The sequence below is a fragment of the Actinoplanes sp. 13 genome (genome assembly GCF_056134165.1).
Genome location: NZ_JBVYOQ010000038.1, coordinates 1 through 57,671 on the forward strand (window position 1 = coordinate 1; position 57,671 = coordinate 57,671).

General features: G+C 71.7%; 45 protein-coding genes and 2 riboswitches (1 of these 47 running past the window's edge). Of the genes, 24 read left to right on the forward strand and 21 right to left on the reverse strand.

Annotated elements, in window-relative coordinates:
- Nucleotides 1–117: 117 nt before the first annotated feature.
- The gene (manD, locus tag AC0NH5_RS39010) at nt 118–1,326 is read right to left on the reverse strand and encodes a D-mannonate dehydratase ManD (protein WP_474412746.1); all 1,209 of its coding nucleotides are present in this window, start codon (nt 1,324–1,326) and stop codon (nt 118–120) included.
- Between the two features lie 167 nt (nt 1,327–1,493).
- Here manD and AC0NH5_RS39015 point away from each other — a divergent pair, with 167 nt between their 5' ends.
- The 4 genes from AC0NH5_RS39015 (at nt 1,494) to AC0NH5_RS39030 (ending at nt 7,675) form a co-directional block, all read left to right on the forward strand.
- Nucleotides 1,494–1,763 carry a hypothetical protein gene (locus tag AC0NH5_RS39015; protein ID WP_474412748.1) on the forward strand — a complete coding sequence of 90 codons (270 nt, stop codon included), beginning with the start codon at nt 1,494–1,496 and terminating at the stop codon, nt 1,761–1,763.
- Between the two features lie 346 nt (nt 1,764–2,109).
- Entirely contained in the window at nt 2,110–4,920 is a 2,811-nt protein-coding gene (fxsT, locus tag AC0NH5_RS39020; RefSeq protein ID WP_474412749.1) for an FxSxx-COOH system tetratricopeptide repeat protein, read from the forward strand.
- Between the two features lie 218 nt (nt 4,921–5,138).
- On the forward strand, nt 5,139–6,392 hold the full coding sequence (locus AC0NH5_RS39025; protein WP_474412751.1) for an FxsB family cyclophane-forming radical SAM/SPASM peptide maturase: 1,254 nt from the start codon (nt 5,139–5,141) through the stop codon (nt 6,390–6,392).
- The gene (locus AC0NH5_RS39030) at nt 6,389–7,675 is read left to right on the forward strand and encodes an aKG-HExxH-type peptide beta-hydroxylase (RefSeq protein ID WP_474412753.1); all 1,287 of its coding nucleotides are present in this window, start codon (nt 6,389–6,391) and stop codon (nt 7,673–7,675) included. Before AC0NH5_RS39025 ends, AC0NH5_RS39030 begins: the two co-directional genes overlap by 4 nt.
- A 42-nt stretch (nt 7,676–7,717) precedes the next feature.
- Here the strand turns inward: AC0NH5_RS39030 and map are convergent, their stop codons facing one another.
- Nucleotides 7,718–8,536 carry a type I methionyl aminopeptidase gene (gene map, locus AC0NH5_RS39035; protein ID WP_474412755.1) on the reverse strand — a complete coding sequence of 273 codons (819 nt, stop codon included), beginning with the start codon at nt 8,534–8,536 and terminating at the stop codon, nt 7,718–7,720.
- 77 nt (nt 8,537–8,613) lie between these two features.
- Here map and AC0NH5_RS39040 point away from each other — a divergent pair, with 77 nt between their 5' ends.
- The gene (locus AC0NH5_RS39040) at nt 8,614–8,880 is read left to right on the forward strand and encodes a helix-turn-helix domain-containing protein (protein WP_474412757.1); all 267 of its coding nucleotides are present in this window, start codon (nt 8,614–8,616) and stop codon (nt 8,878–8,880) included.
- Between the two features lie 18 nt (nt 8,881–8,898).
- Here AC0NH5_RS39040 and AC0NH5_RS39045 read toward each other — a convergent pair whose 3' ends face one another.
- Both AC0NH5_RS39045 and AC0NH5_RS39050 read right to left on the reverse strand, forming a co-directional pair.
- On the reverse strand, nt 8,899–9,303 hold the full coding sequence (locus tag AC0NH5_RS39045; protein WP_474412759.1) for a hypothetical protein: 405 nt from the start codon (nt 9,301–9,303) through the stop codon (nt 8,899–8,901).
- A 31-nt stretch (nt 9,304–9,334) separates the two neighbouring features.
- A complete protein-coding gene (locus tag AC0NH5_RS39050; RefSeq protein WP_474412761.1) occupies nt 9,335–10,858 on the reverse strand; it encodes a GGDEF domain-containing protein in 1,524 nt (507 codons plus the stop codon).
- Nucleotides 10,859–10,976: 118 nt separating this feature from the next.
- Between AC0NH5_RS39050 and AC0NH5_RS39055 the strand changes: the two genes are divergently transcribed.
- Nucleotides 10,977–12,536 carry a S8 family serine peptidase gene (locus AC0NH5_RS39055; RefSeq protein ID WP_474412763.1) on the forward strand — a complete coding sequence of 520 codons (1,560 nt, stop codon included), beginning with the start codon at nt 10,977–10,979 and terminating at the stop codon, nt 12,534–12,536.
- Between the two features lie 123 nt (nt 12,537–12,659).
- Here AC0NH5_RS39055 and AC0NH5_RS39060 read toward each other — a convergent pair whose 3' ends face one another.
- Nucleotides 12,660–13,178, reverse strand: coding sequence for a MarR family winged helix-turn-helix transcriptional regulator (locus AC0NH5_RS39060; protein ID WP_474412765.1), 519 nt, complete (start codon nt 13,176–13,178; stop codon nt 12,660–12,662).
- Between the two features lie 69 nt (nt 13,179–13,247).
- On the opposite strand from AC0NH5_RS39060, the gene AC0NH5_RS39065 reads away from it, so the two are divergent.
- Nucleotides 13,248–14,534, forward strand: a complete 1,287-nt coding sequence (locus AC0NH5_RS39065) for an amidohydrolase family protein (RefSeq protein WP_474412767.1) — start codon at nt 13,248–13,250, stop codon at nt 14,532–14,534.
- Here the strand turns inward: AC0NH5_RS39065 and katG are convergent.
- Nucleotides 14,441–16,717 (reverse strand): catalase/peroxidase HPI, encoded by a 2,277-nt coding sequence (katG, locus tag AC0NH5_RS39070; RefSeq protein ID WP_474412769.1) that lies wholly within the window; start codon nt 16,715–16,717, stop codon nt 14,441–14,443. The two genes, AC0NH5_RS39065 and katG, sit on opposite strands and share 94 nt — an antisense overlap.
- Nucleotides 16,718–16,862: 145 nt before the next feature.
- Entirely contained in the window at nt 16,863–18,299 is a 1,437-nt protein-coding gene (locus AC0NH5_RS39075) for an Nramp family divalent metal transporter (RefSeq protein ID WP_474412771.1), read from the reverse strand.
- A gap of 104 nt (nt 18,300–18,403) precedes the next feature.
- Here AC0NH5_RS39075 and AC0NH5_RS39080 point away from each other — a divergent pair, with 104 nt between their 5' ends.
- Both AC0NH5_RS39080 and AC0NH5_RS39085 read left to right on the forward strand, forming a co-directional pair.
- Nucleotides 18,404–19,411 carry an Ldh family oxidoreductase gene (locus AC0NH5_RS39080; RefSeq protein ID WP_474412773.1) on the forward strand — a complete coding sequence of 336 codons (1,008 nt, stop codon included), beginning with the start codon at nt 18,404–18,406 and terminating at the stop codon, nt 19,409–19,411.
- A 123-nt stretch (nt 19,412–19,534) separates the two neighbouring features.
- Nucleotides 19,535–22,141: an EAL domain-containing protein gene (locus AC0NH5_RS39085; protein ID WP_474412775.1), complete on the forward strand. Its 2,607-nt coding sequence runs from the start codon at nt 19,535–19,537 to the stop codon at nt 22,139–22,141.
- Nucleotides 22,142–22,200: 59 nt separating this feature from the next.
- Here AC0NH5_RS39085 and AC0NH5_RS39090 read toward each other — a convergent pair whose 3' ends face one another.
- Nucleotides 22,201–24,987, reverse strand: a complete 2,787-nt coding sequence (locus tag AC0NH5_RS39090; protein ID WP_474412777.1) for a S8 family serine peptidase — start codon at nt 24,985–24,987, stop codon at nt 22,201–22,203.
- Between the two features lie 151 nt (nt 24,988–25,138).
- A complete protein-coding gene (locus AC0NH5_RS39095) occupies nt 25,139–26,314 on the reverse strand; it encodes a hypothetical protein (RefSeq protein ID WP_474412779.1) in 1,176 nt (391 codons plus the stop codon).
- A gap of 89 nt (nt 26,315–26,403) precedes the next feature.
- Between AC0NH5_RS39095 and AC0NH5_RS39100 the strand changes: the two genes are divergently transcribed.
- The 5 genes from AC0NH5_RS39100 to AC0NH5_RS39120 all read left to right on the forward strand — a co-directional run bounded on the left by AC0NH5_RS39100 (nt 26,404) and on the right by AC0NH5_RS39120 (nt 32,000).
- On the forward strand, nt 26,404–27,105 hold the full coding sequence (locus AC0NH5_RS39100; protein ID WP_474412781.1) for a phosphotransferase: 702 nt from the start codon (nt 26,404–26,406) through the stop codon (nt 27,103–27,105).
- The gene (locus AC0NH5_RS39105) at nt 27,098–27,859 is read left to right on the forward strand and encodes a (2Fe-2S)-binding protein (RefSeq protein ID WP_474412783.1); all 762 of its coding nucleotides are present in this window, start codon (nt 27,098–27,100) and stop codon (nt 27,857–27,859) included. Before AC0NH5_RS39100 ends, AC0NH5_RS39105 begins: the two co-directional genes overlap by 8 nt.
- 79 nt (nt 27,860–27,938) lie before the next feature.
- A complete protein-coding gene (locus AC0NH5_RS39110; protein ID WP_474412865.1) occupies nt 27,939–28,280 on the forward strand; it encodes a hypothetical protein in 342 nt (113 codons plus the stop codon).
- A 49-nt stretch (nt 28,281–28,329) separates the two neighbouring features.
- A riboswitch (cobalamin riboswitch) is annotated at nt 28,330–28,539 on the forward strand.
- A gap of 111 nt (nt 28,540–28,650) precedes the next feature.
- The gene (locus tag AC0NH5_RS39115; RefSeq protein WP_474412785.1) at nt 28,651–31,005 is read left to right on the forward strand and encodes a ribonucleoside-diphosphate reductase subunit alpha; all 2,355 of its coding nucleotides are present in this window, start codon (nt 28,651–28,653) and stop codon (nt 31,003–31,005) included.
- Nucleotides 31,005–32,000, forward strand: a complete 996-nt coding sequence (locus AC0NH5_RS39120) for a ribonucleotide-diphosphate reductase subunit beta (RefSeq protein WP_474412787.1) — start codon at nt 31,005–31,007, stop codon at nt 31,998–32,000. The genes AC0NH5_RS39115 and AC0NH5_RS39120 overlap by 1 nt, the downstream gene beginning before the upstream one ends.
- Before the next feature lie 106 nt (nt 32,001–32,106).
- Here the strand turns inward: AC0NH5_RS39120 and AC0NH5_RS39125 are convergent, their stop codons facing one another.
- The 5 genes from AC0NH5_RS39125 to AC0NH5_RS39145 all read right to left on the reverse strand — a co-directional run bounded on the left by AC0NH5_RS39125 (nt 32,107) and on the right by AC0NH5_RS39145 (nt 35,875).
- Nucleotides 32,107–32,859: a CbtA family protein gene (locus AC0NH5_RS39125; protein WP_474412789.1), complete on the reverse strand. Its 753-nt coding sequence runs from the start codon at nt 32,857–32,859 to the stop codon at nt 32,107–32,109.
- Entirely contained in the window at nt 32,850–33,053 is a 204-nt protein-coding gene (locus AC0NH5_RS39130) for a CbtB domain-containing protein (RefSeq protein WP_474412791.1), read from the reverse strand. Before AC0NH5_RS39130 ends, AC0NH5_RS39125 begins: the two co-directional genes overlap by 10 nt.
- 34 nt (nt 33,054–33,087) lie before the next feature.
- A riboswitch (cobalamin riboswitch) is annotated at nt 33,088–33,219 on the reverse strand.
- Nucleotides 33,220–33,367: 148 nt separating this feature from the next.
- Nucleotides 33,368–34,165: a SigB/SigF/SigG family RNA polymerase sigma factor gene (locus tag AC0NH5_RS39135; protein WP_474412793.1), complete on the reverse strand. Its 798-nt coding sequence runs from the start codon at nt 34,163–34,165 to the stop codon at nt 33,368–33,370.
- 111 nt (nt 34,166–34,276) lie between these two features.
- Nucleotides 34,277–34,996: a hypothetical protein gene (locus AC0NH5_RS39140; RefSeq protein ID WP_474412795.1), complete on the reverse strand. Its 720-nt coding sequence runs from the start codon at nt 34,994–34,996 to the stop codon at nt 34,277–34,279.
- A 12-nt stretch (nt 34,997–35,008) separates the two neighbouring features.
- Nucleotides 35,009–35,875 (reverse strand): ABC transporter ATP-binding protein, encoded by an 867-nt coding sequence (locus AC0NH5_RS39145; RefSeq protein ID WP_474412797.1) that lies wholly within the window; start codon nt 35,873–35,875, stop codon nt 35,009–35,011.
- 109 nt (nt 35,876–35,984) lie between these two features.
- On the opposite strand from AC0NH5_RS39145, the gene AC0NH5_RS39150 reads away from it, so the two are divergent.
- Together AC0NH5_RS39150 and AC0NH5_RS39155 are read left to right on the forward strand one after the other, a co-directional pair.
- The gene (locus AC0NH5_RS39150) at nt 35,985–37,097 is read left to right on the forward strand and encodes a sensor histidine kinase (RefSeq protein WP_474412799.1); all 1,113 of its coding nucleotides are present in this window, start codon (nt 35,985–35,987) and stop codon (nt 37,095–37,097) included.
- Nucleotides 37,094–37,696 carry a response regulator transcription factor gene (locus AC0NH5_RS39155; protein WP_474412801.1) on the forward strand — a complete coding sequence of 201 codons (603 nt, stop codon included), beginning with the start codon at nt 37,094–37,096 and terminating at the stop codon, nt 37,694–37,696. Before AC0NH5_RS39150 ends, AC0NH5_RS39155 begins: the two co-directional genes overlap by 4 nt.
- Nucleotides 37,697–37,707: 11 nt before the next feature.
- Here AC0NH5_RS39155 and AC0NH5_RS39160 read toward each other — a convergent pair whose 3' ends face one another.
- Together AC0NH5_RS39160 and AC0NH5_RS39165 are read right to left on the reverse strand one after the other, a co-directional pair.
- On the reverse strand, nt 37,708–40,989 hold the full coding sequence (locus tag AC0NH5_RS39160) for a type 2 lanthipeptide synthetase LanM family protein (RefSeq protein ID WP_474412803.1): 3,282 nt from the start codon (nt 40,987–40,989) through the stop codon (nt 37,708–37,710).
- 18 nt (nt 40,990–41,007) lie between these two features.
- The gene (locus AC0NH5_RS39165; protein WP_474412805.1) at nt 41,008–41,163 is read right to left on the reverse strand and encodes a hypothetical protein; all 156 of its coding nucleotides are present in this window, start codon (nt 41,161–41,163) and stop codon (nt 41,008–41,010) included.
- A 462-nt stretch (nt 41,164–41,625) separates the two neighbouring features.
- Between AC0NH5_RS39165 and AC0NH5_RS39170 the strand changes: the two genes are divergently transcribed.
- The 4 genes from AC0NH5_RS39170 (at nt 41,626) to AC0NH5_RS39185 (ending at nt 47,255) form a co-directional block, all read left to right on the forward strand.
- Nucleotides 41,626–42,294: a sigma-70 family RNA polymerase sigma factor gene (locus tag AC0NH5_RS39170; protein WP_474412807.1), complete on the forward strand. Its 669-nt coding sequence runs from the start codon at nt 41,626–41,628 to the stop codon at nt 42,292–42,294.
- A 573-nt stretch (nt 42,295–42,867) separates the two neighbouring features.
- Nucleotides 42,868–43,299: a hypothetical protein gene (locus AC0NH5_RS39175; RefSeq protein ID WP_474412809.1), complete on the forward strand. Its 432-nt coding sequence runs from the start codon at nt 42,868–42,870 to the stop codon at nt 43,297–43,299.
- A 135-nt stretch (nt 43,300–43,434) separates the two neighbouring features.
- A complete protein-coding gene (locus AC0NH5_RS39180; protein ID WP_474412811.1) occupies nt 43,435–43,734 on the forward strand; it encodes a hypothetical protein in 300 nt (99 codons plus the stop codon).
- Nucleotides 43,735–43,919: 185 nt separating this feature from the next.
- A complete protein-coding gene (locus tag AC0NH5_RS39185) occupies nt 43,920–47,255 on the forward strand; it encodes a S8 family serine peptidase (RefSeq protein ID WP_474412813.1) in 3,336 nt (1,111 codons plus the stop codon).
- Between the two features lie 78 nt (nt 47,256–47,333).
- On the opposite strand, the gene AC0NH5_RS39190 is transcribed toward AC0NH5_RS39185, so the two are convergent.
- Both AC0NH5_RS39190 and AC0NH5_RS39195 read right to left on the reverse strand, forming a co-directional pair.
- The gene (locus AC0NH5_RS39190) at nt 47,334–47,996 is read right to left on the reverse strand and encodes a response regulator transcription factor (protein ID WP_474412867.1); all 663 of its coding nucleotides are present in this window, start codon (nt 47,994–47,996) and stop codon (nt 47,334–47,336) included.
- Between the two features lie 5 nt (nt 47,997–48,001).
- Nucleotides 48,002–49,243, reverse strand: coding sequence for a sensor histidine kinase (locus AC0NH5_RS39195; RefSeq protein WP_474412815.1), 1,242 nt, complete (start codon nt 49,241–49,243; stop codon nt 48,002–48,004).
- 237 nt (nt 49,244–49,480) lie between these two features.
- Between AC0NH5_RS39195 and AC0NH5_RS39200 the strand changes: the two genes are divergently transcribed.
- The 4 genes from AC0NH5_RS39200 (at nt 49,481) to AC0NH5_RS39215 (ending at nt 53,282) form a co-directional block, all read left to right on the forward strand.
- Entirely contained in the window at nt 49,481–50,389 is a 909-nt protein-coding gene (locus AC0NH5_RS39200; protein ID WP_474412817.1) for an ABC transporter ATP-binding protein, read from the forward strand.
- On the forward strand, nt 50,386–51,180 hold the full coding sequence (locus AC0NH5_RS39205) for an ABC transporter permease (protein WP_474412818.1): 795 nt from the start codon (nt 50,386–50,388) through the stop codon (nt 51,178–51,180). The genes AC0NH5_RS39200 and AC0NH5_RS39205 overlap by 4 nt, the downstream gene beginning before the upstream one ends.
- 115 nt (nt 51,181–51,295) lie before the next feature.
- Nucleotides 51,296–51,976, forward strand: coding sequence for a hypothetical protein (locus AC0NH5_RS39210; protein WP_474412820.1), 681 nt, complete (start codon nt 51,296–51,298; stop codon nt 51,974–51,976).
- Nucleotides 51,977–51,992: 16 nt separating this feature from the next.
- Nucleotides 51,993–53,282 (forward strand): copper amine oxidase, encoded by a 1,290-nt coding sequence (locus AC0NH5_RS39215; protein WP_474412822.1) that lies wholly within the window; start codon nt 51,993–51,995, stop codon nt 53,280–53,282.
- Nucleotides 53,283–53,320: 38 nt separating this feature from the next.
- On the opposite strand, the gene AC0NH5_RS39220 is transcribed toward AC0NH5_RS39215, so the two are convergent.
- The 3 genes from AC0NH5_RS39220 to AC0NH5_RS39230 all read right to left on the reverse strand — a co-directional run.
- On the reverse strand, nt 53,321–56,077 hold the full coding sequence (locus tag AC0NH5_RS39220) for a transglycosylase domain-containing protein (protein WP_474412824.1): 2,757 nt from the start codon (nt 56,075–56,077) through the stop codon (nt 53,321–53,323).
- An 82-nt stretch (nt 56,078–56,159) separates the two neighbouring features.
- Nucleotides 56,160–57,083: an N-acetylmuramic acid 6-phosphate etherase gene (murQ, locus tag AC0NH5_RS39225; RefSeq protein ID WP_474412826.1), complete on the reverse strand. Its 924-nt coding sequence runs from the start codon at nt 57,081–57,083 to the stop codon at nt 56,160–56,162.
- Nucleotides 57,080–57,671 carry the 3' portion of a MurR/RpiR family transcriptional regulator gene (locus AC0NH5_RS39230; RefSeq protein WP_474412828.1) on the reverse strand. The gene runs 302 nt beyond the window's last position, so only the last 592 of its 894 coding nucleotides appear in the window; its start codon lies off the right edge, out of view — the gene reads right to left on this strand; it ends in the stop codon at nt 57,080–57,082. Before AC0NH5_RS39230 ends, murQ begins: the two co-directional genes overlap by 4 nt.

The following is a 57,671-nucleotide window of genomic DNA, read 5'->3' on the forward strand; positions in this document are numbered from 1 at the left end:
CCCCCCCCCCCCCCCCCCCCCCCCCCCCCCCCCCCCCCCCCCCCCCCCCCCCCCCCCCCCCACCCCCTCCCCCCCCCTCCCCCCCCCCCCCCCCCCCCCCCCCCCCCCCCCCGCGCCTCACCAGTCGTGCATGCTGCCGTCCAGCCGGCGGGCGACCGGCAGATATCGGGGCTGATAGGGGAACTTCGCGGCGGCCTCGTCGTCGTACTCGATACCCAGTCCGGGCTCCTCGGACGGGTACAACATCCCGTTCTCCAGCCGCGGGCTGCCGTGGAACACCTCGAACGTCTCCGGCGGATGACCCATGTGCTCCTGGATGCCGAAGTTCGGCACCGCGATGTCGACGTGCACGGCCGCCGCGGTGGTCACCGGCGACAGGTCCGAGGCGCCGTGCGAGCCGGTGCGCACCTGGTAGAGCGCGGCCAGGTCGAAGATCCGGCGCAGGTGCGTGATGCCGCCGGCGTGCACCACAGTGGTTCGTACATAGTCGATCAGTTGTTCGGTGATCAGCTGTTGCACGTCCCAGATCGAGTTGAGCACCTCGCCGGTGGCGATCGGGGTGGTGGTGTGCTGCCGGATCAGGCGGAACGCCTCCTGGTTCTCCGCCGGTGTCGGGTCCTCCATCCAGAACAGCCGCAGCTCCTCGACGCTCCGGCCGAACCGGGCCGCCTCGATCGGGGTGAGCCGGTGGTGCACGTCGTGCAGCAGGTGGATGCCGAAGCCGAACCGCTCACGGACCTTCGCCAGGTAGGCGGGCGCGAAATCCAGGTAGGCCTCGGTGCTCCAGGCCTGCTCGTCCGGCAGCGCGGTGGCCGCGGGCTCGTAGCGCGCGCCTTTGCGCACACCGTAGCTGCCGCTCAGGCCGGGGACGGCGGCCTGCGCGCGGATCGCCGTGAAACCCTCCTGCTGGTACGACGAAACGTCGTCCAGCAGGGCTTCGACGTCACCGCCGCTGGCGTGGCAGTAGACCAGCACGCCGTCGCGGGAGCGGCCGCCGAGCAGCTGATAGACCGGCAGGCCGGCCACCCTGCCCTTGATGTCCCAGAGCGCCACGTCGACCGCCGCGATCGCGGTCATGGTGATCGGCCCGCGCCGCCAGTAGGCGCCCTTGTAGAGGTACTGCCAGGTGTCCTCGATGCGGGCCGGGTCGCGGCCGGCCAGCAGCGGCGCCACATGCTCCTGCAGGTACGCGGCGACCGCCAGCTCACGGCCGTTGAGCGTGGCGTCACCCAGCCCGGTGACCCCGTCCGAGGTGGTGATGCGCAGGGTCACGAAGTTGCGGCCCGGCGACGTCACCAGAACCTCGACGCGTTCGATCGTCGCCACCCGTTCTCCTTCGTGATCGGCTGCGATTGATATGCCTCTCCGGGGTACGATCCGTGATCCGCGCGACGGCGACAACCGAGACCCTATTTGTCCGATTTCGGTCTCGAATGATTACGATCCGGTGCCGTTGCATCATGCGGCGGGTGAAGCGGCTATCGTTTCGCGCGATGGAACACGATGCGGAACCTGCGACGGTCAGCCCGATGGCGCCGGCCCCGGACGAGACGGGCCTGCCCGATCTCGGCTCGGTGCGTGCCGCCGCCCTGTTCCACACCGGCGAGAACGTCTTCGCGCACGCCCTCCGGCGACTCAGCGTCAGCCTCGGCAGTGACGCCAACACACCCCTGTTGGCCGGGTTCGGCAACTTCGCCCCGCAGGAGCCGCAGCCGCACCGGCCCGTACCGCACGGCCAGGGACCGGGTCGCGCGCCAGAGTGAGTACACCATGACCAGGTACGAGCCGGTGTCCACCGCGTTCACCACCCGGTCGTCGGGACGCAGCACGAACCACCACACGGCTATCGCCGCCACCAGGGCGGCGACGTCCGCCACCCGCCACAACCGGTTCGCGAGCTGTCGCCATCGAGACATCTCTCCGTCACCCCAACCCTTCGACGCCCTGTCTCAAGCATCGAAGAGCCGGAAGCGCAAGAGCCGTTACCTGTCGTATTGCGACGCAAACTGACAGCTGTTGATCTGGCCCATGCCTGTGCAATTCTGAGCACTGACGAAAGTTGACGCTTGCTGACGCGTCGCTGTCGCTGGCGCGGGCAGGAGGGTCTCCATGGCGGTGGCGATGCCCGGGCCGGACAGGCTTCCGGACGGGCCGTTGCGCCGCCTGACCCAGGCTGCCCACGACCTCTACAACGAGGCCGGGCGACCGGGCCTGCGCCAGATCAGCACCGAGATCCGCGAGCGGAACGATCTGCCGGACACGGTCAGTCACGAGACCGTCGGGTCGATCCTGCGCGGTGACGGCCTCCCCAAGTGGCAGAAACTGGAGTGCCTCGTCCGGGTGCTCGCACAGCGGGCGGTGTCCCGGCCGAACCCGGACGCCATGGTGCGGCGCTTCCACGCGCTGTGGCTGGAGGCCAGCGACCACGCGGGGCCCAACGGCGCCCGGCGGCCGGTCGCGGAACCACCGGCGACCGTCGTCCGGGAGTCCCGGGCCGCGGCCGTCGAGGCGGCGCCGCCGCCGGTGGCCCTGCTGTCGAACGCCCCGGCGCGCAGCCCGACGTTCGTGGGGCGGGCGGAACTCCTCGAACGCATCCGGAGCGTGCTGGACACGACGCCGCGCCGCCCGTTGGTCCTCCGCGGGATCGGAGGAGTGGGCAAGACCCAGTTGGCCGCGGAGTTCGTGCACCTGCACGCCGAACGTTACGAGCTGATCTGGTGGGTCCCGGCCGCCGAGCTCTCCCAGGCGCGCGCCGCGCTGGCGGCGCTGGCCGAGCGACTGCGTCTCCCGCGCAGCTATGACCTCACCCAGACCGCGCAGCAGACCCTCAATGCGCTGGAGGACAGCCGGCTCCGCTGGCTCCTGGTGTTCGACAACGTCGACGACCCGGCCGCGATCAGCCCCATGCTGCCGAGCGGGGGCGACGTCGTCGCCACCACCCGGGCCCTCGGCTGGCCGAAGACGTGCGACGTCGTGGAGGTCGACGTCTTCCAGCGGCCGGAGAGCGTGGAGCTGCTCTGCCAGCGCGGCAGCGGCATCGTCCCGGCCGAGGCCGACCAGCTCGCCGCGCAACTGGGCGACCTGCCGCTCGCCCTCGAACACGTGGCCTCGGTGCAGTCGGCCACCGGCATGCCCGTGACCGAGTACCTCCGGCTGTACGCCGAGCATCTGAGCGATCTCCTCACGACGCACCCCCGCAAAGACCACCCGACCAGCGTCGCGGCGTTCGTGACCCTGGCCGTGCGGGCCCTGCGGGAGCGGACCCCGGCCGCGGTGCAGCTGTTCGAGCTGTTCGCGTTCCTCGGGTCGGAACCGGTCCCGGTCAGCCTGTTCCGGATCGGCCGGGACGCCGTCATCGAGGCCCCGCTGAGCCGTGCCCTGTTCCAGTTCGACTTCATCGACCGGGTGGTCGGCCAGCTCGCCCTCTACGGCGTGGCCCGCCTGGAGCCCCGGAGCCAGCGGGTCCAGGTGCACCGGCTGATCCGGTCGGTGCTGCGGGAACAGCTCGACCCCGAGCGCGCGACGGAGGTCCGGGCCACCACACATCGCCTCCTGGCGGCCGCGAACCCGGGCCGGCCGGACGACCCGAGCACATGGTCGCTGCACGCGGACATCGGGCCGCACCTGATCGCCAGCGGCGCGGTCCGCTCCGGCGACCCGTCGGTCCGGCGCGCCGTCGTCGATCAGGTGCGCTATCTCGAGCGCCGCGGCGATTACCACGAATCCCTCCGGCTGAGCGAGCTGGCCGTCGCGGCATGGCGCCGGCCTGCGGACGACACCGGTCACGGGCCGGAGGACCACCTCACCTTCCGGGCCGTCCGGGAGATGGCCAACGCGCTGCGCGCCCTCGGGTCGTACGACGACGCCCGCACGGTGACCGAGGACGCGCTGACCCGGTTGCGGGCCAGTCCCGCCTACGGTGAGGATCACCCGCTCACCCTGGACCTGGCCGGAGCCGTCGGCATCTACATGCGGATCACCGGCGCCTACGCGGCGGCCGAGGACAGCGACCGGGACGTGGTGGCACGGCGCGAGCGCATCAACGGCGCGGACGACCCGGGCACCCTGCGGGCCGTCGGTAACCTCGCGGTCAGCCTGCGCATGAACGGGAAGTTCGCCGAGGCGTTCTCCGTCGATCTCCGGGTCCGTGACGCGTTCCGGCGCCAATTCGGTGAGGACGATCCGCGGGTGTTGCTCGCCTCCGCCAACCTGACCAAAGACCTGTACGGGCTCGGGCGTTACCCGGAGTGCCTGGAGCGGATCGAGCGCGTCCTGCCGCGCCAGATCCACCTGCACGGCGCCAACCACGAGAACGTGCTCTGGTCGACCCGGATGCAGGCGATCGGGCTGCGGCTGACCGGACAGCCCCGGGATGCGGTCCGGGTGGCCAGCGCGCACATGCGGGCGGTGGAACGGATCTACGGGCCGGTTCACGAGAGCACGCTGCTCAGCATGATCACCTATGCCAACGCCCTGCGCGCCGACAACGATCTGATCGGTGGCAAGGCCATCGCCGGCGAGGCGCTCGCTCGTCTGCGCAATGCCTTCGGACCGTACAACCCGGTCACCCTGACGGCGGCCACCAACTTCGCGGTGATCCTGCGGGCGATGGGGGATCTCAACGAGGCGTACGGGATCGACCAGCGCACCGTCCGGCAGCTGACCCAGTCGGTGGGTGAGACCCACCCGTACACCTTGATCGCCTCCAACGGGCTGGCCGTCGACATGAGCCTCGCGGAGGAGTACGAGGCGGCGCGCGCACAGTCGCAATCGGTGGCCGAGCGGGCCCGGGAGACGCTCGGCGAACAGCACCCGGTCACCACCGCGTTCGAGGCGAACCTCGCGATCCATCTGGCGGCCGCGGACGGGGTGTTGCCGGCCACCTACGCGGAGATCGACATCGAGCCGCCCGAGTCGTGACAGCCCTGCACATCGAACCGCCCAGGTCGCGACGGGCCGGCACATCGAGCCGCTCTGGTCGCGATGGGCCGGCGCATCGAGCCGCCCTGGTGGTGACGGGGCGGTCTGCGGCCGGATGTGCGGGTCGACCACAATGACAGGGTCAGGAGCCGCTCTCCCGCCCGCCAGAGCCGGCCAGGATCTCGCACTTCGCAGGTCGCTGCGAGGGAGGAACCCGCATGACGGGCCCTGTGCCGCTGACCCTCGCGCCGCGGAGCGCCGGCCCCGCGCATCCGGACTGGCCGCACCGCGATCTCGACATCGAGGCGCTCCGCCGATCCGGCTGGCGGCCCACACCCTTCCAGGAGTTCGTCCTCAAGGTTCATCAGCGATGCAACCTGGCGTGCGACTACTGCTACGTGTACGAATCGCCGGATCAGAGCTGGCGGGAGCGTCCCAAGGTGATGTCACCGGCCGTCCGCGATGCGGCCGCCGGCCGCATCGCGGAGCACGTCCGGCGCCACGACCTCACTGCGGTGAGCGTGGTGCTGCACGGTGGGGAGCCGTTGCTGGCCGGCGTCGACAGCCTGCTCGAGACGGTTGCCGGGCTGCGCGCCAGGATCCCGGACACCTGTGCGCTGTCGGTCGGCATGCAGACCAACGGCGTCGCCCTCACCGAGAAGGCGGTGACCCGCCTCGCCGCGGCCGGGATCGGGATCGGCGTCAGCCTCGACGGTCTGCGGGACAGCCACGACCTGCACCGGCCGGCCCGCAACGGGCGGGGCAGCCACGCGGCGGTCGAACGCGCTCTGCGTCTGCTCGCCGGGCCGCGCTTCCGTGCGTCGTACCGTGGCCTGCTCTGCATCGTCGATCCGGCCGCGCCGCCCGTGGCGACCTATGAGGCGCTTCTCCGCCATGCGCCGCCCGCCATCGACCTCCTGCTGCCGCACGCCAACTGGATGAGCCCTCCGCCGCGGGGCACCGGCACGGCGACGCCGCATGCCGACTGGCTGATCGCGGTGTTCGACCGCTGGTACGGCGCGCCCCGCCGGGAGACCGGCATCCGGCTGTTCGAGGAGATCATCAGCCTCGTCTTCGGTCAGGGCAGCCGCTCCGAGCAGGTCGGCACCAGCCCGGTGGCGGTGGCCGTCATCGAGTCCGACGGTGACATCGAGCTCGTGGACTCCCTGAAGAGCGCCTACGCCGGGGCGTGCGTGACCGGCGCGAACGTCCGCGCTGACGCGCTCGACGCGGTGCTGGCGCATCCGGGCGTGGTGGCGAGGCAGATCGGCATGCGGGCGTTGAGCGACGAGTGCCGGGCGTGCCCGATCAGCCGGATTTGTGGTGGGGGCCACTATGCTCACCGGTACCGCGCGGGGGAAGGATTCCGCAATCCCTCTGTCTACTGCGCCGACATGCAGGTATTGATCGGCCATATCGGCAGGCGCCTGGCCGCCGACCTGGCCGGTCTCTCCCAGGGAGGCATTCGATGACCGAACCGCGCGGCGGCGTGCTCGAGCACCATTCGCTGGCCCCGGCGACGATCGAGGCGCTGGCCGCCGGCTTCGGCGGCACCGGGGCGATCACTGAGCTGTGGCGTGCGCAGGAGAGTCGCCGGCTGCTCATGCTCCGGCTGGCCCACGATCACCTCCGGCCCGTCAACGAGCGTCAGGAAGCGCTGGCCGTGGTGCTCGCGGCGGAGGCGACCGCGCCCGAACTCGTCCGTGGTCTGCTGGCCGACCCGATGGTCGCCCTGTGGGCGGCCCGGGTCGTCCGGCGTGCCCTCCGTGGCGCCGTCGTCTCTCCGGCCGACGAGGCACGCCTGGGCGAGATCGCGGCAGCGGCCGCGGTGCGAGCCGGTGGCGACGCCGAGGTCACCGGTTGGGCCCGCGACGGGTGGGTGAGCCTTCCGACGATCGGCCGGATCCGGACGGATCGGGAGGAGGGGCAGGTCCGGCTGCTGGTGACCGGCGACCGGCTCACCGTGGACGGGGTTCGGCACCCTCTCGACGATCCCGGCTGGCAGCGAACCCGCAGCCTGTCGTGCGGGGACGGGCGGGCCATCCGGATGGAGGACGTCGACCCGCTGCGGGACACCTTCCACGTGCGGGCGGCCGGCCGGCTCGGTCAGCCGGAATTTGACACTTGGCGGCACGCCTGGGACGCGGCCTGGCAGATCCTGACGCGGCATGCGCCGCGACGGGTGGCCGAGCTGTCGGTGGGCCTGCACTCGCTCGTGCCGCTGGAGGAGCCGAAGTCCCGGGCGGCGCACAGCGCCACCGCCCGGGAGGCGATCGGGGTGATCGGCATGGACCTGCCGGATCACGCCGCCGACTTCGCGGTCACGCTGGTGCACGAGTTCCAGCACTCCAAGCTCTCCGGGGTGCTGGACATCGTCGACCTCTACCGTCCGTCGGACCGTCTCTTCTTCGCGCCGTGGCGGACCGACGCCCGGCCGGTCGGCGGGCTCTTCCAGGGCGTCTACGCCTTCATCGGGGTGGCCGACACGTGGCGGGCACTGTCTGCCGAACCTGACGCCTTCCCGCAGGCGGAACGCGAGTTCGCCGAGGCGCGGGCGCTGGTCTCCGACGCGCTGGACACGCTCGCCGGCTGCGGTCTGCTCACCCCGACCGGCGAACGCTTCGTGGCCGGCATGCGGGAAGCGGTCGGCCGGTTGTGGGAGGTCCGGTTGCCGGGATCGGCCGAGGCGGCTGCCGAGCGCCTGCTCACCGAGCGCCGGGCGGCGTGGAAGGTGACGAACGCGGCCGCTCACTGACCTGGATCCGGCGACCGTCGGCGGGCCGGTCGGGGAAGCAGGTCAGGAGGCCGCAGCCGAGTCCCTGGCCGGGTCGGCGGAGCCGGCGCCCGGGGTGGGCCGGCCGGTCAGGACCCGGGGGCCGGCCGGTGTGACGGCCACGGTGTGCTCGGAGTGTGCGGTGCGCGAGCCGTCGGCGGAGCGGATCGTCCAGCCGTCCTCGTCGAACCTGATCTTGTCGGTGGAACGGCAGAACCAGGGCTCGATGGCGATGGTCAGGCCCGGGTCGAGGCGCATGCCGCGGCGGGGGCGGCCGTTGTTGGAGATGTGTGGGTCCTCGTGCATGGTGCGGCCGATGCCGTGGCCGCCGAACTCGGCGTTGACGCCGTAACCGTAGGAGCGGGCCACCTCGCCGATCGCCGCGGAGATGTCGCCGAGGCGGCCGCCGGGCTGGGCCGCGGCGATGCCGGCCCGCAGCGCGACCTCGGTGGCCTCGATCAGTTTCAGGTCGGCCGGGTCGGGCGTGCCGACCACGAGCGAGACGGCGGAGTCGGCGACCCAGCCGTCGATGCCGACCGCCATGTCGATGCTGAGCAGGTCGCCGTCGCGCAGCACGTAGTCGTGCGGCAGGCCGTGCAGGACCGCGTCGTTGACCGACAGGCAGAGAACGTTGCGGAACGGGCCGCGCCCGAACGACGGAGCGTAGTCCCAGTAGCAGGAATCGGCGCCGCGCTCCTTGATCCGGCGGCGGGCGTGGTGCTCGATGTCCATCAGGTTGACGCCGACCGCGGCGACGCCGCTCAGCTCGGCGAGCAGCTCGCCGACGAACTGGCCGGTCACCGCCATCCGGCCGATCTCCTCGGCGGACTTGAGCTCGATCACGACAGCCTCCCTCTCCGTATGCGGTATTTTTATACCACGTCAGATCGAGGGCGGTACGGAAGGGATATCCTGCTCGCATGGTTCGCCAACCGCTCACCGCCGAACAGATCGCCGCCGGCCAGCGACTCGGAGCCGCCCTCCGGTCCGCGCGCGCCGGCCGCAGCCTCGTCGAGGTGGCCCTGGCGGCCGGCATCTCCCCGGAGACGCTGCGCAAGATCGAGACAGGCCGGCTCCCGGCGCCCGCGTTCGGCATCGTGGTCTGCCTCAGCCAGGCCCTCGACGTCCCGCTCAGCGATCTGGCCGACGTCTGGCTGGCCGACATGCCCGTACGCCAGGCTTCGTAAATCTTTCCGTCGGGTGCCTCAGCCCCCGTTGTCGATCCGGATCACGACGGTTCCCGGCGGGAGACCGGCGGGCGGCGTGCCATCGGGGTCCAGGACCAAGCAGTGCGCGGTCCAGGGGAGAAGGCCGCCGACCTCGCGGCAGGCACCCCAGCTGGCTCCGGCCCCCTGTCGCCGAGGCCGGCCGTGGCGCAGCAGGTGGGCGACGAGACGGTCCGCGGTGACGTGGCGGGCGGCGCCATCGGTGGCGGCCACGGCGAACTCCACCCCGCAGTTGCCGCTGCTACCGCCTCCCCCGCATGAGGTGGTGGAGAGCAGCGCCAGGTGCGCAGGCAGGGGCAGCACCTCGTGATCCCGGGCCGCGATGAGGGCGAGGAGAGCCGGTAGGAGAACCAGCGCAAGCCGCCCTCGCGAGGCTGCGGGCATGCCGCATCGTAGGTCCACCGGTCAAAGGCGGTTAGGCGACCACCTGGTTGCGGCCGTTGCGCTTGGCGGCGTAGAGGCGGCGGTCGGCCTCGGCGAGCAGCGCGGCGTGGCCGTTGTGGCTGGACTGGCGGGCGTCGACCGCGCCGAGGCTGATGGTCACCGGGAGGTCACCGGTGATCGGGTGCCAGCGGTGGCCGGCGACGCGCAGGCGGACCGCGTCCAGGGCCCGGGTCGCCTCGGCGGCGCCGACGCCGGGCAGGACCAGGAGGAACTCCTCGCCGCCCAGGCGGGCCACGAAGCCGTCGGGGGCGTGGCGATCCTGTTCGTCGGCGAGAAGTTCGGCGACCGCGATCAGCACCCGGTCGCCGGTGTCGTGGGAGAGCGCGTCGTTGATGCGCTTGAAGTGGTCGATGTCGATCACGGCGAGGGTGACCGGGGCGGCGGCGGCCAGGGCGTGCGGCAGCGTCTCCTCGACGAACCGGCGGTTCCACAGGCCGGTGAGCGGGTCGCGGCGGGCCTGCTCGCGGTACCGTTCGGCGTCGCGGCGCGCCTCGGCGGTCTCGAACAACGCCTGGCGGGCGCGGGCCTTGGCCTCCTGCTGGGTGGAGCGCAGCTGCTCGCTGGCCGCGTGGTACCGCTTGTACTCCTCGAACGCGGCCCGGTGGTCGCCGGCCGCGGCGTGCAGTTCGGCCTGCTCGGCCATCGCGCGTACGCCCACCGCGGTGAGCTGGTGCTCGGCGCAGATCTCGCGGCAGTGCTCGAGGCTGGCCTGCGCGCGGTCCAGGGCGTTCTGGTGCCGTTGCGCCAGCGCGAGGGTCAGCGCGGCCTCCGCGGCGTCGTGTGCCTCGAACCAGGGCGGCGCGTCGTAGACGTCGCGCAGGATCTCCTCGGCCTCGGCGTACCGGCCGGCGCTGATGTGGATGTTCGCGACCGTGTCCCGCTCGATGATCAGCAGGTCACGGCCGATGCTGCGGGCGGTGCGGTACATCCTTTCGACCGCGGCGAGCGCGGTGCCGGCGTTGCCCGCCTCCAGCTCGGTGTACGCGAGGTTGTTCAGCACCAGCAGCTGCCGGGTCAGGTCACCGATCCGCACGGCGATCGTCTCCGCCTGCCGGTACCGCGTGCGTGCCTCGTCGGTGGAGCCGTTCTCGGCGAGCGAGTTGGCCAGCCGGATCAGGTGGATGATCCGCAGCCCGCCGGGCGCCTGCTCGTCGAGCAGTTCCACCGCGTTGAGCGCGTGCTCCAGGCTGGCCGCGTGGTCGCCCAGGTAATGGAAGGTGAGCGCCAGGTGGAAGTGGCTGCGGGCCAGCAGGGGCCGGCAGTCGTGCCGTTCGGCCCAGCGGTGGGTGCTCAGGAAGACCCGGGTCGCGTGGGCGACGTCGCCCTCGCGGCGGCGCATGTCGGCCCGCACGAGCCGGGCCCGGTGCCCGAGCACCACCTCGCCGAGCCGGTCCGCCTCGGCCTCGGCGGCCGTCGCCCGGGCGAGGATCGCCGCCACGTCATGACCCACATGGTTCTCCAGGTCGTCGAGCTCGGCGGCGAGGTCCAGGGTCACGGCCGCACTATCGGCACCGGCCGGCCGAACTGAAGAACCGGGAAAAGTCTCAGACCCGGGTGCGCCCCGCCGATGACTGGCGACCGAACAGCAACCAGCACGCTACGGAGGATGCGCGATGCGGCGTACACGAGAAGCCCTGCGAGTCGCGGCGGCGGCCACCCTGCCGCTCGCCCTGATCGGCGGCAGCGTGCTGGCGGTGCCGGGCGCTGCCTCGGCCGCGCCCCAGCGCGTGCTGCGCGACGGTGGCCTGCCCGCCCCGCAGGGCCGCGCCTGGTCGGGGACCTGGCTGACCGGCGCGACCGGCACGGCGGCCGGGACCAGCCTCAAGGACGTCCGCACGATCATCGGCGCGGACACCGGCACGGCGGCGAGGCTGACCGGCGCCGGGGTCGGCGTCGCGCTGCTGGACACCGGGGTCGCGCCGGTGCCCGGCCTGCCGCCGGCCAAAATAGTCAACGGTCCGGACCTGTCCTTCGAGTCGCAGGCGGACAACCTGCGGTACCTGGACTCGTACGGGCACGGCACGCACATGGCCGGCATCATCGTCGGCAACGACACCGACTCCGGCGCCCGGGGTCTCGCTCCGGACGCGCGGCTGACCTCGGTGAAGCTGGGTACGGCCAACGGCGCCGTCGACGTCTCGCAGGTGATCGCCGGCATCGACTGGGTGGTCGAGCACCGCGACGACGACCCGGCCAACCCGATCCGGGTGCTCAACCTGTCGTACGGCAGCGGCGGCAACCCGTCCGCGGCGACCGACCCGCTGCAGTTCGCCGTCGAACGCGCCTGGAAGGCGGGGATCGTGGTGGTCGCCGCGGCCGGCAACGACGGCAACGCCGCGGGCATGCTGACCAACCCGGCCACCGACCCGTTCGTCATCTCGGTCGGGGCGTCCGCCACCAGGGGCACGGTCGCCACCGGCGACGACGATCTGGCCGCGTTCACCAACAGCGGCACGGCCGGCAAGCCGATCGACGTGCTGGCGCCGGGCGAGTCGATCCTGTCGCTGCGCGACCCGGGGTCGAGCGTCGACGACGCGTACCCGGCGGCGCGCAGCGGCAGCACCCTGTTCCGCGGCAGCGGCACCTCGCAGGCCGCCGCGGTCACCTCGGCCGCCGTCGCCCTGCTCCTGCAGGCCCGGCCGTCGCTCACCCCGGACCAGGTCAAGGACGTGCTCAAGCGGGGCACCGCGCTGACCGCCGGCAAGGCCGGGTCGCTGCGGCTGCGGCAGGTCAACGTGACCACCGCGCTGGGCCTGACCCCGTCCGGGACCAGCACACAGAACCACCCGCTGTCCACCGGCGGCGGCCAGCTCGAGGCCGCCCGCGGCGAAAGCCGCGTGGTCAGCAACAGCGTCCCGCTGTCCGGGGAGTTCACCGTGTTCGGCCCGTTCCACAGCGCGAACTGGGCGGCCATGTCGGCGATCGGGCAGTCCTGGTCCGGCGGCACCTGGATGGGTACGCCGATCGCCGGGTCCGGCTGGAACGGCACCTCGTTCGCCTCCCGGACGTGGGGGTCGGCGGTGTGGCCGGCGGTGCCGTGGGCCGGCGGCCGGGCGTGGACCGACCCGAGCTGGAGCGGGCGCGCGTGGAGCGGCCGGGCCTGGTCGGCGGACGCGTGGACCGGCGCGCGGTACAGCTCGACCGAGGACTGGAGCACCGCCCTCTGGGGCTGACCCCCGGTGTGTGAAGTTCGGGTGCGCTCCGCGCCCGAACTTCACACGCAGGTTGTGGCCCGGCGCCGAACGCGGTGCCGGGCCGTCCGTGTGTGAAGTCGGGGCGCGGAGCGCACCGCACCTTCACACTCGGGGGCGCTCCGAGGTGGGGGTGTCGCCGAGGGAGATCAGCAGGGTGCGCAGGGCGTCGATGGCGGCCCGCACCGTCTCCGGTGGCACGTCGCGCAGCCGGGCGGCCTGCGCGGCACCGGCCGCACGGACCGCGGTCTCGGCGCGTTCGGCACCGGCGGGGGAGAGCCGCACCCAGGAGCTGCGGGCGTCGGCCGGGTCGGGGTCGCGTTCGGTCAGGCCGGCGCCGGCCAGGCGGCGCAGGGCGTTGCTGGTGCCGCCCGAGGTCAGCGCGAGACGCTGGGCGAGCACCGACGGACGCAGACGGTACGGCCGGCCGGCGGCCCGCAGCACGGCGAGGATCTCGTACTCCGCGCGGGTCAGGCCGAGCCGGGCCAGCTCGGCCTCCACCGGCGCGTTCAGCAGGCCGGCGAGCCGGGCGGCCCGTTTGCTGATCTCCAGCTCCGCGCCCAGCACGCCGGGCAGCTCGGCGCTCCAGGCACCGGCTATCTCGTCGACCACGTCCCTGACCACGTTCCGCATCCTACTTGTGCTCTTGAAAGCTTTCCGGATAGCTTTTCGAAAAGCTTTCTAGGAGGGTAAATGGATCTGCGGATCAGCGGGGGTCACCTGGTCTCGGGGGAACGCGCCGACGTGCTGGTCGACGACGGGGTGATCGTCGACGTCGGCGACCACCCCGCCGCCGAGGCCGAGGAGGTCATCGATGCGACCGGACTCGTCGTGGCACCCGGCTTCGTCGACGGGCACCGGCACGTCTGGCAGGCGCCGCTGCGCGGCCTGGGGGCGGACATGACGCTGCCGGACTATCTGGACGAGGTGCTCGGCCGCATCCTCCCGGCGTTCCGGCCGGACGACGCGTACCGGGCGACACTGCTCGGGGCGGCCGAGGCCCTGGACGCGGGCATCACCACGGTCGTCGACTTCTGCAACGTCACCCGGACACCGGAGCACACCGACGCGGTGCTGGCGGCGTACCGGACGGCGGGGATCAGGGCGGTGGTCGCGCACGGCAACCCGGACGACGAGCGGGACGTCCGGCGGATGGCCGGTCTGCGCGGGCGGGTCACCGGGGCGCTCGCGATCCTCGGCACGGAGCACGGGCCGTGGGACGCGGCGATGCGGCACCTGGCGCTGGCGCGGGAGCTCGGCATGGTCGTCTCGATGCACGCGTCCGGTCACCCGGGGTCGCCGCTGTGGCGGATGGAGCTCGGGCCGCACCTGCACCTGGTGCACCTGAACCAGATCACCGGGGAGGGGGCACGCCGGCTGGTGGACGCCGGTGTGGGCGTGACCGTGACACCGGTGGTGGAGGGCACCATGGGGCACGGCGCGTCGGCGTACAACCGGTTGGCGCAGGCCGGCGGCCGGGCGGGGCTCGGGACGGACGTCGCGGTGAACGCGGGACCCGACCTGTTCGAGCCGATGCGGGACGTGCTCCGGTCGTACCGCCTGGGTGTGGAGAAGACGCACCCGGCCGGCGGCATGCTCGCCGCCGTGACCACCGACTCGGCCGCCGCCGTCGGCCTGGGTGACCGGGTCGGCGAGGTGGCGGTGGGCAGGCGTGCCGACCTCGTGCTGCTGAGCGGGCTCAGCCACCTGGTCGGCACCGGCGGCCTGGCCGGTGCGGTGGTCACCACGCTGGGACCGGCCGACGTGCACACGGTGCTGGTGGACGGCCGGGTGGTCAAGCGCGACGGGCGACTGACCGGCCCGGGCCTGCCGCAACTGCGGACGAGCCCCGGCCGGTGGCCGGGGCTCGTCGTGGGAACGGCGGATCAGGCCAGGTCGAAGCGGTCCAGCTCCATGACCTTGGTCCAGGCCGCGACGAAGTCGGCGACGAACTTCTCGCGGGCGTCCGAGCCGGCGTAGACCTCGGCGAGAGCCCGCAGCTGCGAGTTCGAGCCGAAGATCAGGTCGACCGCGGTGGCGGTCCACCTGACCTGGTCGGTGGCGAGGTCACGGATCTCGTAGACGTTCTCCTCCGATTCCGACGCCTTCCACCGGGTGCCCGGGGAGAGCAGGTTGACGAAGAAGTCGTTGGTGAGCGCGCCCGGCTTGTCGGTGAGCACGCCGTGGCGCGACCCGCCGAAGTTGGCGCCGAGCGAGCGCAGACCGCCGACCAGCGCGGTCATCTCCGGAGCGGAGAGGCTCAGCATGTACGCCCGGTCGACGAGCAACACCTCGGGCTGGGTCTTCTCGCCGGGGCGCAGGTAGTTGCGGAACCCGTCGGCGCGCGGCTCCATGAACCGGAACGACTCGACGTCGGTCTGCTCCTGGGAGGCGTCGGTGCGGCCCGGGCGGAACGGCACGGTCACCGGGAAGCCGGCGTCGCTCGCCGCCTTCTCCACGGCGGCCGAGCCGGCCAGCACGATCAGGTCGGCCAGCGAGATCTTGGCGCCGCCGGCCGCGTTGAACTCCTGCTGGATGCCCTCGAGGGTGGTCAGCACCGTGGCGAGCTGCTCCGGCTCGTTGACCTCCCAGTTGCGCTGCGGCTCCAGACGGATCCGGGCGCCGTTGGCCCCGCCGCGCTTGTCGGTGGAGCGGAAGCTGGCCGCCGACGCCCACGCGGTGGAGATCAGCTGGGCGGTGCTCAGGCCGGAGTCGAGAACCTTCGCCTTGAGGGCGGCGACGTCGGCCTCGCCCACCAGCTCGTGGTCGACGGCCGGCACCGGGTCCTGCCACAGCTGCGGCTCGGCGACCCACGGGCCGAGGAAACGGCTGACCGGGCCCATGTCACGGTGCAGCAGCTTGTACCACGCCTTGGCGAAGGCCAGCGCGAACTCGTCCGGGTTCTCCAGGAAGCGGCGCGAGATCTTCTCGTACGCCGGGTCGACGCGCAGCGACAGGTCGGTCGTGAGCATCGTCGGCCGGTGCTTCTTGTTCGGGTCGAACGCGTCCGGGATGATCTCGTCGGTGGTCTTGGCGACCCACTGCTTCGCGCCGGCCGGGCTGGTGGTGAGCTCCCACTCGTACCCGAAGAGGATCTCGAAGAAGCGGTTGCTCCACTGGGTCGGCTTGTCGGTCCAGGTGACCTCGAGGCCGCTGGTGATGGTGTCGGCGCCCTTGCCGGTGCCGTGCGTGCTCAGCCAGCCGAGACCCTGGTTCTCGATCGGCGCGCCCTCCGGCTCCGGGCCGACGTGGTTGTCGGCCGGGGCGGCGCCGTGCGTCTTGCCGAACGTGTGGCCGCCCGCGATGAGCGCCACGGTCTCCTCGTCGTTCATCGCCATCCGGGCGAAGGTCTCCCGGATGAAGTGCGCCGCGGCGAGCGGGTCGGCGTTGCCGCGCGGGCCCTCCGGGTTGACGTAGATGAGACCCATCTCGGTCGCGCCGACGCCCTCGGCCATCGAGCTGTCGGTGGCGTAGCGCTCGTCACCCAGCCAGGTGTCCTCCGGGCCCCAGAAGATCTCCTCGGGCTCCCAGACGTCCTGGCGGCCGAAGCCGAAGCCGAAGGTCTTGAAGCCCATCGACTCCATGGCCACGTTGCCGGCCAGCACCAGCAGGTCGGCCCACGAGATCTTCTGGCCGTACTTCGCCTTGACCGGCCAGAGCAGGCGGCGGGCCTTGTCCAGGTTGGCGTTGTCCGGCCAGCTGTTCAGCGGGGCGAAACGCTGCCCGCCGTCGCCGGCGCCGCCACGGCCGTCCTGGATCCGGTAGGTACCGGCGGCGTGCCAGCTCATCCGGATCATCAGGCCGCCGTAGTGACCGAAGTCGGCCGGCCACCAGTCCTGCGAGGTGGTGAGCACCTCGGTGATGTCGCGCTTGAGGGCTTCGACGTCGAGCTTGGCGAACTCCGCGGCGTAGCTGAAGTCCGGGCCCAGCGGGTTGCCCTTGGACGAGTGCGCGTGCAGCACCGACAGGTCGAGCTGGTTGGGCCACCAGTCGCGGTTGGTGTGCGGGCGGCCGCCGGTCTTCGGGGTCGGCGAGTCGATCGCCGGGTTCTCGCTCTCGCTGCCGTGCGCGGTCACGGAGTCGTGCGCGACCGGGCAGCCCGCGGCCGCCTTCTGGTCCACGCCCTGCGCGCTGACCGGCGCGTTGTCCTGGGTGTCGCTCATCTGGATTCCTTCCGAACTGGCGGGATCACGAAGACCTTAGCCCACCTGTTCTGGAATAGTTCAAAATCTGGACGGCCGCAACCCGGTGCGGCCCAGGTCTCGACCCGCTCGGGTCGCTCGACCTGGGCCGCCGGGCGTGCGGGTGTCACCCGAAGAGATCACCGATCCGGTCCTGGATGGTGAGCACGGAGAGCACGCCGAACAGTATGAAGGACCAGATGAGGGCGGCGAGCCGCACACCGCGGATCCGGATCGGCGCGGGCAGGATCCGCCGGTTGATCAGAATCAGCAGGGCCGAGTAGATGAACATCATGAAACCGCCCACCACGGCGGAGATGACCAGCAGCACGATCGGCTGACTGAAACCGGCGAGCAGAACACCGATGCCGATCGCGACCAGGCCCCAGACCAGCACGGCGTAGACCTTGCTCTCGTTGGCCTCCCGCTTGTAGGAGGTCTTGATCACATCGGCGGCCAGCCGGCTGGTGTAGTCGACGATGCCGAGCGCCGCGGCGAACAGCGAGAACGCCCCGATCGCCCAGAACAGGTACTGGAACCAGGTGCCCACCCGGTCGGCCAGGACCTGCCCCTCGACCTGGAGGAAGCTGATGCTGTTCTCCACGCCCTGGCTGCCGAACACGGTCGAGTACGCGAGCAGCGAGGTGAACAGGATCGTCACGAACGTGATCAGCACGAACGTGGTGAGCTGCTCGAGGTTGGCGAACTTCCACCAGCCCCGCCAGCGCCGCATGTTGTCCTCGGTGGGCTCGAAGACGTACCCGGTGCTGGGCGCCGCCTCCGGCTGGCCGGTGATCGGGCTGACCAGCCGCGGCACGTACTTGCCCATCCCGTAGCCCTTGTCCCGGATCCAGTTCGACTGCACCAGGTTCTGCCCGCCGCCCGCGCCGGCGAACGCGAGCGCACCGAGCAGCAGCGCGAAGCCCAGCTCCTCGGCCGGGATCCGTGCCTCGGTGACCACCTGCGGCAGGTCGCTCCAGGCCGACGCGCCGATCGCGAAGATCGCCGCGATCACGAAGAACGTCAGCACCGCCGCGACCTTCAGCATCTGCGCCTTCTCCAGGGCCACGTAGACCACGGGCGCCAGGGTCAGGATCAACCCGATGACGATCAGCATGCCGACGGCGATCACCGTGCGGTTACCGCCGAAGATGTACGTGACAAGCGTCGCCGAGCTGGTGGCCCACCCGGGCCACAGGTTGGCGAAGTACGTCAGGAGCGCGAAGAACAGTCCCCAGTGCCGCCAGTACCGGCTGAACCCGGTGAGCGCGGTCTCCCCGGTGGCCAGCGTGTACCGCTCGATCTCCATGTTGAGGAAGTACTGGGTGACCAGGCCGATCAGCGCGGCCCACACGAAGACCAGGCCGACCTGCGAGGCGATGTAGGGGAACAGCACGAATTCGCCGGAGGCCAGGCCGACGCCGGCGGCGATGATGCCCGGGCCGATCAGCCGCCAGTAACCTCGCGGCTCGTCGGGCATGTCCCGGATCTGCGGGACAGGGGAGTGGCGGGTGGGGAAGGCGGCTGCCACCCCCGTCTTCTCGGTGTGGTCGGCAGTCGCCACGGCAGCTCCTCGATCGGTGTGTCCATGGTCACATCGATGCCGATGCCCCGAAAGAGATGCCCGTCAAACGTTTATCGCAAGCGTTCGATGGCTAAGGACGTGACGTGGAGCACATCGACGCGCCGGCCCTGACCACCGTGGCGGAGCAGATCCTGGCGCGGGCCGGTGCTCCGCCCGCAGCGGCACAGGCCGTCGCGGCCTCGCTGGTCGACTCCGACCTCGTCGGGCACGACTCGCACGGCGTCCGCCGCCTGGTCGCCTACACCGACTGGATCCGGTCGGGCCGGCTCGACCCGGCCGTGGAACCGGTGGTGGAGCCGCGCGCCTCGGCGGCCGCCACGGTGGACTGCCGCTTCGGGTTCGGCCAGCTCGCCGCCCGGCTGGCCGTCACCGAGGCCCGCCGGCTGGCCCGCGAGCACGGCGCCGGGGTCGTCGCGATACGGCACTGCAACCACGTCGGCCGGCTCGGCGAGTACGTCGAGGCGCTCGCCGGCGACGACACGGTGGGACTCGCGTTCGGCAACGCCGACCCCAGCGTCGCGCCGTTCGGCGGGCACGAGCGGCGGCTCGGTACCAACCCGCTGGCCTGGGCCGCGCCCCGGGCGTACGGCAAGGCGCCGGTCGTCGCCGACTTCGCCACCGCCGGCATCGCCGAGGGCAAGGTCGCGCTCGCCGCGGCCGCCGGCGAGCAGATCCCCGAAGGCCTGGTGGTCGGCCCGGACGGAGAGCAGACCACCGACCCCGCCGCCTTCTACCGCGGCGGCGCGCTGCTGCCCTTCGGCGCTCACAAGGGGTACGGGATCAGCGTCCTCATCGAGATCGTCGGCGGCCTGCTGACCGGCACCGGCATCTCCAGCCTCCCGGGGTACGACGACACCTTCGGCACCGTGCTGATGGCCGTGGACATCGCGACGTTCCGCCCGGCCGACGAGTTCCGCCGGCAGACCGAGGACTTCTGCGCGCTGCTCAACGACACCGCCGGCCGGGTGCTGGTGCCCGGCGAGATCGAGGCGCGGACCCGTGCGGAGCGGCTGCGCGACGGGATCCCGCTGGCCGAGAACACCCGGCAGGAGCTCGGCCGGCTGCCGGGTGGGTCGTTCTTCTCGTCGTAGCCGTAACCGTGGCCGGGGCGGCTCGTTTACCAGTTACCTCGACGACCCCCTCGCAGTCCGGGACTACACATGGCAGGCGGATCCCCTCTCCGCCCGGCCGGATGGCTCCGCAGCCGGCCGGCGATGCATGCCGTGCCCATGGTGGCCACGGTCGTGCTGATCACCGCGTTGGCCCTGCTTCCGGTGGGCAGCGTGGCCGGGCTGCTCACCGCCTGCTCGGCGGTGACCGCCGTGCTGATGGCGCGGGCCGCCCTCACCGGCCGGGCCGCCGGGCCGCGCCTGCGTGCCCTCGCCCTGGCCGGCGGCCTCGGGCTCACCGCGCTGGCCGGCGCCGGCAGCGGTGTCGCCGCCCTGGTGGCACCCGGCGTGCTGGTCGGCGGTGTGCCGTTGCCCGCCGAGATCCCGCTGGTCGGCCTCTTCCTGACGGCCGTGCTGTATCTGCCGGCCATCCTGCGCCCGGCACAGCGCCGGGACGTGCTGAGCCGGCTGCGGTTCGGGCTCGACGTGCTGGGCGTGACCGCCGGGCTGATCTATCCGGTCTGGCTGCTGCTGTTCAGCGGCGGCGACCGGCGTGGCGCGGCGATCACCGCGCTGATCTTCGGAGCGGGCGCGGCCGCCACGGTCGCCGTCACCGGCGTGCACGCGATCCGGCACCGGGCCGCGCTCCAGTGGTGCGGTCCGGCCGCGGCCCTCTCCCTGATCGGTACCACGGCGCTGGTCATCGGCCTGGACCACCCGTGGGTGCCGAACGCGGCGATCGCCGCCGTGGTGGCCGGCGCCGCGATCAACGTCGCCGGCGCCCTGCTGTGGTACGGGTCGGTGCGGATCTCACCGGATGTGGGGTCGATGCCGCCTCCCGGCAGCGAGCCGTCGGCCAGCTTCCCGCTGCTGGCCCTGCTGATCCTCGGCTCGGCGCTGGTCACCGTGTACCACTTGATCAACGGCGGCGGCGTCGACGCGACCTCGGTGATGACCGGAACCGTCGCGGTATCGGCGGTGGCGGCCCGCGAGTGGGTGTCGGCGATCGCCCTGCGCCGGCAGGCGGGCCACCTCACCGACCAGGGCAACCGGCTGCGCAGCCTGATGTTCGGTTCGGCGGACGTCGCCATGGTGCTGGACGCCAACCTCGCGGTCCGCTGGCAGTCCGCGGCGGCGGCCCGCCAGTTCGGGCTCGCCGACGCCGACGTGCTCGGCCGGACGGTGTCGGCGCTGGTGCACCCCGACCAGGTGGACGTGGTCCACGCGCACCTGCTGCGGCGGATGGTGGAGCCCGACGCCGGCGCTCTCCCGGTCCGGCTGCGCGACGGCTTCGGCCGGTGGCGGGAGACCGAGTGGACCACCAACGGCGCCGACCCGGCCGAGCCGGGGCACACCCTGGTCGTGCACATCCGTGACGTCACGAACGTGCGGGACCTGGAACTGGCTTTGCGCGAGGCCGGCCACCTCGACCCGCAGACCGGGCTGGCCAACCGGGCCGGGCTGCTGCGGGCGGCGGAGCTGACCCCGGACGCCGGCGCGATGATCGTGATCGAGTTGGGCGGGCTCACGGCGGTGGGCGACGTGCACGGCCGGGGTCTGGCCGAGGTGGTGCTCGTGGAGGCCGCGCGCCGGCTGCGGTCCCGGGTCGCCGCCGCCGACGTCCCGGCCCGGCTGAGCGACACCCGGCTGGCGGTGCTCACCGGATGCGGGGCGGTCCGCGCCCACCTGCTCGCCGGGCAGCTGGTCAACTCCCTCTCCGCGCCGTACACAGTGGCCGGCGCGGTCGCCCACCTCTCGGCCTGGGCCGGTCTGGCCGACGTCACCGACACGGACGGCGACGAGGAGGTGCTGCGGCGGGCCGCGCTGGCGCTGCGGTCGGTGCGGGCCGGGCCGCCGGGCGCGGTCGAATGGTACGAGACGGAGATGGAGGCCCGCCTGCTGCGCCGGTCCACCCTGGAACAGGACCTGCCGGGGGCGCTGGACCGCGGCGAGCTCCACCTGGCCTACCAGGTGATCGCCGAGTTGCCCGGCGGCCGTCCGGTGGGTGTCGAGGTGCTGCCGTCGTGGCGGCACGCCTCGCTCGGGGCGGTGCCGGCCGCCGAGATGCTGTCGATGGCCGAGGAACTGGGCCTGCTCGCCGAGATCGGCCACTGGGTGCTGCACCGGTCGTGCCGGCTGCTGGCCGAGTGGCGGCGGCTGCACGAGGACCTCTGGCTCGCGGTCGACGTCCGCCCGCGCGAACTGGTCGACCCGGCCTTCCAGGCGAGCCTGCACACCGCGCTGGAGGACAACGCCCTGCCGTACGCGGCGCTGGTCGTCGAGATCGCCGAGCAGCACCTGACGGGCGGCCCGGACGACGTGCGCCGGCCGCCGGTCACGGACGTCGCGGGCCAGCTGGGCCGGCTGCGGGCGCAGGGCGTGCGTACCGCCGTCGACAACTTCGGCACCGGCCCCACCTCGCTGAGCCGGCTGCGGATCCTCCCGATCGACCTGCTGAAGATCGACCGGGAGGTGTTCGGGCAGCCGGGCGGGGCGGTCCGGCAGGCCGGTGCAGTCATGGACGTGGCCGTGACGCTCGGACAGCGTCTCGGCATGGAGGTCGTCGCCCACGGCCTGCAGACCGCGACCGATCTGGACATCGCGCTGGCAGCCGGGTGCCGCCTGGGCCAGGGCGACCTGCTGGGCGCGCCGATGCCGGCCGAGCACCTGGAGGCCCTGCTGGAACGGCACCACGACGCCCACCGGCACTGAGGCCCGCCCCGGTGTTGCGGGGTCGGGCCTCAGGTCGTACCAGCGGTGGAAGAAGGTGCTCAGGCGGGCTCGTAGCCGGTCAGGTGCAGCGAGAACGCGCGGATCGTGCCGGTGTCGATGCCGACCGCGTCGGTGACCCGGAACGACCAGACACCGTCAGCCGGGGAGAGCCGCAGCCCGGACAACGGCTGGTTCGGCTTCCACGTGCCGGTGAACGGCGCACCGGTGGACAGCACCGACGAGAACGGCGTCTCGGCGGCGTCGTCGAACACCACCTGGCACAGGTTGTTCCCGCCACCGCCGCTGCGCGAGAACAGCGTCGCGCTCCGGCCGTCCGGCGCGGTCAGCGTGCCGACCAGGTCACCGACGAACGTGTGGTCGATCCCCACGGTCGGTGACGCGGTCGTCGTGCTGCACGCCGTGCCGTCGATCGAGAAGGTGAGCGACGACGCGTACCCGACGCCACTGACCTCCAGCGGCACGACGGCGCCCGCCGGGTTGTTGTCCGGGATCGGTACCGGCGCCCCGGTGTACGCGAAGTCCCGCACTGTCGCCGACGGCTGCCCGGTCGGCACCCGCACGGTGCTGGTGGTCGGCGACAGGTACCCGGCGAACGTGATCCGGACCCGCAGCGTCACCGGCCGGCCGAGCGGATAATCGGCTGCCAGTTTCAGCGTGTAGTTCCGCGACTTCGACGCCCCGGCGGCGATGGTGCCGTACGAGGCGGCCCGCGGCGTGATCGTGGCCCGCGCGTCGTCCGACTCCACCACCACGTTGACGCCGGTGGCCGTGCCGTCGCCGACGTTGACCGCGGGCAGCGCCACTGTGGCCTGCTCGCCCGGCTCCAGGTAGGTGTCACCGTCGCCGGTGGTCGGGGTGACCGCCGGCTCGCCGGCCTCGACCAGGGGCTGCGGGGTGGCACCGGTGTTGCGGAGCACCAGATCCGCGCGAATCACGCCGTGACCGGTGCGGTTGTCGTACCCCGCGGGTGCCAGGTCCAGAGCGGTGCCGGTCAGTGCGGCCCTGATCTCGTCGTTGGTCATGCCCGGATTGCCGGAGAGTGCCAGCCCGGCGATCGCGGCGGCGTGCGGCGCCGCCGCCGAGGTGCCGAAGAACGGTGCGAAACCGGCGACCGTGGTGTTCACCCCGTCCGCGGCGGTGATCTCCGGCTTGATCCGCAGGGCCCCGCCGGTCGCGGTGAAGTTGCCCGGCGTGATCGCGGTGCCGTCGGCGTCGAAGAAGACGCGGCGCGGCCCGTCCGAGGTGAACCGCTCCGGCTTGGACTGCCGGGTGTGCACGTTCGGGTACGGCCCGGCCGGGTTCGGCGGGTCGCCGGCCTCCAGGTCGAACGGCAGCGGGTCCTTCGCCGGGGTGGCGGCCACCGCGAACGCCTGCTCGGCGGCGTTGTGCCCGCGCAGCACGCCCGGGGTGGAGAACCCCTTCAGCCCGTCGGCCTGGTCGACGAAGCGGCCGCCGAACACGCTGACCTGGAAATACCGCGCCTCGCCGGCGAACTTCACGACGGCGAGCCGCTGGTTCGCCCCGGTCGCGGTGGCGAGGATCTCGAACGGGTCGTCGTCGCCGTTCTGCACGTCCTGCGAGAACGTCGACACGTTGCCGGCGGCGTCGAGCACGTAGAGGTCGTAGTCGTTCGCCGAGGCGGCCAGCGGGTCGGCCCACCACAGCGTGGTCACGCTCTGCGCGCTGTTCGGCGAGAGCGGGTTGAACTCCTGCACGCCGGCGCCCGGGTCGAAGTCGTGCGCGACACCGGCGAACTTGCCGACGCCCCGCCCCGAGTCGGTGAAGTCGCCCTCCCAGTTGCCGGAGGTGCCGTCCAGCTTGTTGCCCTGGTTGCCGGCGGAGCTGAAGTAGAACGCGCCGTCGGCGGTGACCGCGTTGACCGCCTGCGCCGGCAGACCGTCCTGGAACGGGCTCTCGTGGTAATACACGACGTCGTCGACGATGATGTCGCAGCCACCGGTGAAGCGCAGCGCCCGGATGTTCTCCGCGAAGCTCGCCTCGCTGATGAACGCGGTCGCGAAGCCGAGCTTCGCGTTCGGGATCAGGTCGTGGATGATCTCCAGCATCGCGGTGCCCTCGTCGCCCGAGCCGGCCTGGCCGGGCAGCACGTCGACGTCGGCGGGCAGATCGCCGGTGGCCTGCGACTCGGCGAGCGAGTCGACACCGTCGGAGAGGGCACAGATCTTCACGCCCACACCGGTCACCCGATAGCGCGTGCGGGCGGTGTCGGCGGCGTGGGTGCGGTCACCCTCGGAAACCACCGAGCCGGCGGCCGCGGCGACCCGCGGGGCGGCCTGCGCGGCCCGGACGGCGGTTTCGATCCGGGCGGCCTTCGCGTCCTTCGGCTCCTCGGCCGGCCGGGCCTTCGGGTCGGTCTGCCGCCCGCTGGTCAGGCCGTGTTTCAGGCTGACGCCGGTGACGTCGGCCCAGGCGGCGATCGCCGGCACCGCGGTCAGCGGCGCCTCGACGAGGACGCTGCCGGTCTTCGCCGACGGGAAACGGATCCCGGCGCCCACCCGGGTGAGCCGGGCGAGCAGGTCGTCGTCGACGCTGCGGGCCTGGATCTCGACCTCGACCGTGCCGGAGCTGGAGACCTCGACCCCACTGCCGGCCTTGGGCAGGGCGTTGCGGGCGACCTTGCCGGCGCGCTTGCGCAGCTCGACGGCGAGGCGGCTGTCAAGCTTGCGTTCGGCCGGGGTCAGGGATTTCTTGAGCTGCTGCAGTGCGGCGATCTGTGCCCACGCCCGATCGGCGGGATCATCCGGCGCCTGCGCGACGGCCCCGGGCGCTGCCACACCCACGGTCAGGATCGCGGCTGCTGCCATGGTCGCGGCACGTCTGCTGAATACGTTCAATGCCCAGTCCCCCCACTGACATCCATCGATTCGATATCTGTGGATGCTATGGCACGGATGTTTCCGATCGGCTCGGTCGATCAGCCGACCCCGCAACCGGCCCCGATATGCCTCGGGAGGGTCAGCCGGTGGCCAGCTGCACCCGGACCACGTTGAGGTCCAGGCGGAACGGTGACGCCGTGGAGGACTGCTGGCGGGTGTAGGTGAGGTAGACGGTGCTGGACCCGTTGCCGTGCACGGCCAGCTCGGGGTGCTGCTGCACGGCGTAGTCGGCGCAGATCAACGTCCCTGGGTAACAGCTCGGCTGCTGTCCCTCCAGGACCGCCAGCGGAGCACTCCAGGGTCCCTCCGGCGCGGGAGCGGTCCGCAGCTCGATGCGGCTGGTCAGCGGCACGTTGAGGAACGCGACGTACGTGCCGAGCCCAGGGTTCCAGGCGACCGACCAGCCGGTCGGTGAACCCTGCGTGATCTCGGTGGCCCGGGTCAGATCGGCGGTCCAGGACACGGTGCCGTCGGCTGCCCGGACAGCGGCGCGGTAGTTGCCCTTGACCTTGGTGCGGTTCCAGTCGACGAGGCCGAACGCGTTGCGCAGCCCGACACGCGCCAGCCGGCATGGATAGTCGTAGTCGGCCCGGTTGTAGCAGTCGTACAGGTAAAGGGTGGTGGTGGCGGCGTCGTAGACACCGCCCGACGAGCCGAAGCGGAAGTCGCTGCCGGTGAACACGAGGTTCGAACGGGTGGCGGCGTTCTGGCCGGCGGTGAGGTCGGCGATGCCGACGCCCAGGTTCACGTAGTCCAGCTCGTTGCGCTCCTGGATCAGCATCCTGGTGTAGACGATCTGCGCGCGCGTGGTGTCCCGCGCGATGATCGAGGTCGGCCACAGCGCGTAACGGTTGTTCGGCTTGCCGCTCGCCCGGTTGTAGGCGGCCTCGTCGGCGGTGTAGGGCAGCAGCTGGTGCGGCACGCCGGTGCCGGTGTCCATCACGTTGGTGAGGTGCCACGGGTTGGCGACGAGCGGGGAGGTGGCGTGGGTGGCCGAGCGCCAGTCGTCGGCCGGGTCCGCGGGGGTGCCGCTGCTCCGGGTGTAGATCGTGTCGCCGAAGACCCAGCGGATCTGGCCGTTGAGGCGGGTGGAGGCACCCACGTCGCGGCCGATGACCGTGCCGGGGGTGCTGGTGAGGATGCCCTGCTCGGCCGCGGAGACGACACGGACGCCGGCTGGTGTGGCGGTGGGTGGCGGGCTGGTCAGCAGGAGCGCCGCTGTCAGCGGCGCGGAGAGGAACGCCATTGTTCGCATGACATCGAATGTCGTCATCGTCCGCCGGTGCGTCAATGCAGGTGTCGGAAGGCTTCCGGATCGGGCGGTGCTTCGCGGATGCTGGTGGGATGAGCGGGAGCCTGGAGCGAGCGCGATACGCCCGGTGGCTGGCTGCGCGGCCGGTCCGGGTGGGGGACACGATGCGCCGGCCGGCGCACGAGCGGTCGGCCTATGTGGATGAGCTTCTGCGGCGGCTTGCCGGCGCCGGGTTCACCGGGGCGCCGGAGCCGGTGGGCTATGACGAGCAGGGGCGGCAGGTCGTCACGTTCATCGACGGTGAGGTGATGGACGTCAAGGATGGGCCCTACCTGGTGCCGGACGGCCGGATCCGGAGCGCGGCGCTGCTGATCAGGGCCTTCCATGACGCGACGGGGGAGGGGGCGGAGGTCGTCTGTCATGGTGATCTCGGGCCGCACAACACCGTGTTCCGTGGGGAGCGGGCGGTCGCGATCATCGACTTCGAGGACGATGCCGGGCCGGGGCGGCGGGTGGACGACTTCGCGCAAGCGGTGTGGGGGTTCGCCGATCTGACCAGTGCCGAGGTGCCGGTGGGTGAGCAGGCGCGGAAGACCCGGCTGATGTGTGACGCCTACGGTGGTGTGACGCCGGCGGAGGTGGTGGAGGCGCTGGCCGCCCGGTTCCGGCGGGCCCGTGACGATCACCGGGCGTCGGGGCTGCGGGAGGCGGAGCGGATCTTCGAGGATCTGCTGGGCTGGATGGCGCGTCACGGTGCCGAGGTGGCCGGGCCGTACCGTGAGGGTCGTGTCTGACGACCGCGCTGGGGAGGCGCTGCGGGCGGCCGCCCGGTTCGGGGCCTATTTCGCGTGGGAGCGCTACGACGGCGGGGCCGGGTGGCGGCCGCTGCGAGAGCTGTTCGACGCCGAGGTGATCGCGGAACGGGTCGGCGCGGGGCGGGAGACGCTGGCGCGGATGGGTGGGCTCGATCCGGGTGAGCTCGAGGAGCGGGCGGTCGCTTCGACGATCTTTCTGGGGCTCGCCTCGCGCCTGCTGTCGCCGCTGGTCGCCGCGGTGGCCGTCACCGGTGTGCTGCCGCTGCCGGATGCGGACCGGATGTGGTGGCGGCCGGTCGGGAGCGGGCCGGTGCCGATCGCCTGGCGGGACCTGGGCGCGGTCGGCGGGCAGCAGCCGGCGGAGGTGTTCCGGCGGCAGGTCGAGCCTCTGCTGGAGGTGTTCCGCGAGCGGTTCGTGCTGTCGCCGCAGGTGTTGTGGGGCAACGTGGCGTCGGCGCTGGGCGGGGCGGCCGGCATGATCGCCGACGCGGAGCCCGGGGTGGCGGAGCGGGCCGCGGCGGTCGTGGCGGCGGCGCTGCAGGTGCCGCCCCTGCGGGGGGCCGCGGATCTCATCCGGCCGGATCCCGCGCGGGAACGCTGGTTCCTGGTGCGCCGCAACTGCTGTCTGTACTACCGGATTCCGGGCGGCGGCACCTGCGGCGACTGTGTGCTCACCCCGGAGGACGCGCGCCGTCGCACGTGGGCGGCGGTGCTGGCGCGGGGACCGGCGTGAACGGGTCGTCCGGTCGTACCCGCAGAATGGTTTTGGCGAAAGAGGTCGAGTGGGCGAGAACAGCCTTGCCGGTTGCACGGTGACGGTGTGCCGGGACTGTTGCTGCGGCAGCGTGGGGAAACATCCGGCGGTGGATCACGCCGGGCAGGTGGAGCGGTTGCGGGAGGCGATGGGTGCGGATCATCGGGTACGCACCAGCCTGTGCCTGGACGCATGCGCGCAGTCGAACGTCGTGGTCGTGCATCCGGCGCCGGCCGCACGCAGGCGGGGCGCTCGTCCGGTGTGGTTCGGGCTGGTCCTCGACGACGTGATCGTCACCGACATCGCTGCCTGGGTGCGCGACGGCGGGCCGGGTATCGCCACGATGCCCGCGCCGCTGACGCTCTCGGTCATCCGGGCGCCGGCAGGTCAGTCCGGGTGATCTTCGTCCGACACACCATGTGGGTATGACTTTTCCGTAGCCACCCAGATATGGTGTGCCACGCAGCTGGTTCGACCGGCCCTGTCAACGGGCCGGCCGAGGCAACAGGGAACCCGGTGGGAAACCGGGACTGCCCCGCAGCGGTGAGTGGGAACGACAGCCGTCATGAAGCACTGGGCGCGAGCCTGGGAAGCGACGGCCAGTAGGAGCGAGCAGGACGCCCACGAGTCCGAAGACCTGCCAGCGCGCCGCACGCACCGCGTGTGGCGGTCGAAGGCCGCGTGGGACGGCCGACGCCAGTTCGGCCCCGGCTGCCCGCGTGCGCCGGGGACGGTGGTGTCTGCCTCCCGCGTGCTCGCGAGGAGAGGGCATGACACTCACACCGGACAAAACCGTGCTGCCGGAGCAGCGCCGGCACGCGATGCGGGTGCGCAAACGCAACGGCGACCTGGAGCCGGTCGACGTCAACAAGATCGTCAAGGCGGTCGAGCGGTGGGTCGCCGACCTGGACGAGGTGGACCCGCTGCGGGTGGCCACCCGGACGATCAGCGGCCTCTACGACGGCGCGACCACCGCCGAGCTGGACAAACTGTCGATCCAGACGGCCGCCGAACTGATCGGCGAGGAGCCGCAGTACTCCAAGTTGGCCGCGCGGCTGCTCGCCGCGTGCGTCGACGAGGAGGTCCGGGAGCAGGGCGTCACCAGCTTCAGCGAGTCGATCCGCCTGGGACACGCGCAGGGCCTGATCGGTGACGGCACCGCGGAGTTCGTCGCGGCCCACGCCACGGTGCTGGACGCGGCTGTGGACGTGGACGGTGACCTGCGGTTCGAGTACTTCGGCCTGCGCACGGTCGCCGACCGGTACCTGCTGCGGCACCCCACCACCCGGGCCGTCATCGAGACACCGCAGCACTGGCTGATGCGGGTCGCCTGCGGCCTGTCGCAGAACGCCGCGGAGGCCACCGGGTTCTACCGGCTGATGTCGTCGCTGGCGTACCTGCCCAGCTCACCGACGCTGTTCAACTCCGGCACCCGGCACACCCAGATGTCGTCGTGCTTCCTGGTCGACTCGCCGAAGGACGAGCTCGACTCGATCTACGAGCGGTACCACCAGGTCGCGAAGCTGTCGAAGTTCTCCGGCGGCATCGGCATCTCGTGGAGCCGGGTCCGCGGGCGCGGCGCCCTCATCCGGGGCACCAACGGCAAGTCGAACGGCATCGTGCCGTTCCTGAAGACCCTGGACGCCGGGGTGGCGGCGGTCAACCAGGGCGGCCGGCGCAAGGGGGCGGCCTGCGTCTATCTGGAGCCGTGGCACCCGGACGTCGAGGAGTTCCTGGAACTGCGGGACAACACCGGCGAGGAGTCCCGGCGCACGCACAACCTGAACCTGGCGAACTGGATCCCGGACGAGTTCATGCGCCGGGTCGAGGCGGACGGCGAGTGGTCGCTGATCGACCCGTCGGACGCGCCGGAACTGCCCGACCTGTACGGCGCGGAGTTCGACGAGGCCTACCGGCGTGCCGAGAAGAAGGCGGTGCGGACGGTCAAGGCCCGCGACCTCTACGGCCGGATGATGCGCACGCTGGCGCAGACCGGCAACGGCTGGATGACGTTCAAGGACCGCTCCAACGCGCTGTCGAACCAGACCGGCACTGCCGGCAACGTGATCCACCTGTCGAACCTGTGCACCGAGATCCTCGAGGTGAACTCCGACGACGAGACCGCGGTCTGCAACCTGGGCTCGATCAACCTGGGCGCGCACACCACCGCCGGCGGGGTGGACTGGGAGAAGCTGCGCGCGACTGTGCGTACCGCGGTGGTCTTCCTGGACCGGGTGATCGACATCAACTACTACCCGGCGCGGCAGGCGGCCGCGTCCAACCCGCGCTGGCGCCCGGTCGGCCTCGGGCTGATGGGACTGCAGGACGCGTTCTTCACGCTGCGGCTGCCGTTCGACTCCGCGGCGGCGCGCGAGCTGTCCACCCGGGTGCAGGAGGAGATCTTCCTGACCGCCCTGGAGGCCTCCGCCGCGCTCGCCGAGCAGTTCGGCCCGCACCCGGCATATCCCGAGACCCGGGCCGCCAAGGGTGAGCTGCACCCGGACCTCTGGGGTGCGACGGTCTCGCAGACGGAACGCTGGGCCGCGCTGCGCACCCGGATCGCGGCGCACGGGCTGCGCAACTCGCTGCTGGTCGCGATCGCCCCGACGGCGACGATCGCCTCCGTCGCCGGCTGCTACGAGTGCATCGAGCCGCAGGTGAGCAACCTGTTCAAGCGCGAGACCATGTCGGGCGAGTTCCTTCAGATCAACACCTATCTGGTACGCGAGCTGAAATCCCGTGGCCTGTGGACCGCCGCGGTCCGGGAGGCGATCAAGCGGGCCGAGGGTTCGGTCCAGGGCATCGCCGAGCTGCCGTCCGACGTGCGCGAGCTGTTCCGCACCGCGTGGGAGCTGCCGCAGCGGGCGCTGATCGACCTGGCGGCCGCCCGCGCGCCGTACATCGACCAGTCACAGTCGCTGAACCTGTTCCTGGCCGCGCCGACCATCGGCAAGCTGTCGTCGATGTACCTGTACGCGTGGAAAGCCGGCCTGAAGACGTCGTACTACCTGCGGTCGCGTCCGGCGACCCGGATCCAGCAGGCCACGGTCTCCCTCATACCGGCCGTCACCGCCGCCGAGGCCTGCTCCCTGGAGAACCCCGAATCCTGTGAGGCCTGCCAGTAATGCTGCTCGACCCCGGAATGGACCTGACCCTGCGGCCGATGAAGTACCCGCACTTCTTCGACCGCTTCAAGGACGCGATCAAGAACACCTGGACCGTCGAGGAGGTCGACCTGCACGGCGACCTCGCCGACCTGGCCGGCCTGACACCCGCCGAGCGGCACCTGGTGTCGAGGCTGGTGGCGTTCTTCGCCACCGGTGACACGATCGTCGCCAACAACCTGGTGCTCAACCTCTATCAGCACGTCAACTCCCCGGAGGGCCGGCTCTATCTGTCCCGGCAGCTGTTCGAGGAGGCCGTGCACGTCCAGTTCTATCTGAACCTGCTGGACACCTATGTGCCCGACCTCGACGAGCGGCAGGCCGCGTTCGCCGCGGTCGACAACATCCCGTCGATCGCGCGCAAGGCCGAGTTCTGCTTCAAGTGGATCGACTCGGTCTTCGAGCTGCGAACGCTCACCTCGAAGGACGACCGGCGGGCGTTCCTGCTGAACCTGATCTGCTTCGCGGCGTGCATCGAGGGACTGTTCTTCTACGGCGCCTTCGCGTACGTCTACTTCCTGCGCTCCCGCGGCGTGCTGCAGGGGCTCGCCTCCGGCACCAACTGGGTGTTCCGCGACGAGAGCATGCACATGGCGTTCGCGTTCGACGTGGTCGACACCGTGCGGCAGGAGGAGCCCGACCTGTTCGACGCGGCCCTGGAGCAGCAGGTCCGCGACATGCTGGCCGAGGCGGTCGAGTGTGAGGTCCAGTTCGCGGCGGACCTGCTGGAGCAGGGCGTCTCCGGGATGTCGCTGACTGACATGCGGGAGTACCTGCAGCACGTCGCGGACCGGCGGTTGCAGGCGCTGGGGATCGAGCCGGTCTACGGCAGCAAGAACCCGTTCGCGTTCATGGAGCTGCAGGACGTGCAGGAGTTGTCGAACTTCTTCGAGCGGCGGGTCTCGGCCTATCAGGTCGGCGTGACCGGCTCCGTCAGCTTCGACGACGACTTCTGACGCACCGTTGTGGTGACTTGGGGTCCCGTGCGCACCCCAAGTCACCACACTCGCGGGCCGGAGCGCGATCAGTGTGTGAAGTTCGGGTCCGATACGGACCCGAACTTCACACACTGGTTTGCGGGACGGGCGCGGGCTCGGCGTGGGTGGTGCGCGGGGTGAGCAAGGCGGCGTACGCCAGGCCCAGCACGGTCCACAGCACCGCCTGCACGCCGAGCGACGTGATCCGGAAGTCCCACAGCAGCGCCGGCGGGAACGTCGCCGGCACCTCGTTGATGCGGGGCAGCAGCAGGTAGGCGACCGCGACCACGACCAGGAAGCCGGCCACGGCCGCGGCGGCCCGCCGCGACTCGGTCCGCTGGGTGCGCGCGGCGATCACCGCGGCCCAGACCGCGACCAGCCCGAGCACCAGCACCGCCAGATAGCTCCAGGTGCGCTGGTTGATGGTGGCCGGGTCGCCGACCGCGGGCGGGTTCGGCGGATATTTTGCGAACGGCACGAGCACCGCGCCGAGCAGCGCCGAGCCGGCCAGCTGGAGCGCGGCCCGGCTGTCGCTGCGGGTCCGCAGCCGGCCCCGCAGCAGCGCGAACGCGACGGCGAGGATACCGCCGACGGCCACCCCGTAGAGCGTGGTGGCCAGCACCAGACCGGCTTTCTGCCCGCCCCGGCTGACCAAGGGCTCCCCGTCGTGGTGGCCGGCGTCGCCGGACGCGTGCGCGGCGGCCTCCTCGATCGCGATGGCCGCCTCCACGTGCGGCTCCCCGAACACGAACGCGAAACCGCCGGCCAGCAGCCCGGCGATCAGCCCGGCGAGCAGGCCGCGAAGCAGGAGGGAGCCGAATCGGTGGGTCAGTGGCACGGAACGCCCAGCAGGTGCCGGCCGTCGTGCATCAGTTCGTGCAGGAACATGCCGCTCTGCGAGACGGCGCCGTTGTCGAAGGCGACCAGGTAGGCCAGCAGCAGCATCGTGGCGACGACCCCGGCTGCGGTGCCGGCGAGGCGGCGGGAGATCGCCGGGGCGGCGGTGGGCCGGGCGGATCGAACGTCGGACATGAAGACCAGACCTCCTACGGGATGACGCGTCCCGTTCGTGGGGCTGCGGCAGGCGAGCTTCCTGACTCCCGGCCCAGGACTGGACCGGTCACAGTGGCGCGACCGCACCGGACTCTCACCGGTTTCCCTCGCGTTGCCGCAGATGACTGACCTCAACCTAGTTGCCACCGCCGCATCGGCACAACGGTCAGCCCCGGTCCGCCATGGTCGTCTTCGTCTCTTCCGGACAACCGGCCGGCGGCTGATGCGAAGGTCATAAAAATGCGCCGCCGAGGATGGCCCTCGGCGGCGCGGACGTGCGGGGGGTGCGGTGATCAGGCGGCGCCGTCGATGTGGCGGCGGAGCTTGACCAGGGCCTTGGAGAGCAGCCGGGACACGTGCATCTGCGAGATCCCGATCTGCTGCGCGATCTCCGACTGGGTCAGGTTGCCGTAGAAGCGCAGGCTCACGATCTTCTGCTCGCGCTCGTCCAGGGTGGCCAGGGCCGGCCCGAGCGAGACGCGCAGTTCGGCCAGCTCGAAGCCGTTGTCCTGCTCGCCGAGGGTGTCGCCGAGCGTGGTGCTGCCCTCGGCGTTGGCCGGGGTGGAGAGGCTGGTGGAGTTGTAGGCGCGGGCGCCCTCCAGGCCCTCCAGCACCTCTTCCTCGGAGATGCCGAGGTGGGCGGCGATGTCCGCGACGGTGGCGGAGCGGCCCAGGGTGTGCGCGAGGTCGTTGTTCGCCGCGGTGATCGCCAGGCGCAGCTCCTGCAGCCGGCGGGGCACGCGGATGGACCAGGTGCGGTCGCGGAAGTGCCGCTTGAGCTCGCCGACGATGGTCGGGATCGCGAAGCCGGCGAAGTCGACGCCGCGGTCGGCCTCGAAGCGGTCCACCGCCTTGATCAGGCCCATCACGGCGACCTGCTGGAGGTCGTCGACCGGCTCGCCGCGGCCGGCGTAGCGGTTGGCCAGGTGGCGGGCCAGCGGCAGCCACGCCTCGATCGCCTCGTCGCGGACCCGGGGCCGGGACGGGTGGTCGGCGGGCAGTGCCGCCATCGCAGCGATCAATTCGCTTGCCGCATCGGTGGTCCTGGTGGAGTCGGACGTGCGGCTTGCGGAAACAGCGACGGCGGTCATGGGGCTCCTAGCTTCTGCCTTGCGATGCACTTGCCTTGCGATGCGTGGCACCCCTAGTGCCCAACTCCCCGCGCGTCCTAAACAAAAAAGATCCGGAACGGCCCCGAGGGGTCAGCGGCGCGGTTCCCAGCGGAACATCCGGGCGGCCAGCGCCACCGCCACCACGACCCAGCTGAACGTCGGGGCCAGCAGCAACAGCGAGTCGCCGATCGCGGCACCGCCGTTCCAGGCGTTCATCACCAGCTCGGTGGCCGAGCCGCCGGGCAGCAGCCGCTTCAGCAGGGTGAGCTCCGCGGTGCCGCTGATGCCCACCCAGCTGACCACCGCGATGACGCCGAGGCTGACCGGCAGCGTGGTCACCTGGGCGTGCTCCGGCGAGTTGGTGAGACCGGCGGTGGCCAGCGCCAGGCCTACCATCATGGCGATCATGGCGAGGACCGCGGCGCCCATCAGCGGCACGTTGTCCGGCCGGTCGGCGACCGTGGCCAGCACGGTGAGGATGGTCACCACCTGCACCAGCGCCAGGACGGTGACCGGCAGGAGCAGCCCGACGAGGATCTGCCGGTCGCCGGCGGCGGTGGACCGCAGCCGCTTGAGGAAGAGGTTCTGCCGACGGGTGGCCAGCGTGGTCACCGCGGTGGTGTAGAGCCCGAACGCCCCGATCGTGAACATCACGATCGCCGCGATGTAGCCGAGGCTGGCGGCCGACGCGAAGATCTCATGCCGGTAGACGAAGAACGCGCTGACCGCGATCGGCATGATCAGGCTGGTGACCAGCACCAGGCGGTTCCGGAAGATCTGGCGCAGCTCGCTGAGCGCGATGGTGAGCATGGTGGTTCCCTTTCAGGCGGTGATGGCGCGGAAGACGTCGTCCAGCCGGGTCGGCCCGGCAGTGAGCTCGGTGAGCTCCACACCGTGGTCCTCGGCCCAGCCGAGCAGCACGTGCAGGTCCTTCTGCAGGGTGAAGGTCTCGATCAGGAAGCCGTCGCCTTCGGCGGTTGCCGGCAACGGCAGCGCCGGTGCGCCGCGCGGCACCGAGAACCGGATCACGGCCGGCAGCGTCCGGGTCAGCTCGGCGACCGTGCCCTCCCGCTGGAAGACGCCCTGGTGCATGAGCCCGATCCGGTCGGCGCGCTGCTGCGCCTCCTCCAGGTAGTGCGTGGTGAGCACGATGGTGGCGCCGTTCTCGCGGAGCCGGTCCACGGCGCCCCAGAGGGCGTCCCGCGACTGGATGTCCAGGCCGGTGGTCGGCTCGTCCAGGAAGAGCAGTTCCGGTGTGCCCCAGATCGCGGTGGCGAAGTCCAGCCGGCGCTTCTCGCCGCCGGAGAGATGGGCGACCTTCGTGCCGGCCTTACGGGTCAGGTCCACCACGTCGAGCACCCGGTCGACCGCGTCGGTGCGCCCGGAGAGCCGGCCGATGAGCGCGACCGACTCACCGGCCGTGAGGTCGGGGGTGAATCCGCTGTCCTGCAGCATGATGCCCGTCCGCGGCCGGACGGCCTTGCGGTCGTCCGGCCGATGACCGAACACCCGCACCGTGCCCGAGCTGGGCCGCCGGTGTCCCTCGATGGTCTCCAGGGTCGACGTCTTCCCGGCCCCGTTCGTGCCGAGCAGGGCGTACAACTCGCCGCGCCGCACCTGGAAGCTCAGGTCCCGTACCGCGTGGAAGTCGCCGAACCTGACGTTGAGTGCTTCGACTTCGATCGTCATGCCCTCCATGACACCCGCTGCGAACCGCGACGATCAGTGGCGTGGTGTCACGGCAACTGATGACGTGGTGTCACTGTCCGGCGTACCGGTCCCCCCGAATACTGGACAGGTGACCGCAAGATCGCTCCGCTTCACCGCGCCGACGCAGGACCGGCTGCACCGGCTCAACGTCGTCCTGACGCTGCCGATCCTGGCTGTCGCGGGCGTCTTCGTGGTGGCGTTCGACGCCGGCAGTTGGGGGGAGGCGGCGGTCCTCGCCGCCGGGGTGCTCGCCGCGCTGGTCGCCGCCGAGCGGTGGGCCGCGGGCGAGCTGTTCCGCCCCTGGGTGATCGCACCCACCCTGCTGATCACTCTGGTGGTGTGGCCGCTCGGCGCGTGGGCGTTCGACAGCCGCAACGCCTTCTGGGGACTCTGCGTGGTGGGCTCGCTGATCGCGCCCCGGCTGCCCCGGTATCGCCGTGCGGCCGGCGTCGTGCTGGTCGGCTACGTCGCCGGGGTGGCCGCCGTGCGGCTGCTGACCTACTCCGGCGACGTGCGCGGCGACCTGGTCAGCTTTCTCGTGGTGCCCACCGGCGTGACGCTGCTGGTCACCATCCTGCAATTCCCCAACGAGGGGTTCTACGACGTGATCCGCGAGCTGGAGCAGTCCAAGGCGCGGGAGGCCGAGCTGGCCGTCATCCGCGAGCGGGTCCGCTTCGCCGGCGACCTGCACGACATCCAGGGCCACACGCTGCACGTGGTGAAACTGAAGACCACGCTCGCGCGCAGACTGGTGCGCAGCGACCCGGACCGGGCCGAACAGGAGCTCCGCGAGATCCACGAGCTGGTCAGCGACACCATCACACAGACCAAGGAGCTGGCGTACGCCCAGCGCCGGCTCAATCTGTCGGCGGAGCTGGAGAACGCCAAGAACCTGTTCGAGGCGGCCGGCATCCAGGTCCGGATCAACCGTGCCGCCGACACCGAGCCGCGCGCCGGCGAAATGCTGGGGCAGGTCCTGCGCGAGACGACGACCAACATCCTGCGGCACGCCCAGGCCACCCGCGTGCGGATCACCCTCACCGGGCTCGGTATCACCATCGTCAACGACGGCGCGAACGGCGATGCCCTGCCCGAGTTGCGCGGGCTCTCCGCCCTGCGGCAACGGGTGGCGGACGACGGCGGCGAGCTGACCGTGACGCAGAAGGACGGCGAGTTCGTGACCGCGGCGGTGCTGTCATGACGACCGTGGTGCTCGCCGACGACGAGGCTCTGCTGCGCAAGGCCCTGGCCGCGCTGTTGCCGCTGGAGGGCGACATCACCGTGCTCGCCGAGGCGGAGGACGGCGTGACCGCGGTGCAGGCGACCCTGCGGCACCGGCCCGACGTACTGGTCATCGACCTGGAGATGCCGAACGTGGACGGCCTCGGCGCGGTCGCCCAGATCCGCGCGGCACGCCCGGAGCAGGTCATCCTCATGCTCACCCGGCACGCCCGGCCCGGCGTGCTGCGCAAGGCCCTCAAGCTCGGCGTGCAGGGCTTCGTCAGCAAGTCGGCCGAGCCGGCGCACATCACCTCGGTCATCGCCCGGCTGCACGAGGGCAAGCGCTGGGTGGACCCGGACGTCTCCGCGCTCGCCGTCATCGACGACTGCCCGCTCACCGACCGCGAACTCGACGTGCTGCGGGTGACCGGCGAGGGTTACTCGGTCGCTGACATCGCCGCCCGCCTGCACCTGGCGCAGGGGACCGTCCGCAACTACCTCTCCAACGCCATGCAGAAGACCCAGACCCAGACCCGCCACGACGCCGCGCGGTACGCCCGCGAGCACGACTGGCTCTGATCGCGTCCTGCTCACCGGGGTGGGGGCGGCTCCTGAGCCAGCACGGAGGGCACGCGCTCGGGGGAATGCAGCCGCAGCAGGCCGTAACCGATGCCGGCCAGCCCGGTGAGAAGGCCGGGCAGCCCGATGTCGCGGTGCAGCCCGCAGTGCCAGCCGGTCTGTTCGACGGTGTCCAGCACCGTCGTGGCCTGCCGGCGAACCTGATGCCGCAGGGCCGTCTCGCCCGTCCGGTCGGCGACCAGCTGGAGGAAGTCCAGGCTGCCCAGATCGCCGTGGCACAGTGAGTGGCCGTTGCCGAACCCGCCGGCGAGGGTGTCGGCCACCGCGGCCGACAGCTCCTCGGCGAGTTCCGGACGTGGTGGCGTGGACTCGGCCTGAGCGGCGTGGAGCCGGGCGAGACCGATTCCGGGAGAACCGTGACACCAGGCCACCGACCGGCCGGTCCGCGGCGAGCCGTCGTCGAAGCTGACGGTGACCTCACCGGTCCGGGAGTGGTCGCGGATGTCCCGCCAGTGGCCGGCCTCCGGATCGTAGAGGTCCCGCTCGTAGTCGAATCCGCGCCGGGCGGCCTGCGCGTAGGCCTGGTCGCCGAGGAGTGCGCCCGCGGCGAGCAGCGCGGCGGCGATCCCCGAGGTGCCGTGCCCGAATCCGGCCAGCGGCTGATCGGCGATCTCCAGTCGCCGCAGCTCCGCCGGCAGCCAGCCGGCCCCGCCGCCGTACGCCCGCTGCGCCGAGACCAGCTGGTCGGCGGTCGTCCGGATCAGATCGAGCACCATGCCACTCGGCCGGGCGTGATAGCGCGACACCAGGCCGAACAAGGCGCCCGCGGCGCCCTCGGTCACCTCGTGCTGCTCATCGGCCGCCAGCAGGGCAGGCAAGCGCTCGGCGATCCCGGTGGCCTCGTCGAGCAGGCGCTCGTCCGCCCACAATGCCCCGAGGTGACTCAGCCCGTAGATCGCGCCGCCCAGACCGGCGAGCCCGACCGCCCGGCCGAGCATGCCCCGCCGGATCTGGGCGAGGGCGGTCCGCACCGTGTCCCGGGCCAGGTCCCGGGCCGGCCGGTCGCCGGCGATCGCCGCGTACCGGGCGAGGAAGACGGCGATGCCCAGCAACCCGTCGTGCAGACCGGGACCGAGGGCGCCGACGGCACAGCTGTGATGGAACCCGAACTGGGCGCCGATCCACGTGGCATACCGTCCCTCGCGGACCGCGAGGTCCGCCAGCCGCGCGGTGATCGCTGCCGCGGCACCGGCGATCCGGCTGTCGGGCGCCGGCTCCTCGGCCGGGCCGGTCCGATAGCGGGGGAAGAGGAACCTCTGTTCCTTCTGCATGCCGTTGACGGCGAGACAGGCCCGGACCAGCCAGATCTGCCGGGCCAGGTCGTCGGTGCCGAGCCGGTCCAGGATCGACCGGGCGATCCGCAGGCCGGGCACCACCGGCATGCCCGGCACGGCGATGCCACGGCTGTCGCGTATCGGACCGTCCGCGGCTCCGGTGCTGAACACCGGGATGTCACCCTGCCAGAGGTCCTGCCGCTCGGCCTCGGTGACCGGCGCCAACCCGGGCCGCCGGGCGACCTCGCTCCACAACCGATCGAAGTGGCGCTCCCGGTCCAGGCCGTCGGTCAGCAGGCTGGGATGGTACGACGTGCTGAGCAGCACCGCGTAGGTCATGGTGTCGCGGACCAGGACGCGTACGTCGTCGGCAGCGAACGCGGCCAGCGGGCCGTCCGGCGCCGCAAGAGATTCCCGGTGCTCGGTGAACACTTGGTAGGTCTCGGTGAATCCGCGCACGATCTGATCCACCTGGTCCCGGGTGGCGATCTCGCCCGACCGGTCCGGCGGCGGCTCGCCGGCATGGGTCAGGCTGATCCGCATGCGGTCGGTGCCCACGCCGGTCACGGTGGGACTGCGCACCGCTGCCCGGGCCGGCCGGGCCGCTGCCGCCGACGCCATGCCGGCCTGTCCGGTGCCCCAGGGGGTGGAACGCACGGGCAGCAGCCCGGTGTGCAGAACCGACCCGGAGACGAGGTCGGCGGCCAGGTTCTCCGCGCTCGTCTCGCCGTGCGGCCGCAGCGACGGCATCTCCGGTTGGAGCAGCGTCTCCAGGTCCACCAGCACCGGCTGGTCCCCGGCCGGGATCACGTTCTCCTGGTGGAAGTCACCGGCGTGCAACAGGTAGAGGATCGCCAGCAGGCCGCCCTGCCGCCGGTGGTACCGCAGCGTGGCGTCGTGACCGTCGGGAAGCGCCGGCTCGACGTACTCCATCCAGCCGTAATCACCACGGTCCCAGCAGCGCAGCACCCGGAAGGAGAGACCCGGTGCGCGTTCGTTGATCCAGGCGAGCAGCTCCTGGAAGTGTCCGTCGATCGCCGAGGGGCGAGGTTTGTAGACGACGCGCAACCCGGACGCGAACCGCACCACGGCCACCGTTCGTGCCCCTCGGTGCGGATCTCCGAGACCGGTGACAACATCGACGATCGATCCGGGGTCGCGCTCCGGGGCGAACCTCCGGACCAGCTCGGGAAGATCGTCGGCCAGGCGGGTCACCAGTTCGGCGGCCTGGGCCACCCATGCCTGGCCGGTGATCGCGAGATGCCGGGCCAGGACCGGATAGCGGCTCAGCAGCCGGCGTTGCTCCCGCGGGTCACCCAGCCGTTGCCGGAAGACCGCGAAGTTGTCCTCGGTGGTCCGTCCTTCGTGTGCCTGCGCCTTCCGGAAGGCGGCCAGCTCCAGCAGACAGGTGCGCTGGACCGCGGCGTCCAGGCGGGGCCGGAATCCGCGCAGCAGTAGGTCGGCCACATGTTCGGGGGCCGGCAGACGATCCTGCGGGACGGTCGCGAGGACCGAGGTGAGGTCTCGGTGGAGCCGGCGCGTCAGTGGGTCGGTCAGTGGCCGGAACGGCGGGTTCCCGGAGGGCTTGCCGGCCTCCAGGGTGTTCCCGGCGGCGTACGCGGACAGCAGGCCGGCTGCCCAGCGCGGTTCGTCCGGTGCCCGCGCCGCGAGCATGAAGAGCAGGCCTGGTTCGTCCATCCCCGCGGCAGCGAGCCGGCGGCGCCACAGTGGCGCACCGCCGGCCACGCCGACGCGGGGAGACGTCGCGTCCTTCTGCTCGTCCAGGCCGAACGGCGATGCCCGGCGCCATTGCTCTTTCCGTTCCTGAGCTCGAGCCACCCGGCCGGGGTCGAGCGGTGTGCCGTCCGCTGAGGGGCGCTCGGCCAACGGAGCGGCACGCCGAAGACTCCGGACGAGATCCTCGTCGCTGAGCGGGACGGAAAGATCATGGGTGGTCATCGTCGTTCGAGCCGTGGCTCAGAAGCAGCAGACGCCGATGGCGGAGAACCAGCTCCGCGCGGCCTCGGTGGACTGCAACTCGAGCGCGCGCTCGAACTCGAGCATCTCCGCCTCCAGGTCGCCGGCCGGGTGATCGAGGTCGACATCAATTTCCAGTACCGCGGTGTCGGGCATCTGTTCGTTCCCTTCATCGATCTCTTGCAGGGCATGTCCACTTGCTACACGACGTGGAGCCGCTGAAAGGTTGCATCGATCGCTGTCCTTGTCGCAGCGGCCGGCGCCGATCCGTCTGCCTGCCGCGTAATCCCTGCTCAAGAGCCTTTCCGGGTCTCTCGCGCGCGCGTATGCACGCGCGATGAAGGGGGCTGTTCGGCGTCACCGCAACATCTGTCAAAGGCTCTTGCTCATGGCGACAATCCATGCCAAAGTACGGCAACCGCCAAGATTTCGATGAAGTTGCCGAGTGCGTGCGCGCCGGGCCGTTCATCCCCGGGCTCGCGGTCCCGCTTCAGCTCACCCGCAAGTGCGGACGTCCCTGGCGGCAACGGCGAGGAGGGGCCATAGGAGTACACGACGTAGCTCTGACGGTGCGCTGCACACCGGTCGCCAATCGCACGGGGGAAACGGGGAAAGCTGATGGCCGTCACGGCCACCGATGGCGAATTCGAGATGTTCACCAGAGCAACGCGGAGTTGGTTGCGCCAGCAGGCCTACAACGTCTGCGGTGACTGGCACGAAGCAGATGATCTCGTCCAGATGGCCTTGTGGAAGATCTATCGCCGCTGGCCCGAGTTACGCCGGCGCGCCGAGTTGAAGGCGTACGCCCGGCAGGTGGTGATGAGCAACTTCCTGACCGAACGGCGGCGCTGGCGCTGGCGGCACGAGCTGTCGACACCGACAGTGGCCGACCGGGCCCGGGTGCCCGTCGATCTGGCCGCGGTGGAGGAACGGACCGTCCTCGTGGCGGCGATGCGCCAACTCGGCCCACGCCAGCAGGCGGTGCTCTCGCTGCGATTCTTCGGGGACCTGAGTGTCGAGCAGACCGCACGGGTTCTGGGCTGTGCGCCGGGCACGGTGCGCAGCCAGACCGTCCGTGCGCTGACGACGCTGCGCCGCGAACTCGCGTCCGGCGAGACCGAGACCGAGACCGAGTCCGACGCCGAGGCGGAGCCGGCGGGCCCGGCCATCGAGGTCGTGCGGACTCCGGTGTTCGGCGCCCGCCCGGCCCCGCCGCCGGGCTGGGCGACGCGTCTGTCCAGGGACCCACGCGCTGTGGAAGTGGGAACGGTGCGCCGCGCCGGCTGATCCCTGTTCCGGTGGTTCGGAAGATGTTCACCAAGAAAAAACATGCGCTCCTCAATGTGACCGGGGGCGCCGGACAATGGTGTCCACGCGGGGCCGAATCGTCATCAGGCGGTTCGGCCCCGCGCGTGACGGCTGCGCTTTTCCTCGCCATTGCAGGTCATCCCAGGTATCGGCAACAAAAAAAGATTGCTCATTGACGCGGATCGTTCCGGACTGTTAGCTTGTTCTCGTCCCTCGGGGGAGGACGTCACAACGACTTGGCTATCCAGGTCTGGTGCCGGTTTCGCATACAGCATGAAGCATTCACCGTTGCTCGGCTGCGCCGCACCAGGACCATCGAGCCCTGTCTCCCCGCTGAGCCGACCCGCTTGCAGAAGCGGACGTTTCTCCGTGCATCGCGGGAGATCAGTGTCGCCATGAGCTCTTCCTCCGGCATTTGCTGCGTCAGCGGGATCCGGCTCTGATCAAGCCGGCGCCGCCTGACGTATTTCCGTTCGCCTCGAGCGCCACCCCGGGAACACCTCGACGGTTGACGGCTGCCCTGATGACAAAAAACGAAAGGAACCACCGACCATGAAGAACCGCATGATCCGCATGGGCGTCGTGACGGCGCTGGCGGCCACCGCGTTCAGCTTCACCGGTGCCGCCGCGGCCTCCGCCTCTCCGGCGCACACGCGGACGCAGGCCGTGACGGTTACGGTGGCAGCACCGGCAACCGTCTCGGTTGCGGGCGCTGCCTCCACCAGCACCACCTCCGGCCTGGGTGGCGCGACCACGGTGGCCGGCGAGGTCGACCCGACCATCACCCGCCGGAAGATCTTCAACGCCGTCAAGCGCGCCGTCGGCGCCGCTTGGAACGCGGCAGCGAATGCCGTTCGCGCGGGCTACGCCGCCTTCCAGCGCTGGTTCAACGGCCTGCCCCGTCCGGTCCAGATCGCCATCAAGGCCGCTGCTCTCGGCAACGACCTCCTCTGGATCTACGAGCTGATCCGCCAGTTCCTCTGATCGACACGAATCAACGGGTAGTAGCAAATTAAACAAACGCATCCGGGTGGGCGGGAGGATTGATCCCGTCCATCCGGATGCGGTACCTTGTCCCGATACGGCGAACGTTGCAAGCATTCTTGGAGGATCATTTAAATGAGTTACTCCTCTCCTGGAAAAGATCGCGATGCGCAGTCGATCGGGAGCAAGCCGGTGCAGGACGGCGAATGGTTTCTCGCCATGTTGTTCCTGGCCGTTCCCTCATTTTTCCTGAGAACCTCCCCCGGTGTCGTGGGGAGTTCCGTCTGGACCGCGGTGGGCGCGGTCGGCCTCCTGCTCCTGGCTTATCTTCTGATGCGCCTGCGTCGTCTCGGATCCGCTTCGAAGACCTGGCCCATAATCGTCACCGTGGCGGCCGTGATCATGGTTATCAGCGCCATCATCGCCTGGCGATGACCGCCCTGCCGACCGGCACCCGTCGTAAGGTCGCCCGCCGCAAGTCACCACCTCTCTCGCCGCGTGTCCGTCGCGTGCAGAGGGGCTCCGCCGATCGCTGTCGATGAGGAGATCACCCCGTGCAGGAGCAGAGCCGTGGTCGGCGCAGGGCCGGCGGTGCCGGAGCGAGACGTGGGTCGCGGCTGGTGACGACCGTGGCGCTCGTCGCCGCGGTCACGGCGTCGAGCGCGGCACACGCGACGACAGCGCCGGTCGCGCCCGCGCCGCCGGTGTCCCCGGCGGCCTCGCGGTCACATCCGCTGACGGTGACCCTGGTGACCGGCGACCGTGTCACCCTGCCCGCGGCCGGTGCGACCACCGCCGCGGTCGAGCCGGCCGCGGGGCGGGAACGCATGACGTTCGCGACGTCCGTGGTGCGGGGGCATCTGATGGTGATCCCCGCCGACGCGGGTGCACTCGTCCAGACCGACAAGGTGGACCGCAGGCTCTTCGACGTCACCGCACTGATCGAGTCGGGTCACTCCGACGCCGCGCGATCGTCGGTCCCGCTCATCCTGCGTCACCGGTCGGCCGGATCGGCGGGAGAGACGAGACGGACGGTGACGGCTGCCGGGGCCCGGGTGGACCGTGACCTGCCGGCAATTCGCGGTGTCGCGGTGACCGCCGGGAAGGACACCGTGACCCGGTTGTGGGACGCCGTCACCGCGGAATCCCGGGCGGGCCGGCCGGACACCACCGGCGGGGTGGCGAAGATCTGGCTGGACGGGATGCGACGCCCCCTGCTCGACAGCAGCGTGTCGCAGATCGGGGCGCCCGCGGCCTGGCAGTCCGGCTTCACCGGTAAGGGCATGTCGGTCGCCGTCCTGGACACCGGGGTCGACACCACGCATCAGGACCTCGCCGGCCGGGTCGTCTGGAAGAACTTCACGACCGAGGAGGGTGACGACCGCGACGGCCACGGCACGCACGTGGCCTCGACGATCGCCGGCACCGGAGCGGCCTCGGCGGGCAAGTACAAGGGTGTGGCACCGGAGGCCACCGTGCTGGCGGGCAAGGTGTGCTCGGTGCAGCGCTGCGCCGACTCCAGCGTTCTCGCCGGGATGCACTGGGCCGCGGTCGAGCAACGCGCTCGCGTGGTCAACGTGAGCCTCGGTGAGCGTGACCTCCCGGGCCTCGACCCGCTCGAAGAGGCGATCAACACGCTCACCGCGCAGACCGGGGCCCTGTTCGTGGTGGCGGCGGGGAACTCGGGCCCGGACGCCGCCACCATCGACTCCCCGGGCAGCGCCGCCGCCGCTCTCACCGTCGGGGCGGTCGACGACGACGCGGCTGTCGCCGACTTCTCCGGCACCGGGCCGGCCGTGAGCGACGGGTCGATCAAGCCGGACCTCACCGCACCCGGCGTGGGCATCGTCGCGGCCCGGGCGGCCGGCACCGAACTGAGTGAGCCCGCTCCCGACTTCCCCGAGTCCTATGTGCGGGCGGACGGCACGTCGATGGCCACCCCGCACGTCGCCGGTGCCGCGATCCTGTTGGCACAGGCCCGTCCGGACTGGACCGCGCCGCAGCTGAAAGCGGCGTTGATGGCGACCGCCGACCGGACCGGCTCGGCCACCGTGCTGCGCCAGGGCGCCGGCCGGGTCAACGTGGCCCGCGTGCTGGCCGAACCTCTGACCGCGGACCCGCCGTCGCTCTCCTTCGGCGTCGCGCGCTGGCCACACTCCGACGATGTCCCGCTCTCCCGGGTGGTCACCCTCCGCAACTCCGGCGACGCCGACCTGACGCTCGACCTGGGGCTGTCGCTGACCGCCGGCGCAGAGCCGGCGCCGGAGGGCGTGTTCACGCTGAGCGCCCGGCGCATCGACGTCCCGGCGGGAGGCACGGCGAGCGTCACCGTCACGGCCGACACCCGCGGCGACCTTCCCGATGTGCTGTACAGCGGCTGGCTGACCGCGACCGGCGGCCCGGCGTCGATCGCCGTCCCGGTGGCCGTGGACAGGGAGCCGGAGCGTTACAGCCTGACGTTGCGTCACATCGGGCTCGACGGCAAGCCCGCGAGCTCCTACCTGAGCCAGGTCTACCAGCCCGAGGGCGACGTGCTGCTCCTGCCGTACGACCCGAGCGGCACGGTGACCCTGCGCATCCCGAAGGGCCGGTACACCACCGGCAGCCACATCGACACGTCGGCCGGGGGCGACGGTTCCCAGCAGGCGATGCTCTTCCAGCCGCTGCTGGACATCGACGCCGACACGACGGTCACCTTCGACGCGCGCACCGCGGCCACGGTCACCCAGCGGGTTCCCCGTGCCTCGGCCGAGGCCGTCACGGCGGCCGTCACCGTGTCGACCAGGGTCGACGGGCACGAGATCTCCTACGGAACAGTCCAGCCCGGCTTCGGCGGACTGCGCGTCGGCCGGGTGGGACCGGCCCCGTCGAGCGGGCCCCTCGCCGGCTTCGTCGGCAGCAACTGGGTCGAGCGCGGCTCCGGCGATCGCGGTGTCCGCAGCCCGTACGCCTATCACCTCGCCGAACACGTCGCCGGTGACCGGCTGCTGGCCGGTCACACCCGAAGCTTCACGACGGCGGAGCTGGCAGCGCAGTCGCAGCGGGTGCACAACCACGTCGCCGGGCAGGCGGCGAACCAGCTGTTCGAGGCGATCGACGACGGCGGCAGGTCACTGTCAGCCGGATCGGTCGCCGTCGCGGCGCCCGGCGTGCGAACCAACTACTACAGCACCACCCCCGGCATTCGCTGGGGCGTCTCCACAACGATCGGCACACCGAACGAGTGGGGAGACATCGACGGATCCTGGCTGGTCGGGCCCGTGCGGTCCTATCGTCCCGGCAGCCGGTCGTCCGAGGAGTGGGGCGGGGCGCCGTTCGGGCCGGTCTTCAACGGGCCCGCTCCGTGGTTCTCCCGGCAGGGTGACGAGCTGGTCGCGAACATTCCGGCGGTCGGTGACGTCTCCGGCCACGCCGGCGTGGACACGACCAGGCCGGTGACCACCAAGCTGTACCGCGGCGGCGAGCTGGTGGCCGAGAGCGACGCGACCGTCGTCAGTGCCGCGGAGCTGCCGGCGCGCCGCGCGGTCTACCGGGTGGAGCAGACCGCCGGCGCCGGCGCCGGCCCGTTCGCGACCCGGGTGGACGCGGTCTTCACCTTCGCCTCGGCGCGGCCGCCGACCGAGGCTCAGGTGCTCATCCCGGTCTTCACCGTCCGGTACACGCCCCGGCTGGACCGCGACGGCGTGGCCGGTGCCGGACGGGAGCTGGCCGTCCCACTGCTCGCCCAGGACCAGACCGGCAAGCCGGTGGCCGTGCGCGACCTGTCCTTCGAGGTGTCGTACGACGACGGCAAGACCTGGCGGAAGACCCCGGTCCGAGCGAAGGGCCCGGGTTCTCTCGCCGTGGTCACGCACCCCCGCGGGAGCGGCTTCGTGTCGGTGCGCATCCACGCCGCCGACGCCGCGGGGACGTCGGTCACCCAGACGGTCATCCGCGCCTACCGGTACAGCGCCTAGTTCTGGCTCGCGGATCACGCCGGGTCACGCCCCGCTCCGCGTGATCCGCGAGCCCCGGGCGCCTGTGCGCGCCGTCGGTCAGAGCAGTCCCGCGTCGTGGACCAGCAGGGCGATCTGCACGCGGTTGGTGAGTCCCGCCTTGGTGAGGATCTTCGAGACGCATGCCTTGACGGTGGCGACGCTGACGAACAGTTCGGCCGCGATCTGGGCGTTGGGCCAGCCCCGGCCGACGGCCACCGCCACCTCCCGCTCCCGGTCGGTGAGGGTGTCCATCGCCTGCTCGGCGTGCTGCCGGCGGGTGTCGGCCGGATCCGCGGTGACGTAGGTGATCAGTCGCCGGGTCACCGCCGGGGACAGGGTCGCCTCGCCGGCGGCCACCTGCCGGACGGCCTGGACGATCTTCGCGGGCGGGGTGTCCTTCAGGACGAACCCGGCCGCCCCCGCCCGCAGCGCCCGCAGCACGTACTCGTCGGCGTTGAAGGTCGTCAGCATCAGCACCTGGGGGGTGTGCGGCGCGGTGCGGTGCAGTGCCTCGATGGCGGTCAGGCCGTCCATCCGAGGCATGCGGATGTCCATCAGCACCACGTCGGGCCGGTGTGCGGCGACCGCCTCGGCCACCTCGCTGCCGTCGGACGCCTCGGCCACGACCCGGATGTCCGGCATCCCTTCGAGGATCATGGATAGTCCGGCACGGACCAGGGGATCGTCGTCGGCGATGAGGACACGAATCGTCTCGGTCATCTCGGTCACCCCGACCACGGTAGCCAGGCCCGAAGGCGGAAGTCACCGTCGGGGGCCTGTCCGTGCTCGAGCCGGCCGTGGATCAGGTCGACCCGCTCGGCGAGCCCGATCAGGCCGACGCCGGCGCCGGGGATCGGCACCGGCGTGCCGACCGGCCGGCGGTTGCGGATCTCGACGGTGACACCGTCGCCGGGGACGCCCGCGACGGTGACGGTCACCTGCGCCCCGGGAGCGTGCTTGCGGGCATTGGTGAGGCCCTCCTGGACGATGCGGTAGACAGTCCGCCCGATTGCCGCGTTGACCTGCGCCGTCTCGCTGATCCCCAGGCACAGCTCCACCCGCATCCCGGCTTCCCGGACCTCGGTGATCAGGGTGGGCAGATCCACCATGGTCGGCTGCGGGCGCTGTGGCGCGTCCTCGTTGTCGGCCTCCCGCAGCACGCCGATCACCGCCCGCAGTTCCTCCAGCGCGGTGTGCGCGTTCTCCCTGATCACCCCGGCGGCCCGGGCGATCTGCTCGGCCGGCGCGTCGGGGCGGAACTCCAGTGCCCCGGCGTGCAGACTCAACAGGGACATGCGATGCGCGAGCACGTCGTGCATCTCCTGGGCGATGCGGGTGCGTTCCCGCTCGCGGGCCTGCTCCATCCGCATCCGCTGTTCGGACTCCGCCCGGTGGGCCCGGTCCCGCAGGGACAGCATCAGCTGGCGGCGGGCCCGGATGAACATCCCCCACGCGAGCAGGCACACCCCGAAGATCAGATTGAGTACGGCGCTGCTTCCCGCGTCCATGCCGGCGTCCGGGCGCATCAGGCCGAGCGCCGCGCCCGCGCCCACGAACGCGGCACACAGGGCGACGGCGACCAGCAGGCGGCGGTGCACCGCCACCGTCAGCAACAGCACCACCTCGGCGGCGAAGACCGTCGTGGACAGCGTGGACAGCACGATCAGCGCCGAGGACAGGGCCACCGGCCAGCGGCGGCGCACCCACAGCGCGCCCGTGGCGAGCAACCCGGCCAGCAGGTCCAGCGGCATCAGCCAGGCCGGACGGAGTGCGCCGGCACCGGGCACCAAGCCGTCCTGCTGATGACCGGGGTCGGCGGCGGCCATCGCCACGAAGATCAACGAAGCCAGGAAGCACAGGCTGTCGACGATCCAGTCGCGGGTGGAGCGGCGTACCGGGCCGCCTTCGGCGGCCGTGAGGTCGCTGGGCAGCAACCAGGGATGATCGGGAACGAGGGAGGTGGCCACCCGGGATCCTGGCGGGAGCGGGGTCGTGCCGACCGAAGGCCCGGAGTCGCTCACGGGGCCACCCTAGGCGATGCGGCTGGCCGGCATGTGCCGCCGAAGGTCTATCCGGCAGGCTACCTAAGGCTATTTCCGGTGGTCGCAGGTCGAGAGATGCGGTGTCCGAACTAGACGGCGGAGCCCGCGGGGTCGCCCGGCGGCCGCTGCGGGACGGGCCCGCCGACCGGCAGGCTTCTCAGCGTGATCGACGTTCGGAACCTCAGCAAGCGTTACGGTGGGCACACCGCCGTCGACGATGTCTCGTTCACGTGTGCGCCCGGAACCGTCACCGGCTTCCTCGGTCCCAACGGGGCCGGCAAGTCCACCACGATGCGGATGATCTGCGGGATCTCCGTGCCGTCGGCCGGCAGTGCGAGCATCGACGGCGTTGCCTATCGAGACCTGCCGAATCCCGGCCGGCACGTCGGTGTCCTGCTCGACGCCTCGGCCCAGCACCCGGGGCGCACCGGCCGGGAGACCTTGACCCTGACCGCGTTGACGCTGGGCGTCGACCGGGCCACCGTGCCCGACGCCCTGCGCCGGGTCGGGCTGGACGGTGCCGCAGCCCGCAAGCGTGTCCGGGCGTACTCCCTGGGCATGCGTCAACGACTCGGCCTCGCCCAGGCGTTCCTGGGCGATCCCCGGGTCCTGATCCTGGACGAGCCGGCCAACGGGCTCGATCCGGAGGGCATCTTCTGGATGCGGCGCCTGCTGCGGGACTTCGCCGAGCGCGGCGGCACGGTGCTGCTCTCCTCCCATCTGCTGCGCGAGGTCGAGGCGGTCGCCGACCGGCTGATCGTCATCAACGGTGGCCGCATCGTGGCCGCCGGCGCCACGCGCGACCTGCTGGCCGACGGCGACAGCCAGGTGCGCGCCAACGATCCGGCGGCGATGCGTGCCGCCCTGCTGCGTGCCGGCGTCGCCTTCACCGATGCCACCGACGGCGGACTGGTGGTGAAGGCGCCGGCCGAGTCCATCGCCCGGCTGGCCGGCGACGCCGGTGTCCTCATCACCGAGCTGCGGCCGTCCTCCGGCGGGCTGGAGCACCTGTTCCTCAACCTCACCTCCGCCGACGCCGCCGTCCCCGACGTTCAGGGAGCCGACCGATGAGCAGTGCCACGCCCACCGCACCCACCGCGGGGGCCGCCCTCGCGGCATCCCGCCCGCAGCCGCCGTCGCTCGGCCGGCTCACCCTCGTCGAGCTGCGCAAGCTGACCGACACCAGATCCGGGGCCTGGTTGCTGGCCAGCGTCGTGCTGGTCGCCGCGGCCGCGGTGACGCTCACCCTGATGGCCGGTGACGGGCAGCGGACGTACGCGGATCTGGTCTGGGTGACAGCCGTGCCGACCACGCTGCTGCTGCCGGTGCTGGGCATCCTCGCGATGACCAGCGAGTGGTCGCAGCGCACCATTCTGACCACCTTCACCCTGGTTCCGCGCCGGCAGCGGCTCATCGCGGCCAAGACGGCCGCGGGTGCGATCGTCGGGGTCGGCGCGGCCGCCGCCTGCCTGGTCGCTGCCGCGGTGGGCGGGTTCGTCGGCGACATCACCGGCGGCGCCGAGGTGACCTGGGCCGTGCCGGGTCATCTCCCGGCCAACCTGGTGCTGCTCCACCTGGTCAACATGCTGCTGGGGATGGCCTTCGGGGCGCTGCTGCTCAACACCCCGCTGGCGATCATCCTGTATTTCATCATCCCGTTCGCCTGGTCCGTGACCACCGAGGCCGTCGGAGGGCTCCAGGCGTCCGCCCAGTGGCTGGACCTCGATCTCACGACGCTGCCACTCACCGAAGGGGCGCTGTCGGGCGGGCAGTGGGCGCGCTTCGTCGTCTCCGTCGCCGTGTGGGTGGGTGTGCCGCTGGCCATCGGTTGTGCGCGCATCGCGCGACGGGAAGCGAGCTGAGCCGGACCACGCGCGGCCGGTCCGGCAGGAACAGATTTTCCGACGGGGAGGAACGAGGACAGTGAATCAATATCGACGATGGGGATGGGGCCTCGGCATCGCGACGGCATCCGCCGTGACCGCCTTCGGGCTCGCCTCGTGGCAGGCGAACGCCGCACCGACGACACCGACGGCCACGTCGGGTGCGGCGGTTGAGCAACCCCGGGTGTCCCAGCCGTCCCCGGTTCCGGAGGCGGCGACCGGGGCCGGCCTCGATCCGCTGACCGGCACCGAGGTCGGCCGGGCTCGCACTGTGGCCCTCACCCCGGAGCTCGCGTCCGGCGCCGAGGACGTGAGCGGCGCCGCGGGACCGGAGTACCTCTCCGCGGAGCTGAAGACCGACACCGGCGGCCGCAAGGCCGAGCTGTACTACTACGACTACCGGACGGACAAGCTGATCAAGCAGGTCGTCGATCTCGCGGCCGGCCGGCTCGTCAAGTCGTACTCCGCCGCGGGGATGCAGCCGCCGGCGTCGGCCCGCGAGGCGAAGGCAGCTCTCGATCTCCTGGTCGCCGACCCGCTCAGCGCCGGGTTCAAGCAGGCGTACCGCCAGGCAACCGGCACGGAGCTGAGCGGCACAGCGGATCTCGTCCCGACCGCGCACATCTACACGGCGAAGACACCCGGCCAGAACGCCGGCCAGTGCGGCCGCAGCCGCTGCGTCCAGCTGATCGTGAAGACCGCGGACGGCCACTACATCAACGTCATCGATCTCATCGTCGACCTCTCCGGGCGCACTGTCGTCCGGCTCCAGTGAGTGAGGACAGCACAGCATGACGTATCGAAGGACCGCTGGGGCCGTCGCACTCCTGATGTTGTCGGCTCTGTGGGGCGCGGCCGTGCCCTCGGTGGCCCGCGCCGCGCCGGTGCCGGGCTGCGGCGCCTCGGCCTCGGTCAAGGAGACCCTGCCGAACGGCACCACGTGGCAGCTCTGCTGGCGCATCCACGACAAGGCCGGACTCGTGCTGGAGCGCGTGGTCGTCTCCACGAAACGCTATCCCGAGCCGGTGCAGGTGCTGGAGTCGATCAGGCTCGCGCAGCTGCACGTCCCTTACGACACCGGTGACGCCGAGTTCAACGATCTCACCGCCATCGGGCTCGGCGGCTTCAGCACGGAGACCCTCGGCGGCGACGACTGCAAGGGCGGCTCGGTCCGGGTCGGCTCCGACGGCGCCCTGACGCCGACGCGGCGCGAGGTCCTCTGTGTCAGCGCCGAGGCCTCCGGGCTGGCCTACCGGGCGCACGACGACGAGGTGGACGACACCGGGCAGCAGGTCGGCACGCTCTACTCCAAGCAGGGGCATGACCTGGTGCTGCGCACCGTCAGCAAACTGAGCTGGTACGAGTACGTCACCGAGTACCGGCTGCACGACGACGGGCAGATCTCGGCGCGCCTGGGCGCGACGGGTGACCTGGCGCCGGGCGCGTACTCCGACGCCGCCCACGGGTGGCCGATCGGCGCGGGCGACCACGACCACGCCAACATGCACTATCACAACGCGTTCTGGCGGGTGGACTTCAACATCGGCGGCAAGGGCGGCGAGCGGGTCGAGCAGTACGACACCGCGACGGCCGGGGCCGGCGACGTGAACACCAAGCTGGAGACCACGCGCACCACGATCGCCCGGGAGGGCACCTTCGCCAAGGCGAACGAGCGGTGGTGGCGGCTGGTCAGCCCGGCGAGCCGGAACACCGACGGGCATCAGCGTTCCTACGAGCTGGCCACGGGCGCGGACGACCGGTACGAGGGGAGCGCCACGACGAAACCCGACGTGACCTTCACCCAGAAGAACCTGTGCGAGAAGTGGGCCAGCGACAACGCCGCGGACCCGGAGTGCCCGCTGGACAGCCGGACCATCCTCGACTTCGTCAGGAACCGGGAGACGCTGACCGATCCGGTGATGTGGGTGCGTGTCGGTTACCACCATGTGCCGCGTGACGAGGACCAGAGCCCGATGCCGATGCACTGGCAGGGATTCGACCTGGTGCCCCGGGACTTCACCGCGATGAACCCGCTCACGCCGCCCGGCCGCGCGGACCAGAACGGCGACACCGGGGACTGATCGTGAGCCACGGGCGGCGACCCCCCGCCGCCCGTGGCTCACCAGCCGAGGTAGGTGCGGGTCAGCGCGGCGACCTGCTCGGCGACCGTGATGCCGTCCTGCCGGCTCTGGTGGCCGTAGGAGAGGACCGCCAGCAGGACGTCGGTGTCGTCGTCGCTGACCCGGCCGGTGCTGTTGACGATCCAGCGGTGCCCGTCGGACTCCCGCGCCAGCCAGCCGTTCTTGACCGAGACCCGTTCGCCGGCGAAGGCGGCGGCGCTGACGCCCCAGTTCTGGTCCGCGTTGACCGACGACATGAGCTGCAGCATCAGGTCCCGGTTGGCCTCGGTCAGCGGGCTGCCCGGCTCGGTGAGGGCGGCCAGCATCCGGACCTGGTCGTCGGCCGTGGTGGTGGACAGGCCGGAGGACCCGGCGGGGCTGGTCTCGCGCAGACCGAGCCGCTGGACCGCCTCCCGCAGCCCGTCGGCGCCGCCGACATCGGTGTAGAGGCGCTTCGCCGCGGGGTTGTCGCTGGCCCGGATCATCTTGGTGGCGCGGTTCTTCTCCGCCTTGGTCAGCTGCCGGTTCTCGTCCTGGGCGCGCAGCAGCAGCGCGGCCAGGATCGGCACCTTGATGATGCTCGCGGTGCGGAACGACCGGTCGCCGCGGTAGTCGTAGCGCTGTCCGGTCCGGCGGTCGCTGACCGAGACCGCGAAGTCGGGCACGCCGGAGGCGTACTCGTCGAGCGCCTTCGTCAGCCGGGCGACCCGCTCCGCGTGGGTGCCGACCGCCTTGCCGGGGTCGACCAGGTCACCCTTCTGCGGCCCGGGATAGACCACGTCGCGCACCGGTTTGACGTCCCGCGGCAGGGTTTCGAGGTCGGTGGCCCGACTCTCGCCGATCCGGGCGGCTTCGGGCAGCCTGCGCGCGGGTTCGTCCGGCAGTGCGGTGCCGAGGAACTGCCGCCACATCCGGTACGGCATCCCGTCGCCGTTGATGGATCTGCCGTCGGCCTGCCGGATGGGTCCCGGTTTCTCGCGGCCCACCCAGGTGACGGCGGCCAGCCCCGGCGTCCAGCCGGCCGTCCACGCGTCGGACGAGTCGGTGGTGTCGGCCCACTGCTGGGACCCGGTCTTCGCGGCCGCCTGGATGCCGGGAACCGATCCCTCGTGCTCGACGACCTGCGCCAGCACCGCGCCGACGTCCGCGGCGGTGCCCTCGGACAGGACCTGCTCGGCCCGCACCTCGTGTTCGTGCAGGACCGCTCCGCCGGCCGTGGTGACCGACCCGACGAAGTGCCGTTCCGCCCGGCGCCCGCCGCCGGCCAGCGCGGCGTAGACGCCTGCCATGTCGGCCGGGGCGACCGGGTACCGGCCCAGGGCGATGTCCGCGCGGGTGCGGCCGGGTTCCGGTTCGCCCGCCACGTCGACGAGGGTGTCCCGCTTGCCGTACTTCTTCGGCACACCGAGCCGATGCGCGACCTCGCGGACCGCGTCCGGGCCGATCTGTTCGGTCAGCGCGTAGAACGGTGTGTTGAGCGAGTGCACCATCGCGGTGTTCAGCGAGCAGATCGGGCACTGCAGGTTGCCCTGGTTGTAGAGGGGCGCGCCGCCGCGGTCCGGGAACTGGCGGGGCGAGGTGCCGTTGAACAGCGACCCGAAGCCGATGCCGCGTTCCTCACCGGCGGCGAGGACCAGTGGCTTGAAGGTCGAGGCGGGTGGGCGGGCCGCGAGCGCGTCGTCGAAGTAGCCACGGCCGCGGTCGCCGCCGTAGTAGGCGCGTACGCCCCCGTCCTGCGGGTCGACGGCCACCAGCGCGGCCCGCAGTTCCTTCGGCTGCCCGCTCAGGGCGCCGGCGACGCTGTTCATGGCGGCCTGTTGCGCGCCGGCGTCGATCGTGGTGGTGATGTGCAGGCCGCCGACGCGGACCTGCTGGCGGCTGATGCCCAGTTCGTTGAGCTCGTCCTCGACGCGGTCCGCGATCAGCCCGAGCGGGCCGCCGACGGTGCTGGAGGTGACCGACTCGGCGGCGACGACCGGGTACGGCGTGCGCGCGGCGGCGCCGTCCGGGAGCCAGCCCTGGTCGCTCATCGCCTGGAGGATCCACTTCCACCGGTCCTGCGCCCACTCCAGGTCGACCGCCGGGTCGCCCTGCGTCGGGTCCTTCACCATGGCCGCGAGCACGGCGCCCTGTGCGGCGTCCAGCCGGTCCACGGAGGTGCCGAAGAAGGCCCGGGCGGCGGCCTCGATGCCGTACGCGCCACGCCCGAAGTAGATGGTGTTGAGATACCGCTCGAGGATCTCGTCCTTGCTGTACCGGTCCTCCACCTTCAGTGCGAGGGCGGCCTCCCGGGCCTTGCGGCTGACCGTCCGCTCCTGGGTCAGATAGGCGTTGCGCACGTACTGCTGGGTGATCGTGGACGCGCCCTGGGCGTCGTCGTGCACCACGTTCGACCAGAGCGCGCGGACCAGCCCCCGGACCGAGACCCCGCCGTGGTCGTAGAACCCCCGGTCCTCGGCGGCCAGGAACGCGCGCCGGACCGGGAGCGGCACCCGGTCCAGGCTCACGTCGGTGCGGTCGGTCAGCCCGATCCGGGCGAGGACCGTCGTGCCGTCGCGGTAATAGAGCACCGAGGCCTGGGTGGGGCCGATCTGCGGCGGCAGGTCGACGCTCGCGACGTACCCGGAGGCGGCGACGAGCAGGACCAGGGTGAGCGCGGTCAGGCCCGCGACGGTGCGCCGGCACCAGCGTGGCAGCCGGCGCCACCCGGCCGAGACCGTCGTCAGCAGCCGGCGCCGCACAGTTTCAGGCGTCATCGGAGTCCCTCGCGATTCGTGGCGGTGGCACCGCCTCTTTCGCTAGTGACGTATCGAGGAGCCCGATTTGTTGCCGATCGCGCTAAAAACTACGGACTGTGCCGTCAAGCAGACGCAGCGCCCGAAAGACGTGCCCCTCGGTCACAGCGAGGGCACGCCCCGCAGTGTCCGCGCCGGCGCCGGAGATCAGCGTCACCACGGCGAGTTTGGCGTCGCCGCCGGCCTCCAGCAGTGCCTCCCGGCAGCGTTCCACGCCGGCTCCGGTGGCCTCGGCGAGGATCCGCAGCTGCCGGTCGCGCAGCTTGGCGTTGCTGGCCAGCATGTCGGTCATCAGGTTGGAGTAGGTGCGGCCCAGGCGCACCATGGTCGCCGTCGAGAACGCGTTGAGCACCAGCTTCTGCGCGGTGCCGGCCTTCATCCGGGTGGAGCCGGTGACCACTTCCGGCCCGGTGTCCGGCGCCACGTGCACGTCCACGTCGGCGGCGATCGGCGACGCCGGGTTCGCCGAGACCAGCACGGTGCAGGCGCCGCGGGCGCGTGCCGCGGCCAGCGCGGCCCGGACGTACGGGGTGCGCCCGCTCGCGGTCACCCCCACGGCGACGTCCCCCGACTCGACGCCGGCGGCCGCCGCCGCCCCGGCCTCCTGGTCGTCCTCGGCCGCCTCGGACGGTCCGGTGAGCGCCGGCGGCCCGCCCGCGATGTGCGCCACCACCCGGCCGGGCTCCAGGCCGAACGTCGGGATCAGCTCCGCCGCGTCCAGCACCGCGATCCGCCCGGAGGTGCCGGCGCCGAAGTAGTGCACCCGGTGCCCGTCGCTGAGCGCCGTCACTGCCAGTTCGACCGCGGCGGCCAGCTCGGGCAGCACGCCGGCGACCGCGAGCGGCACCCGGCTGTCCTCGGCGTTGATCAGGCGCAGCAGTTCCAAGCTGGACATCCGGTCGATCGAGGCGCTGTCCGGGTTGCGCTGCTCGGTCCGCGACAGCGGCGCCTCGTCCACCGGCCTCACCCGCGGCTCCGGTCCGTGCCGAGCCGGCGCCCGCGCACCGCGGCGTAGGTCGCGTCGAGAGCGGTCCGGGTCTGCGGGTAGGTGCGCTGGGCGACCCCGACGAACACGCAGTCGATGACGGTCAGCTGGGCCAGCCGGCTGGCCATCGCCCCGGAGCGGAACGTGGTCTCCCGGGCCGCGGTGGTCAGCACCAGGTCGGCGATCCGGGTGATCGGCGACTTGGGGAAGTTCGTCAACGCGACCGTCCGCGCCCCGTGCCGCCCCGCCTCGGCGAAGGCGTCGATGGTGTCGCTGGTGGTGCCGGTGTGCGAGATGCCGAACGCGACGTCCCGCTCGTCCAGCAGCGCCGCGCTGGTCAGCGCCACGTGGGTGTCGCTCCACGCGTACGCCACGCGGCCGATCCGGTGCAGCTTGTGCTGGAAGTCGTTGGCCACGAACGCGCTCGCGCCGACGCCGTAGATGTCCACCCGCCGGGCTGCGGCCACCAGGGCGACCACCTGCTCCAGCACCGTGATGTCGATCTGCGCGGCGGTCTCCTCGACCGCCCGGGCGTCCGCGAAGGCGATCTTGCGGACCACCTGGGTCAGA

Excerpts from the sequence above, each read along its gene's own strand:
- AC0NH5_RS39015 (WP_474412748.1), top strand. The coding sequence starts at position 1,494 with ATGGAACACGATGCGGAACCTGCGACGGTCAGCCCGATGGCGCCGGCC.
- fxsT (WP_474412749.1), top strand. The coding sequence starts at position 2,110 with ATGGCGGTGGCGATGCCCGGGCCGGACAGGCTTCCGGACGGGCCGTTG.
- AC0NH5_RS39025 (WP_474412751.1), top strand. The coding sequence starts at position 5,139 with ATGACGGGCCCTGTGCCGCTGACCCTCGCGCCGCGGAGCGCCGGCCCC.
- AC0NH5_RS39030 (WP_474412753.1), top strand. The coding sequence starts at position 6,389 with ATGACCGAACCGCGCGGCGGCGTGCTCGAGCACCATTCGCTGGCCCCG.
- AC0NH5_RS39040 (WP_474412757.1), top strand. The coding sequence starts at position 8,614 with ATGGTTCGCCAACCGCTCACCGCCGAACAGATCGCCGCCGGCCAGCGA.
- AC0NH5_RS39045 (WP_474412759.1), bottom strand. The coding sequence starts at position 9,303 with ATGCCCGCAGCCTCGCGAGGGCGGCTTGCGCTGGTTCTCCTACCGGCT.
- AC0NH5_RS39055 (WP_474412763.1), top strand. The coding sequence starts at position 10,977 with ATGCGGCGTACACGAGAAGCCCTGCGAGTCGCGGCGGCGGCCACCCTG.
- AC0NH5_RS39065 (WP_474412767.1), top strand. The coding sequence starts at position 13,248 with ATGGATCTGCGGATCAGCGGGGGTCACCTGGTCTCGGGGGAACGCGCC.
- katG (WP_474412769.1), bottom strand. The coding sequence starts at position 16,717 with ATGAGCGACACCCAGGACAACGCGCCGGTCAGCGCGCAGGGCGTGGAC.
- AC0NH5_RS39085 (WP_474412775.1), top strand. The coding sequence starts at position 19,535 with ATGCATGCCGTGCCCATGGTGGCCACGGTCGTGCTGATCACCGCGTTG.
- AC0NH5_RS39090 (WP_474412777.1), bottom strand. The coding sequence starts at position 24,987 with ATGGCAGCAGCCGCGATCCTGACCGTGGGTGTGGCAGCGCCCGGGGCC.
- AC0NH5_RS39095 (WP_474412779.1), bottom strand. The coding sequence starts at position 26,314 with ATGCGAACAATGGCGTTCCTCTCCGCGCCGCTGACAGCGGCGCTCCTG.
- AC0NH5_RS39100 (WP_474412781.1), top strand. The coding sequence starts at position 26,404 with ATGAGCGGGAGCCTGGAGCGAGCGCGATACGCCCGGTGGCTGGCTGCG.
- AC0NH5_RS39115 (WP_474412785.1), top strand. The coding sequence starts at position 28,651 with ATGACACTCACACCGGACAAAACCGTGCTGCCGGAGCAGCGCCGGCAC.
- AC0NH5_RS39120 (WP_474412787.1), top strand. The coding sequence starts at position 31,005 with ATGCTGCTCGACCCCGGAATGGACCTGACCCTGCGGCCGATGAAGTAC.
- AC0NH5_RS39130 (WP_474412791.1), bottom strand. The coding sequence starts at position 33,053 with ATGTCCGACGTTCGATCCGCCCGGCCCACCGCCGCCCCGGCGATCTCC.
- AC0NH5_RS39135 (WP_474412793.1), bottom strand. The coding sequence starts at position 34,165 with ATGACCGCCGTCGCTGTTTCCGCAAGCCGCACGTCCGACTCCACCAGG.
- AC0NH5_RS39140 (WP_474412795.1), bottom strand. The coding sequence starts at position 34,996 with ATGCTCACCATCGCGCTCAGCGAGCTGCGCCAGATCTTCCGGAACCGC.
- AC0NH5_RS39145 (WP_474412797.1), bottom strand. The coding sequence starts at position 35,875 with ATGACGATCGAAGTCGAAGCACTCAACGTCAGGTTCGGCGACTTCCAC.
- AC0NH5_RS39155 (WP_474412801.1), top strand. The coding sequence starts at position 37,094 with ATGACGACCGTGGTGCTCGCCGACGACGAGGCTCTGCTGCGCAAGGCC.
- AC0NH5_RS39160 (WP_474412803.1), bottom strand. The coding sequence starts at position 40,989 with ATGACCACCCATGATCTTTCCGTCCCGCTCAGCGACGAGGATCTCGTC.
- AC0NH5_RS39165 (WP_474412805.1), bottom strand. The coding sequence starts at position 41,163 with ATGCCCGACACCGCGGTACTGGAAATTGATGTCGACCTCGATCACCCG.
- AC0NH5_RS39170 (WP_474412807.1), top strand. The coding sequence starts at position 41,626 with ATGGCCGTCACGGCCACCGATGGCGAATTCGAGATGTTCACCAGAGCA.
- AC0NH5_RS39175 (WP_474412809.1), top strand. The coding sequence starts at position 42,868 with ATGAAGAACCGCATGATCCGCATGGGCGTCGTGACGGCGCTGGCGGCC.
- AC0NH5_RS39180 (WP_474412811.1), top strand. The coding sequence starts at position 43,435 with ATGAGTTACTCCTCTCCTGGAAAAGATCGCGATGCGCAGTCGATCGGG.
- AC0NH5_RS39190 (WP_474412867.1), bottom strand. The coding sequence starts at position 47,996 with ATGACCGAGACGATTCGTGTCCTCATCGCCGACGACGATCCCCTGGTC.
- AC0NH5_RS39205 (WP_474412818.1), top strand. The coding sequence starts at position 50,386 with ATGAGCAGTGCCACGCCCACCGCACCCACCGCGGGGGCCGCCCTCGCG.
- AC0NH5_RS39215 (WP_474412822.1), top strand. The coding sequence starts at position 51,993 with ATGACGTATCGAAGGACCGCTGGGGCCGTCGCACTCCTGATGTTGTCG.
- AC0NH5_RS39220 (WP_474412824.1), bottom strand. The coding sequence starts at position 56,077 with ATGACGCCTGAAACTGTGCGGCGCCGGCTGCTGACGACGGTCTCGGCC.